The following is a 57,671-nucleotide window of genomic DNA, read 5'->3' as shown; positions in this document are numbered from 1 at the left end:
CGATGGGATGCAAGAAGGCATCGGCCATCGACCAGCGCCGGCCGCGCCGTTGGTTGACATGAAAGTAGGCGCAGCCGGCGTTGTCGCCCTGGTTGAATTCATCGATCGGGGAGATGCCCACCTGGGCGGCGGCGGCCTGCCAGGCGTCCAGGATCTTCCAGCGCACGCGCGGTAGCTCGACGCGGATCTCACCACCGGCGCCGTGCCAGTCGTCGGCTCCGCCGTAGTAGTTCTCCAACTCTTTGTAGATCGCCAGTGTCTCGCCGGGACTGTCCGTCCCACCCCACAGCCAGCGTTCGTCGCCGGTGGCCTCCGCCCACAGCGCGTAGTCGCTGGCCTGTCCGCGCATGTGGATCATGGCGTTGATCGACGAGCAGCCGCCGATCACCCGGCCGCGCGCGTAGTGAATGCTGCGGCCGGCCAAACCGGGGTCGGGTTCGGTGGTGAAGCACCAGTCGGTTCGGGGGTTGGCGATCGTGTACAGATAGCCCACCGGCACCTTGATCCAGAACCAGTCATCCTTGCCGCCGGCCTCAATCAGAAGCACACGGCGATCGGGGTTGGCGCTGAGCCGATTCGCGAGCAGGCAGCCTGCGCTGCCTGCCCCCACGATGATGAAGTCGAATTCGGCAACCGGATTCATTGCGAGTCCTAGTGTGCGCGATGACCACCACATCCGCCGAGGAATGATGGGCCTCGTTCGATAAGCGAGAACCGTTGAGTGGCAGGGCAGTACGCGGTAGCTCAACTTGACATAATGTCGCTTATCGGCACACCGGCAACCGGGCCGTTCGGCGCCGCCCACCCGAAAAGCCTGGCAGCGGCCGTCGTCTCGTGCGCAGCCGCTCAGAGCTCTCCACTCCGGTCGGCCCTGGATGGTCTTTCGGTCGTGCGCCGCGGGGCGCGCGAACGCACACGCATCGACCGCCGATACCTCGGCGCCGGGATGCGCGCTGTGCGCCCGAAGGGCCGGCAGTGCCACCCCGGGACTCACCCGCTGTCGATGGACTCGGCGGCATCAATACGTCACGGTGACGATTTGATGCCTGGCACGCCCCTTCGCATGCCACCAATCGTCATGGCACATCAGCCAATACCGAACGGGTCTCAGCGTTGCGCCTTCCGGTTCCGCATGGTTTCTCGGCTGCAGAATTTCCCGCCGTCGGGATTGACCACCCGCCCCATAGGGCCACGGCCGGCTGTCCCCGAGCAGCAATCTCGACCGAAGACGCGCACACCCCTGTCGCACGAATGAGGCGCCGCCCCAACGCAATTCGTCACTGTGACGTTATGGTGGGGCCGCGCCCGACCGTCAGCCCCCGGGTGGCGACCAGTGCACCACCTTGACCGCGGTCAGCTCGTCGAGCAGTTCGGGTCCGAAGCCGAATCCCGTCCCACTGGCGCGGCGGGGCTCGGAGGCCCCGCCCGGGGCGCCGCCGAAGACGGCGTTGATCTTGACGGTGCCCACCGGAAGGCTGCGCCATGCCTCCTGGGCATGCGCCATGCTGCCCGTCAGCACGTTGGCGGCAAGTCCGTAGCGGTCGTGCGCCGCCTCCGTCAACGCGGTGGCGAAGTCGGGCACCACCCGCACGGGCGCGATGGGACCGAACGTTTCCTCGCGCATGACGAGCATGTCGGGTGTGCAATCGGTCAACACGGTGGGCGGATAGAACGAGCCAGGCCCGGGTCGCGGCTCGCCGCCGACGAGCACGTGGGCCCCGCTGCCGGTGGCGTCCTCAACATGCGCGTGCACGTGTTCACGATGACGCTCGTCGACCAGCGGCCCGATCCGATCGGCCCACGAGATCGCCTCGTCGATCAACGCGTTGAGGAACGCGTCGGCAATCGATCGCACGACGTAGACGCGTTCCACCGACACGCAGATCTGTCCGGCGTTGGCGAAGGCGCCGAGCGCCGTCTGGGCGGCCGCCCACGTCGGGTCGACGTCGGCGTCGACGATCAACGCGTCGTTGCCGCCGCTTTCCAGCAGCGCCTTGGCGCCGCGTTCGGCGCAGGCCCGGGCGATCTCCCGGCCGGTCGCACTGCTGCCGACATGGGCGACGACATCGACCTGCTCCGCGCCCGCCAGCCGTTCCCCGACGGTTCCGTCGCCGTCCACGATCTCGAGCACGCCTGTGGGCAGTCGAGCCGCCAGCAGTTCGGCGAACCGGCGCCCCGTTTGCGGGCAGCGCTCACTTGGCTTGTGCACGACCGTGTTTCCGGTGACGAGGGCCGCGCCGAGCAGCCCGGCCGCCACGGCGACGGGATCGTTCCACGAGGTGATGACCGCGACCACGCCGCGCGGCTGGGGAACCATGAGATCGGTGGCCGACCAGCCGCCCTGCAGGGCGTGCCCGCGGTGCAGGGGCCCCAGTTGGGCGTATTGCAGGAGCGTGTCGATCCCGGCGTCCACGCCGGCGCGGGCGTCGTCGCGCAGCTTGCCGGTTTCCCGCTCGTTCAGTTCGGCGAGTTCGTCGGCCGCGGCGCGGACGTCGTCGGCGGCAGCCGCGACGGCGGCAGCCCGTTCGGCCGGCGACGTGCGCGCCCACGCCTCGGCGGCGGCAGCGGCGCGCCCGACCGCTTCGTCGCAGTCGGCCGGCTCGGTGATCGGCACCTGCGTGACGGTGTCGCCGGTGCGTGGATCCAGGACGCTGATGATTTTGGTAAGGGTCGAAGCCACGACCCTGGATACCCTGTCCCCCGCCAGGCCAATCAGCCGCGCCCGAGCGGCGCTGGTCAGGCCGGGAAGTCGCGCCGGCGCAGATTGCCGGTCCGGTATGGTCGGCGTGTCCGCGGGGGCCGAAGGATAGAGGGCTGGATGGCAAATTGGTCGGCCGACAACGCCTTCACCGCCCGGCAGGCGGTGAACCCGGGCCTGCGCAAGGTCGCCCGGTTCCTGCCCCGCGGATACGCCCTGCATCGGGGTCTCAAGGTTCAGCGCGCGATCATGAACGTCTTCAGTAGCACCGGGCGGCTGCGCGATGTGCCGGTGGCGGCGGTCGACGAGCACGTCACCGTTCGCCTGCACCGCCCGGCCGGTCTTCCCGAGCGGGCACCCGCACTGTTGTGGGTTCACGGCGGCGGCACGATCATGGGCCACGCCGCCCAGGACGACAAATACCTTCGCAAGCTGTCGCGGATGACCGGTGTCGCGATCGCGGCGGTGGAACACCGCCTGGCCCCCGAGCATCCCTATCCGATTCCGGTGGAAGATTGCTACGCGGCGCTGCTGTGGCTCGCGCGTCAACCCTGGGTCGACCCGGACCGAATCGCGGTGGGCGGCGCAAGCGCCGGTGGGCATTTCGCGGCGGCGATCGCGCAACGGGCCCATGACCACGGAGACGTCCGCCCGATCTTTCAGATGCTGGTGTATCCCATGCTCGACGATCGCACCGGCACCAAACACGGCGGCGCCAAACGCATCATGTGGACCGAGACCGACAACCAGCTGGCGTGGCATTGGTACCTGAACGGCGCGGATCCCACCGAGGCGGCCCCGGCGCGTCGCGACGATCTGTCCGGTCTACCGCCGGCGTGGATCGGGGTCGGCACGTTGGACCTCTTCTATGAGGAATGCCGCCTCTACGCGCGACGCCTGCGCGAGGCGGGGGTTCCCGTGCACGAGGAGATCGCCCCAGGCGCGTTCCACGCGTTCGACCAGATTGCGGACAAGGCCCCGGTTTCGGTGAAGTTTTTCAGCAGCCAGTGCGATCACCTTCGGGACGCCCTGGTCGCGCCCCGCGCCTAGCGACGAAGTATGTTGCGCGCCAGGGGCATTCGCGGTTCCGCGAAACGGAACGTGCCCTTGGCGGCCGCCGCGACGCGGAACACCGCACCCGCCCTCCGACGGGACCGGCCGCCCAAATCCGGCGCCTTTTGACTGCAAAGTGTGCAGAACGTGCAACTATGGGTGGATGTCCAACCCGGTCGGGCTGCGCGAGCGCCGCCGCCGCCAGACGAGCGCCGACATCCGCGACGCCGCGGTGCGGCTGGCGCTGGAACGCGGATTCGACAAGGTGACCATCGACGAGATCTGCGCCGACGCCGGCGTCTCGACGCGCACCTTCTTCAATTACTTTCCGAACAAAGAGTCCGCGATCGCATACGGCCCGTCGGACATACCCCCGGAGCTGGTAGCGGAGTTCGTCGCGGCGGGACCCGCCCCCTACTCGGTGGTGCTGGCGGAGCTCATCACGCTGGCCGCGCACCACCTGCGCGACGTGCCGCCGAAACGCGAACAAGCGGCCGGCATGCTGGAACTCGCCAAGACCTCCCCGGCGGTGTTGGCCGCGTTCCTCGCCGAGCTGGAGCGGTTCCAGAACCACCTGACCGACGTCGTCGCGCGTCGCCAGGGCATGCGCCCCGAGGACGAGATCCCCGCGCTGATCGCCGCGCTGGCCTTGACGGCCGTGCGCTCGGGCATCGAGCGCTGGTCCAGCGGAGAAGCCGGCGCCACCGACGACACGCCGATGCCCTACGTGGAACGGGCCGCCGCGCTGGTCAACGGCATCTTTACGAAGTGACCTGAAACACCGCGGCCCTTTATTGCATGACGTGCAAGATATGCACAATATGTACTATGCTCATCAGGCAGTCTCCGGAAGCGCTTCATGAAGTAGGTGTCGCCGGTACCAGGGCCGACTGCCGGTGCGCTTGGGCAGCCGTACCCGCTTCGGGCGTTCGAGCGCGCACGCATCAAGTGATCGGCAAAACCATTGCGGCGCAACGCAAATTGTGGCGCTTCCCTGCCCATGGGCAGTGCGCCGGCCACGCTGACGCTGACGAGATGGCGGCCGCCTGACGGGAAGGGGATCACCTAGGTGCAGGTATCGAAGCTTGTGCGCAACGCGTGGTTGCCGTTGCTGATCGTCGCGGTCCTGGTGGTCGGCGGCTTTGCCGTGGCCCGGGTCAAGTCCTTTTTCGGTGCCCAGGACACGGGCATCATGACCAGCCCACGCCTGGACGATTCCAAGCCCTTCAAGCCCAAGGTCGTCAAGTACGAGGTATTCGGCTCGGCCAGCAGCGCGAATGTCAACTACCTGGACCTGTCCGCGGACCCGAAGCGGGTCGACGGCGCGCCCTTGCCGTGGACGCTGGTGCTCAGCACGACCGCACCATCGGTATTCCCGAACCTGTCGGCGCAGAGCGACGGGGATTCCCTCGGTTGCCGCATCACCATCGACGACGAAGTCAAGGCCGAGAACCAAACCAACGGCGTGCACGCCCTGACCTTCTGCTTGGTGAAATCCGCATGAGCGCACATTTCGATGACGCCCGCACCGACACCATCCCCGCCGTCGCCGGCGAACCGATTCGGGACAAGATTCCGCGGCTGATCCGAACATTTGCGGTGCCCATCATCCTGGGCTGGATCGCGATCATCGCGGTGCTCAACACCGTCGTCCCGCAGCTGGACGAGGTGGGGAAGATGCGCTCGGTGGAGATGACTCCCGACGACGCGCAGTCGGTCGTCGCGACCAAGCGCATGGGCGCAATCTTCAACGAGTACAAGTCCAACAGCTCGGTCATGATCGTGCTCGAGGGCCAAAATCCCCTCGGCGCCGACGCCCACGCCTACTACGACCAGATGGTCAAGAAGCTCGACGCCGACACCAAACACGTTGAGCACGTGCAGGACATGTGGAGCGATCCGCTCACCGGAGCGGGCGCCCAGAGCAACGACGGCAAGGCCGCCTACGTCCAGGTGTACCTGGCGGGTAACCAGGGCGAGGCCCTGGCCAACGAGTCGGTCGAGTCCGTCCAGAACATCGTCAAGAGCCTGCCCCCGCCCCACGGGGTGAAGGCGTACGTCACCGGGCCCGCGGCGCTTTCGGCCGATCAGCACACCGCCGGCGACCGCAGCCTGCAGGTCATCACCGCGGCCACGTTCACGGTGATCATCGGGATGCTCCTTTTGGTCTACCGGTCGGTCGTCACCGTGTTGCTCACGCTGGTGATGGTGGTCTTCGAGCTGTCGGCCGCGCGAGGAATGGTCGCTTTCCTGGGCTATTACAAGATCATTGGGCTTTCGACGTTCGCCACCAACCTGTTGGTCACGTTGGCGATTGCGGCCGCGACCGACTATGCGATCTTCTTGATCGGGCGATATCAGGAAGCCCGTGCCGTGGGCGAGTCACGCGAGGACGCGTACTACACGATGTACAAGGGCACCGCTCACGTGGTGCTCGGGTCGGGTCTGACTATCGCCGGCGCGACCTTCTGCCTGCATTTCACCAACTTGCCCTATTTCCAGACGCTGGGCATCCCGCTGGCCATCGGCATGGTGGTGGTCGTGGCGGCGGCTCTCACGCTTGGGCCCGCGGTCATTTCGGTGGCGACCCGTTTCCGCAGGACGCTCGAACCCCGGCGGACGCAACGCATTCGCGGGTGGCGCAAGATCGGCGCGGTCGTGGTTCGCTGGCCCGGGCCGATCCTGGTCGTGACGATCGGGATCGCCCTGATCGGCTTGCTGACCCTGCCCGGGTACCGCACCAATTACAACGACCGCAACTACCTGCCGGCCGACCTGCCCGCGAACGAGGGCTACGCGGCCGCGGATCGGCACTTCTCCCAGGCGCGGATGAATCCCGAAGTGCTGATGATCGAGAGCGATCACGACCTGCGCAACTCCGCGGACTTCCTGGTCATCGACAAGATCGCCAAGACGGTCTTCCGGGTGCCCGGAATCGGCCGCGTGCAAGCCATTACGCGGCCGCAGGGCACGCCGATCGAGCACACGTCGATCCCATTCCAGATCAGCATGCAGGGCGTCACCCAGCAGATGAACCAGAAGTACCAACAAGACCAGATGGCCGACATGCTGCACCAGGCCGACATGATGCAGACGACCATCGACAGCATGGAAAAGATGTCGAGCATCACGGCGCAGATGGCCAACGACATGCATCAGATGGTCAAGAAGATGCACGACATGACCATCGACATCAACGAATTGCGCCAGCACATGGCCGATTTCGAGGATTTCTTCCGGCCGATCCGCAGCTACCTGTACTGGGAACGGCACTGCTACGACATCCCGGTGTGCTGGTCGCTGCGCTCGGTGTTCGACGGCCTGGACGGCATCGACATCATGACCGACGACATCGAGAGCCTGCTGCCGATCATGGACCATCTGGACACGCTGATGCCGCAGATGGTGGCGCTGATGCCGTCGATGATCGAGAACATGAAGGCCATGAAAACCACGATGCTGACCATGTATTCGACCCAGAAGGGTCTACAGGATCAGCAGAACGAGGCGCAGAAGAACTCCAACGCCATGGGAAAGGCCTTCGACGCGTCCAAGAACGACGACTCGTTCTACCTGCCGCCGGAGACCTTCAACAACGCCGAGTTCAAGAAGGGGATGAAGAACTTCATTTCGCCCGACGGGCACGCGGTGCGCTTCATCATCAGCCATGACGGCGATCCGATGTCGCAGGAAGGCATTTCGCACATCGGCGCCATCAAGAAGGCCGCGTACGAGGCGCTCAAGGGCACGCCGCTGGAGGGGTCGAAGATCTATCTGGCGGGCACCGCGTCGATCTATAAGGACCTCAGCGACGGGAACACCTATGACCTGCTGATCGCCGGGATCTCTTCGCTCTGTTTGATTTTCATCATCATGCTGCTGATCACGCGCGGGGTGGTGGCGTCCGCGGTGATCGTGGGCACCGTCTTGCTCTCGCTGGGCGCGTCGTTCGGCCTATCGGTGCTGATCTGGCAGCACCTCATCGGCATCGAACTGCACTGGATGGTGCTCGCGATGTCGGTCATCATCCTGTTGGCCGTGGGTGCGGACTACAACCTGCTGTTGGTGGCGCGGTTCAAGGAGGAGATCTACGCCGGGCTTAATACCGGAATCATCCGGTCAATGGGCGGTACCGGCTCGGTCGTCACCTCGGCCGGCCTGGTGTTCGCCTTTACGATGATGACGATGGCGGTCAGTGAGCTCACGGTCATCGGGCAGGTGGGTACCACGATCGGACTGGGTCTGCTGTTCGACACCCTGATCGTTCGGTCACTGATGACCCCATCGATCGCCGCGTTGCTGGGCAAGTGGTTCTGGTGGCCGCAACGCGTGCGTCAGCGCCCGGTTCCCTCGCCGTGGCCCAAGCCGAGCGACGAGAAGGCGTCCGAAGAAACCGAATCCCTCGCTGCCGCTAGGTAACCCACTCGGGCTGCCCGGCGGTGTCGACCGCGGAGAAGTCCTTGTGGCCAAGGCCGGCCGTGGTGCCGCCGTCGACGACGAACTCCGAGCCGGTCGAATAACTCGACTCGTCGCTGGCCAGGTAGACGACGAGGTTGGAGACCTCCTTGGGCTGGGCGATCCGCCCCAGCGCGGTCTGGAAGATGTCCTCGGGCACCCACTCGGTCATCGGCGTCTTGATCAGCCCGGGGTGGATGGAGTTCACCCGGATCCCGCTGGGCCCCAACTCCAATGCCGCCGACTTGGTCAGCCCGCGGACGGCGAACTTGGTGGCGGTGTACCCGTGGCAGGCGATCGTGCCGGCGATCCCCTCGATGGAGGAGATGTTGATGATCGATCCCCGCCCGGCTTCCTTCATGGGTTTCACCACGGCGCGGATGCCGAGAAACACGCCCGTCAGGTTGATGTCCAGGATCCGCTGCCACTCCGAGAGCGCGTAGTCCTCGAAGGTGCCGACGTTGATGATGCCGGCGTTGTTGACGAGCACGTCGATGCCACCGAACTCGCTGAGGGCGGTGGCCACCGCGGCATCCCAGTCCTCGGGTTTCGTCACGTCGAGGTGCAGATAGCGGGCCGCGTCTCCGACCTCCGCCGCCACCGCCTTGCCCTCGTCGTCGAGGATGTCGCCGAACACCACCTTGGCCCCCTCGGCCACCAGCGTCCGCACGTGCGAGGCCCCCATCCCCCGCGCACCCCCGCTGATGAGCGCGACCTTTCCGGCCAACCGATCTGCCACTGCGATTCTCCTGTCGTGTGAGTCCTAAGCACCATACGTACAGGAGTCAACGTATGGCCATTGGCCTATTTTTTGTCCGACCACCGGAAAACTACGAGGCAGGCAATCAGCCCGCCGACGCTCCACGCGGCCAGTACGAAAAATGTCGGCCAGGGCTCCCAGCTGCCGGCCGGTTCGAAGGCGGCCATGTCCGGCGGCAATAGCACCGAGCGGAACCCTTGGGCCATCCACTTCACCGGAAAAACCGAGCCCAGGGTCAGCATCCATGCCGGCAACGCGACGAGCGGAACGTAGGTGCCCGACACGAACTGCAAGGCGACCCCCGGGCCGTTGGTGATCACGGCGGCCGAAACCGCTCCGCTCGCCAAGTTGCTGACGAAGATGCCCAGCAGCGAGCAACTGACGATGCCCAGGACGAACACCCACATCAGGGTGAACCAACCGAAAGCGGTTGTCGGCAGGGCGAGCTTGAAGATGAGCACGCCCACGGCGAGCAGGACGACGGCCTCGGCGAGGCTGGCGAAGGCAACCAGGCAGATTTTTCCGATGAAGTACGACGCCGCGGTTGCCGGCGTCCCCCGCAGTCGCCGCAGCGCGCCGGCTTCGCGGTCGGCGGCGATGCTGATGCCGAGGTTGATGAACGAGGTGGACAGGATCCCGTACGCGAGGATGCTCGCCGCGATGACCGCGCCGGTGCTGGTATTGCTGTGCGGCAGTTTCGTCGAGAAGATCGAGCCGAGCAGGATGCCGATTACGGCGGGCATCGAGAAGGTGAGCACCACCTGTTCCGGCCGCCGGTAGAACATCTTCAGCTCCGGCACGATGCGCGACAACCCGATTCGCACCGGAGACGGCAGCGGCACCGCGGACGGGCTCGAATGGCGTTGCGGTGGGGCAGATCTCCGCGCGTGACCGATGTCCATCACGCCTCGCCGATCAACCGCAGGTAAGCGTCTTCGAGCGTCGGCCGGGAGACCGTCAGCTGAGCCAGTTCTGCCCCGTGCTTCGATCGCCGCCTGATCAAGTCGGTCGGGCGATCCGTCACCTCCACGTGGGCACGGCCCGCCTCCACCCACCGGACCGTCGCGGCCGTACTGACGTACTCGGTCAGTTTTGCCGGTGAGTCGACTGCCACCACCCTGCCGTCGGCCAGGACTGCGACCCGGTCTGCCAGTGCGGCGGCCTCCTCCAGGTAGTGGGTCGTCAATACGATCGTCGTGCCATCGCTCGCCAGCAACCGGATGAGATCCCAGAATCGCCGCCGGGCATCGGGATCGAACCCGGTCGTCGGTTCGTCGAGGAAGAGCAAGTCGGGCATGCCGATGATGCCGAGGGCCACGTCGAGACGACGGCGCTGCCCGCCTGACAGCGTCCTCACCCGGGAGTCGGCAACCGGCGTCAGCCCGACGAGTTCGAGCGTCTCCCCCGGAAGTCGCGCCCTGCCATAGCATTTCGTCAGCATCTGAATGGTTTCCGCCACGGTCAGCATCCCCGCGTCGCTGACTTCTTGCAATACGATGCCGATCTTGGCGCGCCAGCTACGGCCGGCGGTTCCGGGATCTTCGCCAAGCACGCGCACGTATCCGGAATCCCGTTGCCGGTGACCCTCGAGGATTTCGATGGTCGTCGACTTTCCCGCGCCGTTGGGCCCGAGGATGGCGAAGATTTCGCCGTAGCCGACGTCGAGATCCACATCGCGCACGGCCTGCAACTGCCCGTAGGCCTTTGACAAACCTCGGACGCGCACCGCGCGGGATTCGTCCCGCTCCGTCGCTGCCGTTGGGTCGCCTTTGTCGGCCAGCTGCTCGGCTCGTGCCGGCCGTGTCCGCCCAGGAGCGTTCATGCGTGCGTTCCCCCCGCGTCCTCCTCGGCTGTTTCGAGGTCGAGCAGCAGAGCCCGGAGTTCGTCTTCAGACAACTGCTCCACCAGGCGGTCGACCTCGTCGGCGGCCGTGCGTTGCTGCCGCTGTTCGGTGACCACGGTTGGGTCGGCGCTTCCCAGTTCAAGCCGGCCAAGTATCCGAGCGGCCAGTTCGTTGACACTGACTCCCCTGAGCAGGTCCAGCACCGGCAGGTCGACGGCGAACTGGGCGTGGATCCGGGTTCTGAAATCCATTGCCATCATTGAGTCCAAGCCGAGGTCGTCTAGGGCGTCGTCGAGCCCGATATCGGTCGGGGCGAGGTCGAAGACCGCGGAGCCGATCTGTCGCACCAGGCGAGCGACCATGTCGGCCCTGTCGGCTTCCGGGCACGCCGCGAGGGAATCCAACACCGAAGTCTCGACATCGGTTTTGGCGGCCGCCGGTTCGGTGGCGCCCAGTTCGGAAAACATCGGTGGCAACTGCCCGACAAGGCCGACGCGGCGGGCCCGCGTCCAATCGGCGGTGATAGCGATGACGTTGGGCATCTGCTGGTTGATGAGCCGATCGAGGATCTGGGCTCCCGCGCCGGGCGTGATCAGCTCGATCCCCCGATGCGCATAGATCTTCTCGAGCTTGAGGTCTTCGACCATGCCTACTGACCACGGGCCCCAGCCGATCGTGGTGGCCGGCAGTCCCTCGGCCCGCCGATAATGCGCGAAGGCGTCCAGGAATGCGTTGGCGGCGGCGTAGTTCCCTTGGCCGGGTGATGCGATGACCGAACCCGCCGACCCGAACATCACAAAGAAGTCGAGCGGCTGTCCTTTGAAAGCGTTGTGCAACACGCGGGTACCCACGACTTTGGGCGCCATCACCTTGGTGAAATCCGCTTCGGTCATGTTGACCAAGAGTTGGTCGTGGACAGACCCCGCGGCGTGAACGATTCCACGAACCGGTCGGCCCTCGTCTCGGATGTGGTCACTCAACCAAGCCCGCACCTGGTCCGCGTCGGTGATGTCGACGCTGGCCGTCGTCACCCTGGCGCCGAGGCGCTCGATCTGCCGAATCGCGTCGACGGCCGACCGGTGCTTGTCGTCGTGGGATAGCAACGGCCAGCGGCTCCTTGGCGGGAGTGCGCTTCGGCTTAGCAGGGCGATATGCCGCGCTCCCCGTTGGGCAAGGTACGTCGCGACGACGCGTCCGAGGGCTCCCGGTCCGCCGGTGACCACGTAGGTGGCATCGGGTGCGAGTTTGGTCGGGAAGGCTTTCGAGAGGCTGCTGGCCGAGCGAAGACGCGGGACCAACGTGGTGTTTCCGCGGATGGCGATCTGATCCTCGGCATCGTCGTCGAGCACGTGGTCGCAGATGCGCGCGGCAGCCTCGACGCGGTCGTCGGCGGCGTCGATATCGATCAGCCCGCCCCACTGCTTGACCAATTCCTGGTGGCCCACGACGCGGCCGAGCCCCCAGATGACCGCTTGTTCGACCGCGAGCGCCTCGGTCCCCAGCGCCGGTTGCGCGTTCTCGGTGACCAAGTACAGGCGCGGCTGGACGGTCTCGTGCTCCGCGAGGGATTTCACAAGATGCAGAACGGTGAAAACGCCTAAGCGCTCGGTCGTTTCGGTCGGATTCACGTCGTGGTGCACCGGTTGGCCGTCCGGATGTGCGGGCATATCCAACGGCCAGCAGTCGATGATCCCGGCAAGGTTGCCTTCTTTGGCGAGGTGGGTTTCGAGCAACTGATGCAGCTGACGCGGTTGGCTGGGGTTCACCGCATACCCGCCGTCGAATTCGGTGAGCGCTTCCACGGGTCGGTGCTCGACCACGCGGACGCGCTGACCCCTGCGGCGCATCCGCTCCGCGAGCACTGAGCCGACGCCCGCCGCATCGACGAAGACGATCCACGACATGTTTTCTACGGCGATCGCGTTCTCCCGCTCGTCGTGTCCGGGACGGGTATGCGCAATCCACTGAATCTCGTAGAGCCCCTTGTCCACACGCTCGGGCGACATGTGAGAAGACACAGCGAGTGATTGCACCGTGAAGCCATTGAAGGCGGCGAGGGGCTGCCCGTCGGCGCCGGTCACGGTGATATCACTCTCGATCTCGTCGGCGGTGGCCGAAACGACCCGTAGATGGACGTTCATGTCACGCTCGGCTGAGCCGTATATCGCGCTTCGCCGGATCCGAACGGGAAGGTAGGGACTTTCGCGGGTCTCGTGCCCGAGAAGCGGTGCGCCAAGCAGCGTTTGAAAGGCCCCGTCGATGAGGGCGGGATGGAATCGGTATCGGTCGACATCGTCGCGGAGCGCTCCCGGGGTGACGATTCGGGCTGTCGCCCAACCATCTCCGGCAGTCGCCCCGGTCACGGTCCGGAACGCTTCGCCGTACGCCAAGCCCATGGCTCGGGTACGGGCGTAAAACTCGTCGCCCTCGATCGTGGTGCCCTCTCCCGCGCAGTTGAAGCTCGCGCAATGTCCCGGCGGCGTCGGGAGTGTGTTGAGTTCCGCGGTCGCCGTCAGCGTCCACTTCAGCTCCCCGCCCGCCGTCGCAGTGAAGGCGGTGAATTCCAGTGCGCCGGTGTCCTGATCGAGTGTTGTCCTGAGTATGGGGTCACAAGTGTCATCGAGAACCAGGGCTCGTCTCAGCGTCAGGTTCTCAACGCTGTGGTGCGCGGACCCGTAGGCGGCCTCCCCGGCAGCGAGGGCCATTTCGATGAATACCGCTCCAGGTAGGAGAACACTGCCCTGAACCCGGTGATCCGCGAGGAAGGGCAACATCGCGGTGCCCAGCTCCACTTCCCACGTGGGATGCACGGCCCCGCCCACCGGTTGCCCGAGCAGGGGATGCACCGGGTTGTAGTGGAGGTCCTCCGCGGCTTCCTGGGTCTCGTTCCAATACCGTTTGGATTGCCATGGGTAAAGGGGAAGTTTCAGCAGCCGCGCCCCGTTTCGGGGGTATAGAGCTTCCCACCTCACCGGGTGACCCTCGCAGTGCAGTGCGCCAACGCAATTCATCAGCGTGCGGCCGTCGTCCGCGTCGCGCCGCTGGGCCGGCAAGACCACCACGTCGGTCTTTTGCGCCGAGGCGATCTCGACGATTGACGTCGCAAGGACGGGATGTGGCCCGAGTTCGACGAAATGGGTGTATCCATCGTCGAGCATTCGGTTGACCGCGGGCTCGAAAAGTACTGTGGCGCGGGTGTTCTGCCACCAGTAGCCGGCACCGGCGGTGTAGCCGTCCAAGCGTTCGCCGGTCACGGTGGAATACAGCGGCATGCTCGCCGGGCCCGAAGAAAGCCCTTGCAGGGCGCCGCAAAGGTCTTCTCTCACCATGTCCATGTGGTGCGAGTGATACGGCACCTGCACGCTGAGGAACCGGTTGAAGATCCTGAGCTCGTCGAGTTGGCGGGCGATGCGGTCCAGGGCGTCACCGTCGCCGGCGATGGTGACCGCCGAGGGGCTGTTGACGGCGGCGATCGATACACCGGCCCCGATGCCATCGGCCGCTCGGTTCTCCAGCGTCTGAATGAGCGATTCTGCACCGAGGCCCACGGCGAGCATGCGGCCGGATCCTCGGGTGCGCTGTTGCAGGCGACTTCGGTGGTAGATGACGCGGATCGCCTGTTCGAAGGTGAGTACGCCGGCCAGATGGTGGGCGGCCACCTCACCGGCGCTGTGCCCCACCACGCCGTCGGGGATGATGCCGAATTCCTTGAGCTGCTCGGCCAGCGCTATCTGGATGGCGAAGTTCGCGGGTTGGGCCACATCCGTTTCCGCCATGCGAGACCTGGATTCGTCGGCGCGGAGTTCGTCGATCAAAGACCACTCGGCATAACGGGATAGCTCGCGATCGCTTCGCACGATGCTGTCGGCGAAGGCGGGATAGGCGTCAAGCAGCCCCCGGCACATCTTCCACCACTGAGGCCCCATCCCGGTGCAGACGAACGCCAGCTTCGGCGCGTCTGCAGGCGTGCGGCCGACCGGGGTTTGCCCCTCTGCCAGGGCCTGAAGTTGACCCAGCGCGTCGCCGACACCGTCCGCGACGATCGCGCGGCGATGCGTCAGGTGGGTGCGTCGCCGGCTGAGCGTGTAGCCGAGGTCGAGCAGTGAGAGGTCGGGGTGAGCGTTCAGCTGCTCCGCCAGCCGACGAGCCGTTGCCGCTAAAGCCTCCTGCGAACGCGCCGACACCGGCAGCAAGGCCAAGGGCATCTGCCGAGATTTTTCCGGGACGGCTCGAGCGGGAACCGGCGGCTCGGCAAGCACCACGTGCGCGTTGGTGCCGCCGAAGCCGAAGGAGTTGACCCCTGCGACGCGTCGCCGGTTGCCGGGGAAAGGACGACCGGTCGACGGAACTTCGATGCCCGAATTCGCAAGCGCTATCGGGTCATTGAGGTGCAGGTTCGCCGGGATGTACCCGTGTTTTAGCACCAGCGCCGCCTTGATCAACCCGGCGACCCCCGCGCCGGCTTCCAGGTGGCCGATATTGGTCTTGACCGAGCCGATCAGCAGTGGATCGGCCGGTGACCGGTCGGCAGCCAACACGTTGCCGAGTGCCCCGGCCTCGATCGGGTCGCCGACGGGGGTGCCAGTGCCGTGCGCCTCCACATAGCCGACTTCGTCCGGACGGATACCCGCCCTGCGCAGTGCCGTGGCGATGGCCGCCTCCTGCGCCGCGGCGCGGGGCACCGTGATGCCGTCGGTGCGCCCGTCCTGCGACACCGCGGAACCCAGGATCTGAGCGTAGATTTCGTCACCGTCGGCCACCGCGCGCTCGAGCGGCTTGATGACGACCATGGCGCCGCCCTCTCCCCGCGCGTAGCCGTCGGCGGAACGGTCAAAGGCCTTGCAGCGCCCGCCCGGACTGAGGAACCCGCTCTTCGATTCGGCGATGCCGGTGTTGGGGCCGATCATGATGTTGACCCCGCCGGCCAGCGCGAGGTCGCATTCGCCGTTCCAAATGCTCAGTGCGGCAAGGTGAACGGCGACCAGTGAGCTCGAGCACGCCGTGTCGATCGTCATGCTGGGCCCACGGAAATCGAAGGCAAATGAGATCCGGTTGGCCAGCATGGTCATCATCATTCCGGTGGCGGAATGGGCTTTGAATCGGTACCGGCTGGCGCGGCCCTGATTTTGCAGAAGTTGGTAATCGAGTGTGAAGCCGCCGACGAAGACGCCTACCTCGGTTCCCGCCAGGCTGTCGGCGGATATTCCACCGTCTTCCAGCGCCTCCCATGTGGTCCGCAACAGGAGGCGTTGCTGGGGATCGATCAGGTGCGCTTCGCGGGGAGAGATCCCGAAGAATTGGGGGTCGAATTGGTCGATCTCGTCGAGGAACCCGCCTCGCCGGGTAACCATCTTGCCGACCTTGGCGGGGTTTGGGTCGTAGTATTTCGCGGCGTTCCATCGCGCTTCGGGGACGGTGCCGGTGGCGTCGGTTTCGGTGCATAGCAAGTGCCAGTAGCTGGTCGGGTCGTCGGCACCACCGGGGAACTGACAGCCGATTCCGACGATGGCCAAGGGGTCGCGGTCTCCGGTTGCGGCGCGCATGCTCATCCTTTCGCCCTACGAAGCCTCAACCGCGAGAACCGGGTCGTGCGCGAATCGTTCTTGGGTCAACGTGCTTCTAGTACGGGTGCGGCGCCGAGAATCCACCCTCGGCTGACCGGATTGATTTCCTGCTCGCGGCGGTAGATGGAGCGCAGTTCCCGCAGCAGAGAGTCGCGTTGCCACGCCTGCACCTGCTGCATCACGCCGTCTTCGGAGAACCGGTCACACTTTTCCGAAACCACCGTCTCCACGAGTTGGCCCGCCAGCTGGTGTAACAGGCGGGTGTTGGCCTCAAACTGCGCGGTGAAGTCCGGACTTTCTCCGATCATCGCGGTGTGCAGGCTAACCATGAAGTTGAACGGTGAATACAAATCCACGAACCCAGCCGACGGGCGCGCGCTCTCGATTGCGGCCCATTCTCGGAAGAACCTTTGCGTACGGTTGCTGAGCTTGATCAAGCCTTCCAGGTGCGGGACGACCTGTGGATCGTCGGCGACGGTGACGAATCGTCCATTCCTGTAGAGCAAGCCGACGAAGCCCCAGTAGAAGGCGATATCCCAGATCACCTTGGCGGACATCACGGTCGGCGAGCCCATCAGCGTGTACTGATCGCAATACACGGCGAGCCACATGTCGGTGAGGGATCGGAATAACGAGTCGCTGATTCCCGACCGCGCGACGACATCCTCACCGTCGAGTTCCCGGACGATCATGTCGGTGATGAGGCCGTTACCGATCGCCACGAGGTCCAGCCCCGACGAGTACAACGGGTCTAGAAAAATCCCCGAATCTCCGGTGAGACACCAACGGTCACGGCCGTCGTACACCTTGGTGGCGCCGTGACTGTAGTTTTTCATCACCCTGAAGTCCTTGATCAGGTGTTCGTGTTCCGCCAGGACCGCCGCGCACTGCGGCTCGTACTCGTTGAGCCACGAGCGGGCCTTGGCGAGCGTGTTGAATCGGTCGAACTGGTGAAACGCCGGGTCGGCGACGATGCCGACGCTCGTGGATCCGGACGCGAGCCGGATCAGCCAAACCCAGTAGCCCTCCCCCATCAAGTGATTCGTGGACAGCGCACGATCGCCCTCGGTGATGCGGGTCTGCCAGGCCGGGTCATCGCTCCACCGGCCGATGTCGATTTCGGCGGCGACACGCAACCACACCGCATTGCAGTTGTGTTCGTTGGCGCGCCGCAAACCCAGTTGGCGGGCCAGCGCACGATTTCGTCCGGATGAATCCACCAGCCAACGCGTTGTCGTGCGCGTGATGGTGTCACCGCTCTGGATGGAAACGGTGTGCGGGTGTCCCCCGGCGCCGCACTCGACCGACACCGCCCGGCCCCGCCGAATGTCGACACCCGCCGCGCAGCAACGTCGGTAGAGCTCGTTCTCCAGCCGGCCGCGGTCAATCTGATACGTCACCTGGGGGATGAAGGAGGAACTGCCCAGTTCCAGCCGCTCGGTGATATCGGTGTTTCCGCCGTGGGAGAAAAACATTCGCAAGCCCATCTTGCGAATCTGCGAGGTCTGCAAGTGGTCGGCCAAACCAATGCGTTCGCGCAGATAGTGGGCGGAAACCTCGACCGTCGACTCGCCGACGGTGTGGGTGATCTCAGGCACTGGGTGCGAGGCGGGTGAGATGACGGCGACTCGCGTGCGGGGCCTGGCGGTGCGAATCTCGAGCGCCAGGGTCAGTCCCGCCACACCACCACCGACGATGGCGACGTCGTGATCAGGGTGAACTTTGTCGGCATCCAACCGGGCCTTGAGCCTTCGCGCGAGGGTCTCGCGCGCCTCGGGGCTCAACTGCGACAGTTGCGCGCGCACGTCCACCCGTCCACCTCTTGCAAACCCAGGGAAATTAAGTTACTTAATAGTTAAGTACGTTACACGAAATGAGGACTCTCGCAAGCCTGGAAGCACACGGTGTCGACCCGGCGGGCCGCCGACACGTGTGAGGCCAGATGCGCTGCGGCAAAGCCGATCTCAACCGCTCGTCGACCCGCCTGCCGGGATGAAGCCGACCACGAACACTCAGGACCTCACCATGCCTGCAGCAACCGCCGTACATTTTTTCCTTGAGCTGGCCGTCATCCTCGGGACATGCCGGCTCGTCGGGCTGGTTGCGCAACGCTTGGGGCAGCCCCAAGTCGTCGGCGAGATGATTGCCGGCGTACTTTTGGGCCCCTCGCTCCTGGGCCGGGTCGCTCCCGGCGTGCAGCACGATCTCTTTCCACCCGGGCAGGCGAACACGGTGCTCTACACCGCGGCGCAGATCGGCCTGGTTCTTTACATGTTCCTCGTTGGGCTCGGCTTCGACGTCAAGCTGATCAAACATCGCGCCGGCACCGCGGCGGCCGTGTCGGCCGCGGGGATCCTCACACCGCTTGCGCTGGGAGCGATTGTCGCCTTGCCGCTGCTGAACAGCGGAATCTTGTTCGGAAAAGGTGTCTCGCTGCCCTTGGCGATGATGTTCTTGGGCGCGTCGATCGCAACCACCGCGTTTCCGATGCTCGCGCGAATCATTTTCGAACAGCGGCTGTCCGGAACGCCGCTAGGTACGCTCGCCCTGATCTGCGGTGCGATCGACGACGCCCTCTCCTGGTGCATCCTGGCCGTTGTGCTCGCCATCCATCGAGGCGATCCCAGCACCGCCGCCACGGCAATAGTCGGTGGCATGTTGTACACGGCATTGCTCCTGACGATCGGGCGCAAGGCCCTGGCCGTCCTCGGCGCGAGATCCGAACGCCGGAACGCGGTCAGCGCGCCAACGTTCAGTGCAGTGCTCGTGTTGCTCATGACGTGCGCATGGTTCACCGACGCCATCGGCATCTATGCGATATTCGGCGCGTTCGTTCTGGGCGCGGCAATGCCATCCGGCTTCTTCGCCCAGCAACTCACCGCCAGGCTCGAGCCGCTGGTGACCACGTTGTTGCTGCCGCTGTTCTTCGTATACTCGGGGCTGAATACCCAGATCGGCCTGGTCAACAGCCCGAAACTGTGGGCGGTGACGGTGGGAATGCTCCTGCTGTCGATCATCGGAAAGGGAGTTTCGTGCACAGTCGTCGCGTGGCTGAGGAAAGTCCCTCTTCGTGAATCGGTCGCCCTGGGTTCATTGATGAACGCCCGCGGCTTGATCGAACTCATCCTGCTCAATATCGGGCTTCAGGCCGGCATCATCACCCCAACACTGTTCAGCATCTTGGTTTTGGTCGCCGTAGTGACGACCCTGATGGCCACGCCGATATTCGAATTCGTCTATGGGCGGCACCGGGCGAGCGAGGTAGCCACCGGGCGGTTAGGAACCCACGACGTCGAAGACCGCGGCGGCGGAGGTGACGGCCTTGTCGGCGTTCCCCTCGTCGTGCAGCAACATGCGCACGCCGATACGGCCGGGCCCGCCGCGGTGCGCGACTCCTTCCACCCGGAAGGGGCCCACCTTGCCGCGGGCCATGAACATGACGTGCCAGCTGACCACCTGGAGCTTTCGGGTCCCGGCGACGCCGGCGGCGAGATCGACAGCCGCCGTTTCTAGGACGACGTGCTGGGGGCCGATGTGCAGCGCGGCATCCGGGGATGCGAGTTCGGTGCTGAGCTCGGGCAGCACCCAGTGGCCATCGCTACGCCTGCTGGCCCCGAACGCCTGCCACAACGGCGGCAGATCCGGCGAGTCCTCGATTACCAATTCCGTGCCCGAAACGTCCATGCGGCCCAGGCCTTCCGGCGGGATGCCGATGATCGCTCCCTGGCCCTCGTTGAAGGCGATGACCCGGTCCGGGTTGTCGGCGTCGACGATCTTGCACCGTCCGTAGCCCATAGTGCGGCCCTGATGCACGATGCCGGAGCCGACGATCTCGACCCGCTTGACGTCATAGCCGGGGTCGATGATCTGCACCGACGCGATCACCGGGTTGGGCACCGCCACCATGTCCGTCTGGCATCCCTCCGGGGAGGAAATGGCCAACGGCGCCACCATGATTCCGCCGGCCTCGTTGCGCATGTCGCGGCGAATGGTGACGGTGTCGTCGACCTCGCCGAGGTCCATCGAGGAGTGTTTGCGGCCGATGTAGCGGTAGCTGAGCAGCCCCGTCCAGCGCCGGTACAGTTCGTCCCGGTAAGCATCGGAGTCCCCTGCCAACTCCCGGATGTCACGAAGCTGGTCACTCAATTCCGGCCTCCTTCAGGCTTTTCCGTGCCGGACCTGGTTGAAGGGCACGCCGCGGTCGGCGGCGTACTCGCGCGGAAAGTTCAGCACCCGCTCGCCGATCACGTTGCGCGCCATCTCGGTGGTTCCCCCGCCGATGCTGGCGATCTGACGGCCGAGGTAGCGGGTGCCGACGTCGAGCAGCCCCGCCTCGTCATCGACCGCGGCGGCAGGGCCGGCGACGGCCAACGCGGTATCGGTTTCGACGTCGTGCACCTCGGCCATGCACAGCCGGATGATCGAACCGGCGGCGGGCGGCAGCGAACCATTGGCCACGGCGTGGAAGACGTGCTCGCTGAGCTGCCCGTGCACCGCCCGGTGGACCAGGGCACGGCCCACCCGCTCGCGGACCCGCTCGCTGTTGGACCGGTTCACCCTGCCCACCAGGTCCAGCAGGTCAACCGAAACATCCTGGGCCTCGGCGATTCCCGGCCCGCTGGTGTATTCCGATCCGTCCCCCATCGTGCGGCGCTCGTGGTAGAGCTGGCGCGACGCGACGTCCCAGCCCCTCCCCGGCTCACCCACGACGGCGTCGTCTCCGAGTTCGACGTCGTCGAAGAACTCCTCGCAGAACTCCACGGAGCCGTTGACCTGTTTGATGCGGTTGATCGTGACGCCGGGATGCCGCAGCGGCATCAGGAACATCGTCAGGCCTTCGTGTTTGGGCGCGTTCCAATCGGTCCGGGCCAGGCACAGGCCGTAGTCGGCGGCGAACGCCCACGTGCTCCAGGTCTTGGCGCCGTTGATGATCCAGTGGCCGTCGCGCCGGTCGGCGCGGGTCAGCACGCCCGCGAGATCCGATCCCCCGCTGGGTTCGGACAGCAGCTGCACCAACACTTCGTCACCGCGAAGCGCGGCCGCGATGTGGCTGCGTTTCTGCTCCTCGCTGCCCATGTCGAGGATCGTTGCGCAGCAAATGGCGAAGGAGGGCACGTTGAGCATGAGGGGGGTCTCATAGGCCAGCGCCTCGGCGTCGAACGCCTTCTTGTATTCGTAGCTCAGGCCCAGCCCGCCGTACTCGCGGGGGAAGCAGATGCCGGCGAATCCGCCGTCGTACAGCTTCTTTTGCAGTTCGCGGGCGCGCTGCCAGGACGTCATTTCGTCGCGCTGCAGGACCATCGCTTCCCCGGAATCCAGCCGCGGCAGGTTCTCGGCCAGCCAGGCCCTGGCCCGGCTCCGAAACTGTTCGACCGACTCGGAAGTCACCGATGGCCTCTCATTCGAGCGTCGACCGCGTGCTGGGCGACTGTACAGCACCGCCGCCGCCGCTGTACAGATCGGCGCCTATGACCGGTTCAGCTCCACGGCGGCGCGGATCAGCGCCTTCAGGGCCTCCTCGTCGACCTGGTCGCCCTCGTGAAAATCGATCGCGCGCCGGGTGTTGCCTTCCAGGCTGGAGTTGAACAAACCCTTGGGATCCTGCAGCGAGGCGCCCTTGGCGAAGGTCATCTTCACCACGTTCTTGTAGGTCTCGCCGGTGCAGATCATCCCGTCGCGATACCAGACCGGGACGCCGCGCCACTTCCACTCCTCCACCACCTCAGGTTCGGCTTCCTTGACGAGTTCCCTGATGCGGGAAAGCATTTCACCGCGCCAATCCCCGAGCTCCGAGATCCTGGCGTCGATCAGCTCGGCGGGAGTCTTCGTCACGGTTCCGTCCTTTCGCAGAGGTTGTCGCTCGCCGGACGGTATATCACGGACGTTGATCGCGCGGCCCGCGGCGAGACGCGGTGTCCGGCGCCGGTAATCTGCGTTCGACTCATGACACATCCCTTCGACGACGCCATCAGGCTCGAGACGATCGACGCGAGCACCAGGCGCGGGCGGACCCATCCGGAATGGGCCAACATGGTGGGGCCCTTCGGCGGAATCACCGCAGCCATCGTGCTGCACGCCGTCCAATCGCACCCCGACCGCATCGGCGAGCCGCTGGCGCTGACCGTCAACTACGCCGCCCCCATCGCCGACGGCGACTTCGACATCACCTTGCGGGCAGCGCGCACCAACCGGACCAACCAGCACTGGATCGCCGAACTCAGTCAGGACGGTGACGTCAAGACCACGGCGACCGCGCTGTTCGCCATTCGCCGCGACGGCTGGGCCGACACGGAGCTGCGCCCGCCGACCGCTCCGGACCCCGACGAGATCGCTCCCACCGATCCCGGCCTGGTGCGCTGGACGAGCCTCTACGACATGCGGTATGTCGAGGGTTCGATGCCCGGCAAGTACGGGCAACCGAGCCCGACGTCGACCTCCACCCTCTGGGTGCGCGACGCCGCGCAACGCCCCGTCGACTACCCGGTGTTGGCCGCGCTATCGGACGCCTTCTACCCGCGGGTCTTCCTGCGGCGCGGCGGCTTCGTCCCATCCGGGACGATCTCGTTGACGACGTACTTTCACGCCGATCAGCACGAACTCGACTCCGTGGGCGACGACTTCGTCCTGTGCACCGCGCACGCCAACCGCTTCAGCCGCGGCTACTTCGACCAGAGCGCGCAGGTGTGGGCCCGGCATGGCGTGCTGTTGGCCACCACGCATCAGGTCGTCTACTACAAAAGTAGACCGGTTTACACTTCGGCAGTGAAACGTCACGCCGCAACGCTTACGGAAAGAATCGAGCCGCTATGACAGAGCGCGCGCAAACGCTGGTCGCCGACACGCTGCCGGCGATCGAATCCATCAAGCAGCTCAAGGCCCGTTACTGCCGCTACCTGGACGCCAAGGACTGGGCGGCGTGGCGAACGATCTTCTCCGACGACTTCGTCAGCGACACCTCCGAAGCGGGCGGCAAGGTGATCGCCGGTGCCGACGACTTCGTCGCGTTCACCCGCCGGGCCCTCGGCCGGCCGACGCAGCCCACCGCCCACCAGGTGCACGCCCCCGAAATCGAGGTCACCTCCGCGACGACCGCACGCGGAATATGGGCCCTGCAAGACGTCGTCCGTTTCGGTCCGGGGGTCACCCTGGTCGGCTACGGCCACTACCACGAGACCTACGAAAACGTCGCCGGCCGGTGGGTTATCAAGAGTTCCAAGCTGACTCGGCTCCGCGAGGACATCGTGACTCCCCTGTTCTCGATCTACGTCTCCCCACGGCTTCGCGCGGCGATCGGCAAGGCCGCCGGGCGACTGATGGGACAGTGACCATGACAATCGCCACCGTTTTGGTCACCGGCGCGTTCGGACTGGTTGGCAAGCGTTGCACGCAGATCCTGCTCGATCGCGGGTGCACCGTGATCGCGATGGATCTGCGCAACGACAACACCGTCGCGGTGGAGAAAGAATTGGCCGCCGGCGGGCATTCCGGGACGCTGATCCCCGCCTATACCGACCTGCTGGACGCCGAAGCGGTGCGCGGGCTCATCGAGACCCATCGGCCCGGGGCGGTCATCCACCTGGCCGCCATCGTCTCCCCACCGTCGTACCGCAACCCGGCGTTGTCCCGCCGGGTCAACGTCGGCGGTACCGAGAATCTCTTGGCGGCCTGCGCCGCGCTCCCCGATCCGCCGCTGTTCCTGATGGCGTCCAGCGCCGCGGTCTACGGCTCGCGCAACCCCTATCGCCAACCGGAACGGATCACCCCGGACACCCCGGTAAATCCGATCGATCAATACGGTGAAGACAAGGTGCTTGCCGAAGCGGCGATCCGCGCCAGCGGCCTGCCGTACGCGCTCTTCCGGCTGGCGGGCGTCATCTCGCCGGACACTCAGGCCGGCATCAATGGTGACTACCTGATCCTGATGCGATCGATCCCGAGCGATAACCGCATACACATGGTCGATGCGCGTGATGTAGCGCTGGCGTTCGCCAACGGCGTCGATCGCGGGGCGGCCATTTCCGGCAAGGTTTTGCTCATCGGGGGCAACGAGACGTACGTGCTCCTGCAGCACGCGCTCCAGGACGACCTGATGAGGGCCGCCGGCCTGGGCCCGCTCGGCCCCTCCGCCTTGCTGCCCGGCGACCCGGGCGACGACCGCGGCTGGAGCTTCACCGGCTGGTACGACACCACCGAAGCGCAGGCGCTGCTCGACTTCCAGGAGCACGATTGGTCCCAGACCCTGGACTGGATCGCCGGGACGCAGGGCCGCAGGCGGATCGTGTTGCGGCTGCTGAGTCCCGTGCTGCGGCCCGTCGTGCGCGCGGCGCTGGCGGTGCAGCGCCGGCTGGAGGGACGCGGCCCCTACGCCGACCCGTGGGGGCTGATCGAGAAGAAGTACGGCGCGGCGGCGCTGGCAGGCGCCGATCGCTAATCATCCTGTCTCGCAACATGGCTCGTGCCACCACGCGCGCCCTGCACCTACTTCTCGCGCGCGCCCGTCAACGGTCGATCCATTGCATCTGCGCCTCGGCATGGTGGCCACCCTTGGGTGGGGTGATCCGGTCAAGCCGGGACAGTTGGTCCGGTGTCAGCTCGACGGCGTCGGCGCCGACGTTCTCCTCCAGGCGCGACACCCGCTTGGTTCCCGGAATCGGCACGATGTCGGGACCTTTTGCCAACAGCCAAGCCAGCGCGACCTGAGCGGGAGTGGCGCCGACGTCAGCGCTGATGCTCCGCAATTCGTCCGCGCTCTGTAGGTTGTGCTGGAAGTTCTCCTCGAAGAACCGTGGATTGGTCTTGCGGTAGTCGCTGTCGGGCAGCCCCTCGGTGGAGCGGATGGCGCCGGTGAGAAAGCCGCGGCCCAACGGCGAGTAGGGCACGAACCCGATCCCCAATTCGCGCAGCAGTGGCAGGATCTGGTCTTCCTGGTCGCGCGTCCATAGCGAGTATTCCGACTGCACCGCGGTGATGGGGTGCACCGCGTGTGCGCGGCGAATCGTGTTCACGCCGACCTCCGACAGGCCGATGTGCCGGATCTTGCCGGCGGTGACCAGTTCGGCCAACGCGCCGACGGTGTCTTCGATCGGGGTCTCGCGGTCGAGGCGGTGCTGATAGTAGAGGTCGATGCGATCGGTGCCCAATCGTTGCAGCGAGCCCTCCACCGCTATCCGGATGTTGGCGGGGCTGCTGTCCAAGCCGTTGCGGCCGGTGTGGGAAATCAGGCCGAACTTGGTGGCCAACACCACCCGGTCCCGCCGGCCCTGCAGGGCGCGTGCGACCAATTCCTCGTTGACGTAGGGGCCGTAGACCTCGGCGGTGTCGATCAGCGTGACGCCCAGGTCGATCGCGCGATGAACGGTACGGATCGACTCGGCGTCGTCGGTGCCGGCGCCGGCGTAGGCGACGGACATGCCCATCGCGCCCAAGCCGAGGCGACCGACCTCCAGGTTCGCGAGGCGCGCTTGTTTCATGGAGTCATTGTGCGCTTCGCGACTGGACGCCACGGGGCGGGTACCGTTGCGCGAGTGCACCGCATCGATGTTGCCGCGATCCGATGGACGACGTAGAAACCGCGCGACCGGCCCGCAATCTGGCGGTGGACTTCTACCGCGCCTCGGGCGTGGTTCTCATCGTGCTCGGCCACTGGCTGGCCGGTTCGGTGACCTATCACGACGGGCAATTCGGCCGCGAGAACCCGCTGCTCGACATGCCCTGGACGCAATGGCTGACCTGGATATTCCAGGCGGTTCCGGTGTTCTTCTTCGTGGCCGGCTACGCCGGTGCGGTGTCGTGGGCACACCGCCGCGGCGCCGACAGCTTCTCCCGGCAGGCCTGGATTCGGCATCGACTGGCGCGGGTGCTCGGACCAACCACGGTCTACGTCGCGCTGGTTTCGGCGCTCGTGGTGGTTCTTCAGGTCCGCAACGTGTCGGGCACGGTGCTGGAATACGCAGGTTGGGCGGTGGCCATGCACCTGTGGTTCCTCGCCGTATATGTGCTGGTGGTGTCGCTGACCCCGATTGCCGTTGCGGCACACGGACGTTGGGGGCTCAGGGTGCCGGCGGCGCTGGCCGCGGGTGTGGTACTCGTCGACGCCGTTTCGCTCGCCGGTCACGTCCCCTACGTCGGCTGGCTGAATTACCTGATCTGCTGGGGCCTGCTCTACCAGCTCGGGATCGCTTGGCACGGTGGGCTGTTGGCCGGGCGCAGGCCGGTGTTGCTCGCGGCCGGTTCGGCCGTTGCTCTGGCGCTGCTGATCCGGGTGGGGCCGTATCCGGTCAGCATGATCGGGGTTCCCGGCGAGCCGATCGAGAACACGACGCCCCCCACGGTGGCGATGATGGCGTTCGCCTGCGCCCAGGCTGGGCTGGCGATGGCATTGGCGGCGACACTCGACCGGGTCCTGCGCCACGGCCCGGTGCAGCGGGTGTTGTCCACCGCCAACGCCAACGTCATGGCTCTCTACCTTTGGCACATGGTGCCGGTCGTCATCGTCGCGATCATCGCTTACCCGGCCGGGCTGATTCCGCAGCCATCCGAGGGTTCCGTGGCGTGGTGGCTGGTCCGGCTGGAATGGATCACCATCCTCAGCGTGGTCACAGCGGTCGAACTGCTGCTGCTGTGGTGGCAGCGGCGGTTCTTCGCGGTTCCGCTGCCCACATTCGGCCTGCCGCTCGGCGATCGCTGGGCCGAGGCGACCATGCTGACCGGCGCAGTCCTGGCCGCGGTCGGCCTGCACTTCTTGGCGCAGGGCGGCTTCGCCCCGGACGGGCGATTCTCGTGGCCGGCCGCGACCCTCTTTGCCGCCGGCGTGCTCTTGGTCGCGGTGCGTCCCAGGACTCTGTCGCCGTTGACCGGCTACCGCTCGCAGGGGCGCCCCAGCGCCTGAGGCACGCTGCCGTGGGTTAGCGACTTACGGCCCCCCGAGAGAGGCCCTAGTGCCCTGGTCGGAGCCGTATTCCGGGAGAAACGTTTCGGCCAGGCGCGGACCGTCTAAGGATCCGAGCCCGGGTCCGACGGAGAGGGAGCAGCCATATGTTAAACAGCCTCACGGTCCAGGACAACCAGATCCCTCAGCGGCGCGCTCAAGATGTCGAGCTGTTGAAGGAGTCCGGGGTTCACAAGCTCGTCATCGCAGACCGCGACGGCAACTGCTTGGCGTTCGTATTGGCTTGGGACAGCTTCGACTACGACGCCGAGACGGACACTTATGTGTGCGTCGCCGACAGCGACGGTCAAGAGCTCATGACCGTGTACGTCGCCGGCGAGATCAAGGCGGCGCCCGGGGCGAACACATATGTCATCACGGCGCCGGACCGGTTCGCCGGCCGCAGGGCGCTTTAGGCTCCCAGCGGATCGCACAGTTCCCGGGTCGCCGCGTGACGGCCGAACGGCGGCACGGCTAATGGGATCTTGACACGGCGAAGCTTATGATGGACCGTTCGTACGGTTAGTCTAGCGAAGGGTGGATGATGCCCCGATCGCCTGGTAGACGCAGCGAGATTTTCGACGCGTTTGTTCGCTACGTCGCCGAACGTGGCTACGACAGAACGAATATGGGCGACATCGCTGACGAGCTCGGCATGTCGAAGGGCACCATTGTCCATCACTTCGGGACCAAAGCGCAGATGTTGCGCGAGCTCGAAGAGAGCCACCTGGCCGGGCAACTCGACGTGCTGCAGATGGCGTGGGCCCGCCTGGCCGCGCCCCACGAACGCATCGCGGCAATCATTTACGCCTCCGCTCTCCTGCAAGTGACCGCGCGCGATGCCACGGTAGCGAGCCAGCGCGAGGTGGTTCAGCTGTCGGATGACCCGGCGATGCAGCAAGTGCGTAAGTTGCGTGATCAGTTGCAAACACTGGCGATTGACGAGATCCGAACGGGCATAGAGTGCGGTGTTTTCCGAAGCGTCGACGTCGAACTGGCTGCGCTGCAGCTGTGGGGATCGCTGCAGTGGATGTGGGTATGGTTTGATCCCGCCGGCGCACGTTCGCCCGAACAAGTGGGGGCCGCCTTCGTCGATGTGTTCCTCGGTGGACTGCTACTCGACCGGCTGGGGCTCAGCACCTGGGCCAGCCCTTCCGCTGACGTCGTCTCCGTCGTCCGTGAATGCCTAGCCGCGGTCTCGAAACGGTCGGATTGACCGCCACGCGACGAAATCCGTTGCGCATAACGGCAACTGCTCAACCGGACCCGCGCTGAAGCGCTGAGCCGCCCGGGCCGACGCCCGTTAACCGCGACGAGGCGCGCGCGATCCGTCGCTGTACGCCCGGTCAGTTTATCCGGCGAGACTTCGCTTGTCCTCGTTTTCACGGAACCACCCCAATCATCCACCGCCGTCGCGCCAGAACCCTTAAAGACGCCTGTTGTAAGCCTAATTCGCGGAGACCGGGCTGGAAGTTTGCCCATGGGTCGCGATCACGAAACTCCGACGATTCCTGGTGTTATTGACTGACCGTACGGTCTAATGCGATAGTTGCTGCGTGGCGCAAATGAGGGCGGCGTGGAGCCGGAGGGCGCGGCGCCAGAGTGCCGATTCGGGGACCGTCTGGTCGAGCGGCGTCGCGACCAAGGTGATAACCCGGGAGTGGGATTGCGGGCATCGCAACATGGGGCGAAGAAGCCGAGTCCGATCGTCGTCTCCACACGCTTCCAGAGGGTTTCTAGCGCATCGCGTTTCGCGGCGCGCTCACCCGATCTGCGGATCCTCAAACGGGCGCGGCTCGGGCGGCTTCGCGACGACGTGTAACGCGCACGGGACGCAGCGCCGAGATCTCGCGCCTGGTCGCGTGGTCGGTTCCAGGGCGGCGCGATGACTAGCGCCCACCTGTCTAGCAGCAAAGTCGTTAGCCGGATACGGCCGGGCACCGAGGTGGCCGGCGGGTTCTTCCGCATGTGCGTGCTGACCGGAAAGGCGCTGAGGCAGCCGTTCGAGTGGCGTGAGTTCATCTGGAATGGCTGGTTTCTCATGCGGGTCTCGCTGCTGCCCACCATCGCGGTGTCGATCCCGGAAACCGTGCTGCTGATCTTCACGCTCAACCTCCTGCTGGCGGAGATCGGCGCCGCCGACGTATCCGGTGCCGGTGCCGCGATCGGCGCGGTCACCCAGCTCGGCCCGATCGTGACGGTGTTGGTGGTCGCCGGCGCGGGGGGCACCGCAATCTGCGCCGACCTCGGCGCGCGCACCATACGCGAGGAGATCGACGCCCTGGAGGTGCTCGGCATCGACCCGATCCACCGGCTGGTGGTCCCCCGCGTCGTCGCCTCGACACTCGTGGCGGTGCTGCTCAACGGCCTCGTGGTCGCCGTCGGCCTGGGCGGCGGCTACCTGTTCAGCGTGTACCTGCAGAACGTCTCGAGCGGCGCGTACCTCTCCACGCTGACCGCGCTCACCGGCTTGCCCGAGGTGGTGATCGCGTTCATCAAGGCCGCGACGTTCGGCCTGATCGCCGGCCTGGTCGGCTGCTATCGCGGGCTGATCGTCCGCGGCGGGTCCAAGGGATTGGGCACTGCCGTCAACGAGACGGTGGTGCTCTGCTTCATCGCGCTCTTCGCGGTCAACGCGGCGCTGACCACCATCGGTGTCCGATTCGGAACGGGGCGATGAAATGACCGCGACCACCGGTGTTCCCGCACGGCATCTCCATTTTCCGCGGGCCGCCCTCACCCGCTACGCGGAAGCCCCGGACCGGGTGCTGGTCGAGATCGGGCAAATGGTCTGGTTCGCCCTGAGCGCGGTCGGGCAGATTCCCTTCGCCCTGCATCGTTACCGCAAAGAACTGCTACGAATGGTCGCCCAGATGGGCATGGGCACCGGCGCGATGGCCGTCGTCGGCGGCACCGCCGCCATCGTCGGCTTCATCACCCTGTCCGCGGGCTCCCTGGTCGCCATCCAGGGGTACGCGACGCTGGGCAACATCGGCGTCGAGGCGTTCACCGGATTCCTGGCCGCGCTGGTCAATGTGCGGTTTGTGGCGCCGGTCGCCGCGGGTCAGGCGCTGGCGGCCACGGTCGGCGCCGGCGCCACCGCCGAACTGGGCGCCATGCGCATCAGCGAGGAGATCGATGCGCTCGAGGTGATGAGCATCCGCTCGATCCCCTTTCTGGCGTCCACCCGGGTGCTGGCGGGTCTGATCGTCATCATCCCGCTCTACGGGTTGGCGATGACCATGGCGTTCCTGTCCCAGCAGGTCACCACCGTGCTGCTGTACGGGCAGTCGATCGGCACCTACAACCACTACTTCCACACCTTCCTGCGCCTCAACGACGTGGGCTGGTCGTTCGCGGAGGTGATCCTGGTCGCGGTCGTCGTGATGACCACCCACTGCTACTACGGCTACACCGCCACCGGCGGGCCGGTCGGCGTTGGCGAAGCGGTGGGCCGGTCGATGCGGCTGTCGCTGATCACGATCGTGGTGGTGGTCGTGCTGACCGCGATGGCGGTGTACGGCAAAACCCCGAACTTCAACCTCACGGTGTAGCCGCCAATGACAGCCCCGGCACCGAAACCCAAGGAAAACCCGAAGCGCATCCCGCCGTACCGGACGGCGGCGTTGGCGTTCTTGGTGGTCGCCGCGGTGGTGCTGGGGTTCGTGTGGTTGCAGTTTCGGGGCCAGCTGTCGCCGGTGACGCGCTTGACGATGTTGGCCCCAAGGGCCGGTCTGGTGATGGATCCCGGGTCGAAGGTCACCTACAACGGCGTGGAAATCGGCCGGGTGGCCACCATTTCGGAGACCGAGCGTGACGGCGTACCGGCGGCCAAGTTCGTCATGAACGTGAATCCGAAATGGATCGAGCTGATTCCGGCCAACGTGGACGCCAACATCAAGGCCACCACGTTGTTCGGCAACAAGTATGTGTCGCTGACCTCCCCGAAAAACCCTACCTCTCAACGGATTACATCGGACCACGTGATTGATGCGCGGTCGGTGACAACCGAGTTCAACACGCTGTTCGAGACGCTCACCACGATCACCGAGAAGCTGGACCCGGTCAAGGTCAACCTCACGCTGGCCGCGGCCGCGCAGGCGCTCACCGGCTTGGGCGACAAGTTCGGGCAGTCGATCGTCAACGCCAACGCCATCCTCGACGACATCAATCCGCAAATGCCCCAGATCCGGCATGACATTCGGCAGTTCGCCGCCCTGGGTGACGTCTACGCCAACGCCGCACCGGATCTGTTCGACTCCCTGGACCACGCGGTGGTCACCGCGCGCACGCTGCACCGGCAGGAGGCCGACCTGGATGCCGCGTTGTTGGCCGCCGCCGGGTTGGGCAACACCGGCGCAGACATCTTCGCCCGCGGCGGCCCCTACCTGCAGCGGGGGGCCGCCGATCTGGTGCCCACCGCCCAGCTGCTCGATACCTACAGCCCCGAATTCTTTTGCACCATCAGGAATTACTATGACGAGGAACCCGCCGCCTATGCGACGACGGGCGGCGGCAACGGCTACGCGCTGCGCACCATGACCGAGCTGACGTCGGGGCTGGGTGGCATGCTCACGCTGCCCGGATTGGCCGGCACGGCGGCCACCATGGGCCTCCTGACGCTGGCCGGGCTGGTCGGCGGTGCGCCGAATCCCTTTGTGTACCCGGACAATCTGCCGAAGGTGAACGCCCGCGGCGGGCCGGGGGGCGCGCCGGGTTGCTGGCAAGCGATCACCCATGACCTGTGGCCGGCGCCGAGCCTGGTGGTCGACACCGGCGCCAGCCTCGCGCCCTACAACCACCTGGATACCGGCTCACCGTACGCAATCGAGTACGTGTGGGGCCGCCAAGTCGGGGACAACACGATCAACCCATGAAAATCACCGGATCCGCCATCAAACTCGGCATCGTCTCGCTGGTGCTGCTGCTGATCACCGTGTCGATCGTCGTGGTGTTCGCTCAGATGCGGTTCAACAGCACCAACAGCTATACCGCGGAGTTCAAGAACGCCACGGGCTTGAAGGACGGCCAGTTCGTCCGCGCCGCCGGGGTGGAGATCGGCAAGGTCAAGGCGGTGCGGCTGATCGATGGCGGCCAGCGGGTAATGGTGGACTTCGACGTCGACCGCTCGATACCGCTGTACCAGACGACTACCGCGCAGGTCCGCTATCTCAACCTGTTCGCCGACCGTTACCTGGAGCTCAAACGCGGCGAGGGCGAGGGCGCCGACCGCACCTTGCCGCCCGGCGGATTCATCCCGCTGTCGCGAACCTCGCCCGCGCTGGATCTCGACGCCCTGATCGGTGGTTTCAAGCCGCTGTTCCGCGCGCTCGATCCGGACAAGGTCAACACCATCGCGTCGTCCATCATCACCGTGTTTCAGGGTCAGGGCGGCACCATCAACGACATCCTGGACCAGACCGCGCGGCTGACCGCCCACATCGCCGAACGCGACCAGGCGATCGGCGAGGTGGTCAAGAACCTCAACGTCGTGCTCGACACCACCGTCAGGCATCGCCAAGAGTTCGACCAGACCGTCGACAACTTCGAACGGTTGATCACCGGCCTGCAGAACCACGCCGACCCGCTCGCCGCCGGCACCGCGAACATCAGCAACGCCGCGGGAACGGTCGCGGACCTGCTCGCCGACAACCGCGCTCTGCTGCACAAGGCGATCAACTACCTGCGGGCCCTTCAACAACCGCTCGTCGACCAACGCGATCAGCTCGGCGATCTGATCCACAAGACACCCAACGCGCTCAATTTGATCGGACGCAGCATCGGGCTCTACGGCGACTGGGTGAACTTCTACCTCTGCGACCTTTCGATCCGGTGGAACGGGCTGCAGCCCGGGGGCCCGGTGCGCACGGTCCGGATCTGGCAGCAGCCCACGGGTAGGTGCACGCCGCAATGAGAACACTGACGGAATTCAACCGCGGCCGGGCCGGCGTCATGGGCATCACCGTGCTGGCGCTGGTGGTCGCCGTGGGCCAGAGCTTCACCAGTATCCCGATGATGTTCGCCAGCCCGAGCTACTACGGGCAGTTCACCGATACCGGCCAGCTCAACAAGGGCGACAAGGTGCGCATCTCCGGCGTGAACGTCGGCAAGGTGGAGGGGCTCGAGATCGATGGCGACCACGTTCGATTGAAGTTCTCCATCGGGGGCAACACCATTGGCACCGAGAGCCGGCTCGCCATCAAGACCGACACGATCCTGGGTAAGAAGGTGCTCGAGATCGAGCCGCGGGGAGGCCAGGCGTTGCGCCCCGGTGGGGTATTGCCGCTGGGCCAAAGCACCACCCCCTATCAGCTCTACGACGCAGCCTTCGACGTCACCAAGGCCGCCACCGGCTGGGACGTCGACACCGTCAAGCGGTCGCTGAATGTCCTGTCGCAGACCGTCGATCAGACCTACCCCCACCTCAGTGCCGCACTCGACGGGTTGACCAGGTTCTCCGACACCATCGGTAAGCGCGACGAACAGATCAAGCACCTCCTCGCGCAGGCCCACCAGGTGGCCAGCGTGCTCGGTGACCGCAGCGAACAAATCAACCGGCTGTTGGTCAACGCGAAGACGCTGCTGGCGGCGTTCAACGAACGCGGCCAGGCCATCAGCGCACTGCTGCAGAACATTTCGGCCTTCTCGGCCGAGGTGCAGGGTTTCATCAACGACAACCCGAACCTCAACCCCGTGCTGGAGCAGCTGCGCGCGATCAGCGATGTGCTCGTGGAACGCAAAGACGACCTGGCTCAAACCCTCACCTACGTCAGCCAATTCGCCGCGTCGCTAGGGGAATCCGTCGCGTCGGGGCCCTACTTCAAGATCGTCCTGTCCAACCTGTTGCCGTACTGGATCTTGCAGCCGTTCGTCGACGCCGCATTCAAGAAGCGCGGTATCGACCCCGAAGACTTCTGGCGCAGCGCCGGCCTCCCCGAGTTCCGCTGGCCCGACCCCAACGGCACCCGGTTCCCCAACGGGGCACCGCCGCCCGCGCCCCCGGTGCTGGAAGGCACCCCGGATCATCCGGGACCGGCCGTCCCGCCCGGAACGGCGTGTTCGTACACCCCGCCGGCCGACTCGCTGCCCCGGCCGTGGAACCCGCTGCCGTGCGCGGGGGTGAACGCCGGGCCGTTCGGCGGCAGTTTCCCCGCGCCGATCGACGTCGCGACGTCGCCGCCGAACCCGAACGGGCTGCCACCGACCCCGGGAATCCCGATCGCCGGGCGGCCGGGCGAACCGGTGCCGGACGTCCTCGGCACGCCGGTGCCGCTGCCCGCCCAAGCGCCGCCGGGGGCGCGCACCGAGAACCTGCAACCCGCCGGCCCCACCCCCCCACCGTCGACGTTCGCGCCAGGGCTGCCGCCGGGGCCGCCCGCGCCGCCGGGCCCCGGTCAGCAGTTGCCCGCCCCGTTCATCAACCCGGGCGGCACGGGAGGCAGCGGCATCACGGGAGGTAACCAGAATTGAGCGGCGCCTTGCATATCCACAAACCGCGGACCCGAACGATCGTCGGAACGTTGGTGGCGCTGCTGGCCGTGGTCGCCGTATTCATCGGCGTTCGGCTCTATCACAAGCTGACTACCAACACCGTGACCGCTTACCTCCCAACGGCGAACGCGCTCTATTCCGGGGACAAGGTCCAGATCATGGGCGTCCGCGTTGGTTCGGTCGACAAGATCGAACCGGCCGGCGACAAGATGAAGGTGACGTTCCACTACGACAACAAGTACAAGGTGCCCGCCAACGCCTCCGCCGTCGTGGTGAACCCAACGCTGGTGGCGTCGCGGAGCATTCAGTTGGAGCCGCCGTATAAGGGCGGCCCGGTGATGGCGGACAACGCGGTAATCCCTATCGAGCGCACGCAGGTGCCGACGGAGTGGGACGAACTGCGCGACAGTGTCGCGAACATCATCTCCAAACTCGGGCCGACGCCCGAGCAACCCAAGGGCCCGTTCGGCGAGGCCATCGAGTCGTTCGCGAATGGGCTTGCGGGCAAGGGCAAACAGATCAACACCACGCTGGACAGTCTGTCGCGGTCATTGACCGCGCTGAACGAGGGCCGTGGTGACTTCTTCGCGGTGGTGCGCAGCCTGGCGCAGTTCGTCAACGCCCTGCACAAAGACGACCAGCAGTTCGTCGCGCTGAACACGAACCTGGCGCGGTTCACCGACAAGTTGACCGGGTCCGATCACGACCTGTCCACGGCCATCCAGCAATTCGACGGCCTGCTCTCCACGCTGCGCCCATTCCTGACCAAGAACCGAGAGGTGCTCGCGCACGACGTCGACAACCTCGCCAGCCTGACCACCACGCTGGTCCAACCCGACCCGTTGAACGGTTTGGAAACCGCGCTGCACGTCCTGCCGACGCTGGAGACGAACCTCAGCCAGATCTATCACCCCTCGCACGGCGCCGTAATGTCCATTCCCGCGATCCCGAACTTCGCGAACCCAATGCAGTTCATGTGCAGCATGATTCAGGCCGGCAGCCGGTTGGGTTATCAAGAATCCGCCGAACTGTGCGCGCAATACCTGGCGCCGATCCTCGATTCGATCAAGTTCAACTACCTTCCGTTCGGGCTGAACCTGTTCAGCACCGCCGAGGTGCTGCCCAAGGAAGTCGCCTACTCCGAACCGCGGCTGCACCCGCCGAACGGTTACAAGGACACCACCGTTCCCGGGATCTGGGTGCCCGATACGCCGCTCTCGCACCGCAACACGCAGCCGGGCTGGGTCGTCGCGCCGGGCATGCAGGGCACGCAGGTGGGGCCGATCACGGGTGGCCTGTTGACGCCCGAGTCGCTGGGCGAACTGATGGGCGGCCCGGACAGCCCGCCCCCGCCGGCCGGGCTGCAGACCCCGCCCGGACCGCCGAACGCCTATGACGAGAACCCGGTGGTGCCACCGATCGGCCTGCAGGCCCCGCAGGTGCCGATTCCGCCACCGCCGCCGGGACCCGGCGTGGTCCCGGGCCCGGTGGCGCCGACACCGGCGGCCGCATCGACAGGACCGGGATCGTGAACGCGTTGCACGCCTTGGCCGTCCGCGGCCGGCACCGGGCCTGGCAGGGTCTGGCGGTGCTGACGGTGGCCGTGTCGCTGACGTCGTGCGCGAAGTGGCACGGAATCGCGAACGTGCCGATGCCCGGGGGGCCCGGCTCGGGACCGGGCTCCTACACCGTCTATGTGCAGATGCCCGACACCCTGGCCCTCAACGACAACAGCCGGGTGCGGGTGGCCGACGTCTTCGTCGGCACGGTGCGGGCGATCCAGTTGAAGAACTGGGTTGCGACGCTGACGCTCCGCCTGGGCAAGGAAGTCAGGCTACCCAAGAACGCGACCGCCAAGATCGGGCAGACGAGCCTGCTGGGTTCGCAGCACGTGGAGTTGGCGGCGCCACCCAACCCGTCGCCCGAGCTACTCAAAGACGGTGACCTCATCCCGCTGAAAAACGCGTCCACCTACCCCACGACGGAACAGACGCTGGCCAGCCTGGCGATCGTGCTGCGCGGCGGAGGTATTCCCAACCTCGAGGTGCTGCAGAACGAGGTCTACAACATCGTCAACGGTCGGGCCGACCAGATCCGCGCCTTCCTCGGCAAGCTGGACACCTTCACCGCCCGACTCGACGAGCAACGGGAGGACATCACCCGCGCCATCGATTCCACCAACCGGCTGCTGGCGTACGTGGGTCCCCGCTCCGACGTCTTGGATCGTGTCCTCACCGAATTCCCGCCCCTGCTCAAGCATTTCGCCGACAAGCAGAACCTCCTGATCAACGCGGTTGACGCGACCGGGCGGCTCAGCCAGCTGGCCGACCAGTACCTGTCCGGCGCGCGGGGGGACATCCACCAGGATTTGCAGTCGCTGCAGTGCCCGCTGCGGGAACTGGGCCGCGGGGCGCCGTATCTGATTCGCGCGCTCAAGCTGATCCTCGTCCGCCCGTTCGACATTGACGCCGTGCCCAAGGCGTTCCGCGGCGACTACTTCAACCTGTCGCTGACGCTCGACCTGACCATGAGCGCCGTCGACAACGCGGTCCTCACCGGGACCGGGTTCTCCGGGGCGCTGCGCGCGCTCGAGCAGTCGTGGGGCCGCGACCCCGAGACGATGATCCCCGACGTCCGCTACACCCCGAACCCCAACGACGTGCCGGGCGGGCCGCTGGTCGAAAGGGCGGACCGGCAATGCTGACCCGCTTCATCAAACGCCAGCTGGTCATGTTCGCCATCCTGACCGCGGTCACGGCGGTTGCCCTGGGCTGGTACTACTTGCAGATTCCCAGCGCGATGGGGATCGGCCAGTACACGCTCAAGGCGGACCTGCCCGCGTCGGGGGGTCTGTACAAGACCTCGAACGTGACCTACCGCGGTGAAACCATCGGCACGGTCACCGACGTCGAGCCGACCAAGACCGGCGCGCGGGTGACCATGAGCATCGGCGACCGCTACCGGATCCCCGTTGACGCGTCGGCGAACGTGCATTCGGTTTCCGCGGTCGGTGAGCAGTACCTCGACCTGGTGTCGGCGGGCAATCCGAGCCAATACTTTTCGCCCGGACAAACCATCACCAAGGGCACCGTGCCCACCGAGATCGGGCCGGCGCTGGACGCGGCCAACCGCGGGCTGGCCGTGCTACCCAAGGACAAGATCGCCTCGCTGCTCGACGAAACCGCCCAAGCCGTAGGCGGATTGGGCCCCGCGCTGCAACGGCTCGTCGATGCGACGCAGGCAATCGCCGGTGACTTCAAGACCAACCTCTCCGATATCAACGACATCGTCCAAAACTCCGGGCCGCTCATCGACAGTCAGGTCGACTCGAGCGACTCGATCGAGCGCTGGTCGCACAACCTGAACATCCTGGCCGCCGAGAGCGCGGAAAACGACCAGCACGTGCAAAGCATTCTGACCCAGGCGGCGCCGACCGCCGATCAGGTCAACGAGGTGTTCGGCGATGTGCGGGAGTCGCTGCCGCAGACGCTGGCGAACCTCGAGATCGTGCTCGACATGCTGAAGCGCTATCACAAGGGCGTCGAGCAGCTGCTGGTGGCGTATCCGCAGGGCGCATCGGAAGGCCAGACGGTCACGTCGGCTTTCCCGGGATACGCCTCTCTGGGCACCTCGCTCACCATCAATCAGCCCCCGCCGTGCCTGACCGGTTTCCTTCCCGCGGCCGAGTGGCGGTCTCCCGCGGATACCAGTTTGGCGCCGATGCCGTCCGGAACCTATTGCAAGATACCGCAAGACACCCCCGCCAACGCCGTACGCGGCGCGCGCAACCTGCCGTGCGTCGACGTGCCCGGGAAGCGGGCCGCCACGCCGCGGGAATGCCGCGACTCCAAGCCCTACGTTCCGCTGGGCACCAATCCGTGGTACGGCGACCCCAACCAGATCGTGACCTGCCCCGCGCCCGCGGCGCGCTGCGACCAACCGGTGAAACCGGGACTGGTGATACCCGCGCCGTCGGTGAACAACGGCCTCAACCCGGCCCCCGCTGACCGGGTGCCGGGGACGCCGCCACCGGTCAGCGACCCACTACAGCGGCCGGGCTCGGGGACCGTCGAATGCAATGGACAGCAACCGAATCCGTGCGTCTACACCCCGGGCGGTCCTCCCCCCGCCGTTTACCTTCCCCAGAGCGGCGAGCTGGTGGGCCCCGACGGCGTGAAGTACGGGGTCGAAAACTCGAGAAAGACCGGCGATGACGGCTGGCAGGACATGCTGACGCCGCCGGCGATCAGGTGAGCGAAGGGATCGGAACGAAATGCGGGAATCGATTGGCCTAGGCCAACTTCGGAGTAACACGTGCGGTTACCTCGAGCGTGTCGCCGCGGGCGAGACCTTCGACGTCGTCCGGCGCGGCAAACTCGTGGCGCGGATCGTATCCGTCGGCGACTTCAGGGTTGCCCCGATTCCAGCCCGATCCGCCGGGGCCGTGGCACCGGGGGGCTGGGTCGGGTTGGACGAACTGCGAACACGCGCCGGGCGGTGCTTCGACCGGGTGGCGGCCGGGGAGGCGATCAGCGTCGTGCGCGGCGGCAAGTTGCTGGCGCGGATCGTGTCGGCCGGCGATGCGGAGCCCACCGGTGTCCCGGCGGACGCCAGCGGGGGGATCGAGCTCGGCGAGCTGCGGAAGCGAGCGGGCCGCTATTTCGACGAGGTCGCGGCGGGCCAGACGATCGAGGTCATGCGCGGCGGCAGGCCGGTCGCGCGCATCGTGTCGGTCGCCTAGGGCCCACGCCGGAAGCTTTGCGGTGGCCGCGTTGTTGCAGCCCGCATGACCGCGATGGGCTTCCACGAGGGCGAGATCGCCACCCAACGCCGAGCGGGCGTGGAAGCCGAGGCCAGGCGGCTCGAGGGCATGCTCGACTCGTCGCCGCTGACCCGGGGAGCCACCGCATTTCTCGCGTCACAGCAGTTCGCCGCGCTGACCGGGCGCGACCGCGCCGGCGTCCTGTGGGTTTCGCCGTTGACCGGCCCCCCGGGGTTCCTTCGCGGCGAAGCAGGCGTCTTGCGCGTGTCGACCTCGCCCCGCGCCGGGGATCCGCTGAACGGAATCCCACCCGGTCAGCAGGTCGGGCTGATCGCCATCGACTTCGCCACCCGCCGCAGGCTACGGGTGAACGGCGAACTCGTCGATGCCGATGGTCCGGGTATGACGGTCCACGTCGACCAGTCATACGGCAACTGCCCCAAGTACATTCACCCCCACGCCATCGATGTCACCGCGTTCGCTGCCCCGTCTTCTGTACCCACAAGGCGCGCAACGCTTCTCGATCCATCCGATCGGGCGATGATCGCTTCGTCCGACACATTTTTCTTGGGCACAAGTCATCCCAGTCGGGGCAGCGATGCATCACACCGCGGAGGTCCACCCGGATTCGTCCGAGTCGAGTCCCCCGACCGGCTGTGGTGGCCGGATTTCCCGGGCAACAACATGTTCAACAGCTACGGCAACCTGGCCGTCGACGACGAGGCCGCCTTGCTTTTCGTCGATTTCGATACCGGCGCCGCCCTGCATGTCACCGGCACCGCACGCGTGCGGTGGACCGCGCCCGGGGCGGCCGGTGACGACGGCGGCGTGGGCAGGAACGTCGCATTCTCAGTCGGCGCCGTCGTGAAGCGCTAGGGCTCGAGAAGCCCGCCGTCGGGCAGCGGCCGTTTGCAGATCGCGTGTGCCTCGTCGGCGCTGAGCCCGAACAGCCGCAGCACGTTTTCGGTGACGACGTCGGCGGCGAGCGCGTCGTCGCGATCCGGATGGTGGCGCAACAGGTTTCCCAAGCCCAACAGCGCCCCGCCGGCCATGGCGAGGGCCAACTCGGGATCGTCGACGTCGAACCGCCCGGCCGCCACGCCGGCTTTGATATCGCGCAGCGCCCGCGGAGCCAAGCCCCGTTCCGACGTCAGCAATTCCATTCCGTTGGCCAGCAGGATCTGGCTCTCCTGGGGCCGGCGCCGGAAGAGCCGGCCGGTGAGCCGGAAGCTGGTGGCGAAAATCTCGGCCGGGTCCTCGATCGACTCGGTGAGCCGGTCCAGCATCGACCCGTAGGCGTCGAGCACGTCGGCCACGGCGGCCTCGAACAGCTGCTCCTTGCTGTCGAAGTGGTTGTAGAAGGACCCCATCCCGACGTCGGCGGCCTGGGTGATCTCGAGGACGGGAACGTTGACCTTGCCGTCCGCGATCAGTTGCTGTGCCGCTTTGACCAGCGCAGCCCGGGTGCGCCGCTTACGCCGTTCCAGCCGGTTGGCCGGCTCCGCCATCGCGCTCATGACGAGCAGTATGCATCAGTAATGAAGATTCCGTCAGCCTCTTGACTGAACGTTGTCTCGTATGTGACGATTTCGTCAGTTACTTTTTTGGGAGTAGTCATGCATCTGACGAAAAGCGCGCGCGACCACGCGCACAGCGAGCAGGGCGCGCGGCCCGGGGAGCATCCCGGCCGGTCCCGCAACCCGGTGATCAAGGTCGCCGATCTCGCCTGGTTGGAGTTCGAACGGCCCGACATGACGCGAGCCGAGGCGTTCGCGCGGGCGTTCGGCTTCCACACGGCGCATCACGGGCCGGACGAACTCCAATTGCGCGGTACCCGGGCGGGCGCGCCATGCGTCATCGTGCGTCGAGGACCGCGCAGTCGTTTCACCGGCGCGGCGTTCCGGGCCTGCGACGAGGCCGACGTGCGCCGGCTGGCGGCCCGCTTCGACGCCCCCGTTCGACCGCTGCCGGAGACCATCGGGGGCCGATCGGTCGAGTTGACCGACCCCAGCGGCATGTCCGTTCGCGTCGTCGCCGGCATGCAGGAGCTCCCCGAACTGCCGGGCCAACCCGTCCACGACTTCAACTTCGGACGCGACGTGCGGCGCACCAACACCGGCCAGCGCCCCCCACGAGTTCCCGCTCAAGTGCAGCGCCTGGGCCACCTGGTGGTGCAGTCGACCAAGTACCTCGAGACGCTGAACTGGTATCTGGACAACCTGGGCATGATCGTCAGCGATTTCCTGTACTTCCCCGGCCAGCGCGACCGCGGGCCGACGATGAGTTTCATCCGGTGCGACCGGGGGTCGACACCCGCCGACCACCACACGCTGGCTATGGCCCTCGGTCCGGCCAACCGCTACGTCCATTCGGCGTATCAGGTCAGCGATCTCGACGCGCTGGCCGCCGGCGGCGAATACCTCGGCGCGCGAGGCTATTCCAGGTCCTGGGGAATCGGCAGACACATCCAGGGCAGCCAGATTTTCGACTACTGGCGCGACCCCGAGGGTTACCTGTTCGAGCACTTCGCCGATGGCGACCTGTTCGATGCCACGCTGGACCCGGGCTGGGCGCCCTTCACCGCATCCGGGCTGGCCCAGTGGGGGCCGCCGGCCACCAGGGATTTTCTCGGCACCGATACGAAATCGGTTCCCGGAGAATTGCTTTCGATGATCACCGCGCTGCGCGCGCACAACGAGTTCGACATCAACCGTCTGATCGGCCTACTGAAAGTCACCACCTCATGACCCTCTCCGTACTGCACACCGCCTCCGAAACCGGCCATGCGTGGTGGCTCAAGTCCGCCCAGGGCGCCGCCCGGATCCAGACCGAGGCCACCAGCACCGCCGCGCTGCTGGCCGACCGGGCCGCGATCGAAAGCGCCGCCGCCAGCACCGATCTCGTCGCCGTCGACACCCTCGCGCTGATCTCGCCGGTCACCCGACCGTGCCGGGTCATCGCTCAGATGACCAACTTCGAGTCGCACGTCAAAGACGCGGGCATGGATCCGGCGTCCACCCCGCTCACGTTCTTCCGCAAGGCCTCGGCGTCCATCAACGGCCCGTTCGACGACATCGTCAAACCCCAGCACGTCAGGTTTCTCGACTACGAGGTGGAGATCGGTCTGGTGATCGGCCGCGCGGTCCCGGTCGGCACCACCATCTCCGATGCCAACCTCAGTGAATTCATCGCCGGGTTGGTCGTCACCAACGACGTCTCGGCGCGCGACATCCAACTCCCGCAAACCCAGTTCTACGAGGCCAAGTCGTATCCGACGTTCACACCCGTCGGCCCGGAGTTGGTGCTGCTCAACGCCGATGAGCTCAAGCGATTCGGTGATCTGCGGCTGCGGCTCAGCGTGAATGGCGAAGAACGCCAGAACGGCCTCGTCGAGGGTGACATGCTGTACCGGCCGCTCGAGGCCCTGCAGTCGCTCACCCAGTTCCAAGAACTCGCCCCGGGCGACCTGGTGCTCACCGGCACTCCCGTCGGCACCGCGCTGAGCGCCCCGCCGAAACCCATGCAGTTCATCGGAAACCTGTTGCCGCCGGCCGTCAAATGGAAGATGTTCTTCTCGCGGCAGGAGGCCAACCCGAAATACCTGCATGACGGGGACGTGGTCGAGGCGTCGGTGGCCACCGACGACGGGGCCATCGACCTCGGAACACAGCGCACCACAATCCGATTCGCGTGACCATGACCCGGCGAGTTCCCGTTGTCATCGTCGGCGCCGGCCCGACCGGCGTCACCGCCGCCACGCTGCTGGCGCAGTACGGCGTGGACTGCCTGGTGCTCGACCGCTGGTCCGGCGTGTATCCGCAGCCGCGCGCGGTGCACCTGGACGACGAGATCTATCGAATCATCGCCCGCCTCGGGCTGGCCGGCGAATTCGCCGCGATATCGCGGCCGACGCTGGGCCTGCGGTTGGTGGACAACAGGTTTCGGACGCTTGCCGAGTTCAACCGGGACCCCGGGGCCAGTGTGCACGGCTTCCCGCAGGCCAACATGTTCGACCAGCCGGAACTGGAAGCCCTGCTGCGGTCCAACCTCGACCGCCACCCCAACGCCCGACTCCGCGGGGACGCCGAGGTCACCGACATCACGGCGGCCGGCACACACATCCGCGTCACCTTCACCGACCGGTCCGACGGCCGAGTTCATCACGTCGACGCCGACTACCTGCTCGGCTGCGACGGCGCCAACAGCTTGGTGCGCGCCAAGATCGGCTCGGCCATGCGGGATTTGAAATTCGAGCAGCGCTGGCTGGTGGTCGACATCGCCAGCGACGCGGACCTGGGCCAGTGGGATGGGGTGCACCAGGTATGCGACCCAAAACGCGCGGGCACCTACATGCGCATCGGGCCGGGCCGCTACCGGTGGGAGTTCCGGCTCCTGGCCGGCGAAACCGCGAACGACTTCGGCACCCTGGCGCGGCTGCGGCCGCTGATCATGCCATGGACCAGCGCGGTGCCCGCCAGCGCGCTGACGCTCTTGCGGGTCGCCGAGTACACCTTCCGGGCCCAGATCGCCGACCGCTGGCGCCGGGGGAACGTCTTTCTCCTCGGTGACGCGGCGCACCTCACTCCCCCGTTCATCGGCCAGGGCATGGGGGCGGGCCTGCGGGACGCGGCCAACCTCGCGTGGAAGATCGCCGGAGTCCACCACGGCACCCTGGCGCCCGAGGTACTGGAAACCTATGAGCGGGAACGCAAGCCGCATGCCCAATCCATGATCCGGTTGGCGCTGGGCATCGGCTGGGCGATGACGGGCGGTGGCCGCCTGGGCAACGGGGTGCGTCGGGTGGTGTTGCCGCGGTTGCGGCTCATCCCCGGCCTCCGCGAGAAGGTCGTCGACTCGAGAACGCCCGCGCTGCGCCGTTCCGCGTGGGTGTGCGCGTCGCGACGACCGCGCGGGCTCGCCGGCACGCTGTGCCCGAATCCGCCGGTAGGACAGGGACATCGCTTGGACGACGCGCTCGGCGCCGGTTTCGCGCTGATCACCACCGCCCGCCCCACCGCGGCCGATGAGGAGGCGCTGCGGCGGCGAAATGTCGACGTGCTGGTGGCCGACGCCGACAGCCCGCTGGGGTCATGGCTGCGCCGTGGGCGCGCGACGGCCGCCCTGGTGCGCCCCGACCGCACCGTGGCGCGGTCCGGTCGGGATCTCGCCGCCCTCTGCGGGTGGGCGGCCACCGCCCTTGCGGCCGGAAAGGATCAGTCGGACGCCGTCGGCCGCGCGACGATCACGGGGATGCGGACCGAGTGCAAAACCGAGTTGCTGACCGAACCCAGGAGTATGCCCGTCAACCCGCCCCGGCCGTGACTGCCGACGACGAGAAGCTGGGCGGTCTTGGACTTTTCGGCGAGCTGACGGGCCGGCCCGTCCCGGACGACCAACCGCTGCACGGTCACATCGGGATAGCGTTCCTGCCAGCCGGCCAGGTTTTCGGCGAGGCTGCGATGAGCTTCCGCTTCCAGTGACGACCAATCCGCCTCCGGGAGTTCGCTTATCGCGATGTCACTCCACGCGTGCAGGGCCACCAGGTCGACGCCGCGGCGGGAGGCCTCGTCGAACGCTATTGCGGTAGCGAGCCCGGAAGCCGGCGAGCCGTCGACCCCCAGCAGGACGGGGGCGTCCGCCGTGTCCGGAAGATCACCGACGTCGCCATGGACGACGGCGACCGGACAATTGGCGTGCCGCACCACGGTGGCACTGACCGACCCGAGGACGCCCCGGGCCAGCAGGCCCCTCCCGGCCGTACCCACGACGATCATGGCCGCCTCGTCGGACATCCTGATCAGCGCCAGCGCCGGGCTGGAGTACACGAGTTCCCTGTTGATGGTGATCTTGACATCCGCCGGCAGCGACTCCTCGGCGAGCTTGATCGCGTGCATGATCGCCTTCTTGCCCTCGTCCTCCAGCCGCACGACGAGAGAGTCGGGGTATGGAACCGGTGGCCAGGTGGCGGTGGGGGTCGTCACCGCGTGGACGACGGTGAGTGGAATCTTTCGCAGTGCCGCTTCGTGGGCGGCCCAGGTGGCGGCGGCATTCGATGCCGGCGAGCCGTCGACCGCGACGACGATGCCGCGCTGTTGATCAGGTGCTGACATTTCGTTCTCCCTCCATCACCAGCGACGCTATAAACGCGCGGGGCCGCCAGTCGTGAGGCTTAAGTCCCTAACCACCGGGACGGAGGGCTTTGCCGTGGACGAGTTAAGGCGGCCGTAACGCCACGGTCACCCGCCGGTCAGATGCGGCGCCGCTGTAACTGCGCGATGGCCCAGAAGGGCAGCGCCACGAACAGCGTTCCGCCGATCAAATTGCCCACCGTGGTGATGGAGAGGTTGGTCAGCAGACCGTGTTCGCCGAACCCCCAGCCGATCACTCCGCGCGGTGCGGCCGGGTGAAAGAGGTTGAGCAACAAAGGAAGACCGAGGAAACCGACGTTGGCGATCACGTGCTGGGTGCCGCCGATGACGAACGCGAACGGTCCGTAGAACGCGAACGTCATGCGGGCGACATCGCTGCGGGCCTTGAAGAACATGCACATCGAGGTCTGCAGGAACCAGGTGCACACCACGGCCAGCAGCAACGCGGTCCAAAACGGCTGGCCGGCCTTCTGCGTGCCCACCGTGGCGGCCCGCTCGGCGAAGGCGCCCAGGTACGGGCCGCCGGCGGCGCCGCAGATGGTGACGAACACCAGCGCCCCCAGGACGTTGCCGATGAGGCCAACGACCACCAGCAGGGCGTAGCTGCCGATGCTCATGGCGCGGTTGAGGACGGCGAGGAATCCGGCGGCCATGTCGGCGGTGATCAGCGACATGCCCGACACCAGAATCAACACGAAAGACATGCCGAACGCCAAGCCCATCAACAAGCTTGCGACGCCCGGGGCCTTGACTCCGGTGCTCACCATCAACGCCAGCAGCGCCCCGAAGGCGACCATCACGCCACCGACCAACGAGCGCATCAGGAACGCCCAGGGGTGCGTCGCCTTTTCCACGGCCATAGCGGACACGCGGTCCACCATGGCACCCACGCTGAGCGGCTCGAACGGGTCGTCGGGCACCGGCGTCGTGACGGCGGAAGGCAAGACGGCCAACGGTTTCGGCGGTGGCGCCTCGCTTCCCAACAGCGGCGCTTCGGCATTGATCGTCATCGTTGTTCGCCCTTCCGTAAAACGTTGATCGCGTTGATTACCCCGGTGATGTTCTCCTCGCTGAGCTGTTGCCCTTCGAAGACATGGCTGAGCAGAATCTTGAGGTCCAGCATTTGTTGCAGGTAGACCAGACATGGGGGGCACTCATCGAGGTGCTTGGCGACGATCGGACCCCACCGTCGCGGATCGGAGTCGACGAGTTCGTCTACGAGTCGGACGAAATCGACGCAATCGATCGCGGGGACTGTGTTGTCGTAGACGGTCATCGGCGATACCGCTTTTCCAATTCGTTGCGGAGATTTCCCCGGGCGCGGTAGAGCAGCGCGCGTTGCCCTTCGGTGGTCAGTTCGAGGAGTTCGGCCGCCTCTTCGGCCGAGGCACCGACGATGTCACGCAGGATGACGAGCTGGCGTTGCCTTTCGGGCAGCGCCGCCAGAGCCGCGCGTACGTAGTCAATGAGCTCGGTTTCGACGGTGCGATCTTCCGGCAGGAAACGCCGCGACGGCGGAAGGCTCCAATGCCCCGCATCCGGATGGCCGGCGGGATACATGCGCCCCGCCAGTGGGTCGGCGTCGTCCGCCGACAGCACCTCGTGGTCGCGGATGCGAGATTCTTGGCGCCGGTGCCGTGCGGCGGTGTTCTTGACGATGCCGAACAACCACGTGCCGACCGCGGAACGCCCCTCGAATGAATCCGCGTTCTGCAGGACCTGCACCCATGCCTCTTGAACGGCCTCTTCGGCCACCATCGCCGAATCCACCATGGTGCGGGCAAAATTGACCATCGGGCGGTGAAAGTCACGCACCAGGTTCGCCAGCGGAATGCCGCCGACCCGGGGTTCGGATTCGGTGCCGCCCGGTGCCACCGCCACGGGGGTCACCATGGTCCCGCACTCAAGCGCATGCGGCCAGTTCCCAGCGCAACTGCCCTTCGGACGGAGACTGGACCGGGATGAACGCCGCCTCCCGGTAGCGGCGACTTGCCGGTGTTCTGCTCGCGTAGCCCTTACCGCCGGCGGTGCGGATTTCGAGATCCGCGCTCGCGCTGGCTAATTCGGCCGCAGTTAGTCGCAGAGTCAACAGGTCCCTCTTGCCGGGCGGCTCGTCCCCGCCCACGGCCGCGGCGAGGTCACGCAATGCGGCTTCCGCACCGGCAAGCCTTCGCGCGAGGTGATCAACCTCGGCGCCGAACACCGCGTTGACCCCGCTCAGACCGTTTTTGGCCTGCTCGACCGCAGTTGTGGTGAGGCCCAGACACATCGCCGATTGCAGGACGAGGAACGTCGGACGGACCGTCTGCAGGAAACCCGCGAAGTCGTGCGACAACACCTGCTCCGAGGGGACGTAGGCTTCGATCAGGTTCAGGTACGACGAGGCGGTGCTGCCCAGCGCCAGAAGTTCGAAGTGATCGCCCACCACCACGCCGGGCGTGCTGAGCGGCAGGGCCACGATCAGCCTGTCGCCGGCGTCGGTGCGTACCGCGGTCACCATGGTCGAGTCGGGGTAGAGGTTGCTCGCCCACCGAATCGGCCCCGAAACCCGGTAGCCCCCTTCGACCGGCGTGGCGGTCAACTCCAGGCTTCCGCAACCGGCCGCCTCCTTGAACGCCGACGCCATGCCGGTCACCCCCAGTGTGGTCCCGGCAAGGAGTGGCTGGACCGCATCCGTGCCGAAAGGCGTTGCCGCCGTGAGTAGGTACTCCACTGCCATCCGGTGGGCCCACAGCGAGAAGCCGGTGCTCAAGCATTCTCCGGCGATCAGCCGGATGACCTCGGCCATGGCGGGGAGCCTGCCGTCGGCATTGGTGGGCGCGCCGATGCCGAGCAGGTTGGCCGCACCCATGGCGGCGAAGCTGCGGCGGGACTGCTGGTCGCCGCGATCCAGCACCGCGGCGTGAACCCGGATGTCCTCCAGCAGCTCGGCATCCAAGTGGCCGGCCGCCGCATCCACCGTCGCCGTCATGAAACCTCCTGGGCCGTTGTGGTCTTCGCCAATGTCGTTGCTTCCGGTGCCTATGCGGTGAGCAGGGTCGAGTCGACGCTCACCGGGCTGCGGAACGTGTTGACGACGGGCGACCACGCGATGGCGTTGTCATGAATCTCTTTGAGTGTCGCGTCGTCGGCGTCGCCGGCCAGGGTCACCTTGCAACGGACCGCGCTGAAACCGAGGCGTTTTCCCTGCGGGGTGTCGCCGACGCCCCACACCGCAGAGATGTCGATGTCGCCTTCCATCTCCACCTCGATCCTGGTCAGCGTCACCCCGCGGTGCGTCGCATTGGCCAGCAAGCCCACCGACACGCACGACCCGAGCGCCGCCAGGGCTGTCTCGGAGGGGTTGGGCGCCGAGTCGTCGCCCAGCAGCGCGGGCGGCTCGCCCACCAGCATCGGCGCCAGGTCGCGGACGTAGGTCATGTTGCGGAAGCCCGTCTCGCACACCGTCTTGGCTTTCAGCGTTTTCTTGCCGGTCTCCGGGTTGGCCCTGGCGTTACACGACAACCTGTCCAGGCCTTCGGCGTCGATGACCAGCGCGTCGGTCATGTGTCCCTCCGTCTTCGCTCATTTTTTCGGCTTTACGGAGTTAGTGCCGGCGGCGGCCGATATGTGACGGCGGCCGGTCCGATTCGCCCGGGCGCACACGAAACGTCACGCGGCCGGGACTCAGGCCAGCCCGCCTGCCTAGAGCCCCTGGCGAGATTTGCTTACAAGCACCGTCTTTGCCCGATCTAGTGGTCTTTTGGCGGACGTGACGGCACCACGACGATTGCTGAGCAAGAGTGGTGACGGATACGTGGAGAACATCGCGCGCGCCACGTCGGCCCCGTGGGCGGATAAAATCTTGGGGATCTTTTTGGACGAACGGCGTTGAGCGGCCGCCCGTGTGGTGCTTGGTCGGTTCGCCGGCTCAGCCTGGCTGCGTCACGAAGTCGATGAGTTCTTCGACCCGGCTGATCAGCGCCGGCTCCAGGTCGTTCCAGTCGCGAACCCGGGACCGAATATGCCGCCAGGCCCTGCCGATGTCCGCCTGGCCGGCGTGCGGCAGGCCGAGCGCCCGACACGCGCCGTGTTTCCACTCGATGTGTCGCGGGACGTCCGGCCAGGCCGCCAGGCCCAGCCGCTGGGGTTTTACGGCCTGCCAGATGTCGACGTAGGGATGGCCGACCACCAGGGTGTCGCCGCCGCCGGGTCCGCGCCGGACCGCCCCGGCGATCCGCGCCTCCTTCGAACCCGCGACCAGGTGGTCGACGAGCACACCAAGCCGACGCCCCGGAGCGGGCGCGAACTCGGCGACGATCTCCACCAGGTCGTCGACGCCGCCGAGGTGCTCGACGACGACCCCCTCGACGCGCAGGTCCTCACCCCACACCTGCGCGATCAGCTCGGCGTCGTGGCGGCCCTCGACGTAAATCCGGCTGGCGCGGGCGACGCGGGCGCGCGCGCCCGGCACCGCGACCGAGCCCGACGCCGTCCGCGCCGCGGCGGTGGGCGCCTGACGACGCGGCGCGGTAAGGATCACCGGCTGGCCATCGATCAAATAGCCAGGGCCCAAAGGGAAACCACGCACGTGTCCGCGCCGGTCTTCCAGGTCGACCCGGCCGTACTCGACCCGCACCACCGCCCCGACGTACCCGCTCTCCACGTCCTCGACCACCAGGCCCGGTTCGGCCGGGTGCTCGGTCGAACGGGGCTTGCGCCGGCCCGCGGCGAGGACATCGGTTCCATAGCGATCCATCACGCCGCAATCCTAGAAAGCCTTGCGGCCAGACGCCGTTACGGCGCGCCCGGCTGAGGGGCATCGTGGCGAAGATCGCGCGTGCCGGCGCCCGGCAATCCGCGTGTAAAAAATGCGTTTTAACTGTGTGGCGTTACTCAGCTGATGGCGTTGGCGATGGTACGTTGCTACCGGTAAGGCTGCCGCTAATTCTTACAACGCGGCGGTGAGCGAGGTGGGACTATGGACCTGGCCCTTTGGGTGTCGAGCATCGTGGCTTTCGTGCGGGCCGGTTACCCCGCCGGCATGCCCACGACCGGATATGCGCCCCTGGCGGCCCTGGCTCGGCGGCGCCTGTGTAACGACGAGATCACTGCCATCGCAAGCAAACTCATGAGGCGGCAATTCTGGCCGATCAGCCGCATTGATATCGGCGTCGAAATCACTCGGGTCACCAACCAGTTGCCGTTGCCGGCCGACGTCGCGCGCATCGAACATCGCCTCAATGAGATCCGCTGCGCGCGTGGATAAGCGCCGCCACGGCTTCTGACTCCGCTACAGCGCGCCTTTCGACGGGCCACCGCACGCCGTCAGGTAATCCTGGTAGCTCCAGGTCCGCAGAAAATCCCGGCCCGCCTGCAGTCCCCGTTGGTAGAGGCCGTCGCGCTGCTCGGCGGTGATGTCGAAGTCGATCGGGCTGACGTCCTCGGCGGGAACGAAGATGGTGCGCCGAACGGTGCACGGGTCGTCGATGTAGGCGTTGTCCTGATTGCTCACCAGCGTTTCGATCGCGGCGATGCCCAACGAGACCGGCCCATGAACCGGGTGGGTCGGCGGGATGCCGGGCCGCGCCGACAGCCGGATCCCGAACGTCGGCCATCGCGGCTGCGCGCCGGGGCGATCGAAAAGCTCCACCGGAAAGTCCGACAACAAGCCACCGTCGACCCAGGTGGCGCTGCCGACCCGGACGGGTTCGAACACAAAGGGAATCGCCGATGAAGCGTGCACGGCGCGGGCCACCGGAAAGTCGTCAGGGTCGATGCCGTAGGAACCGAGGTCCCACGGGATGCGCACCAGTCGGCGCCGGGACAGGTCGCTGGCCGTCACCACGAGCGACCAGGCGAACTGGTCGGGTTCCTCGCCCGTGCGCAGATCACCGAACGTCCGGACTCCCAGGTCCGCGAGCACACCGGCGAGCAGCCGTTCCAAGTAGGCGCCGCGGTAGACCCCGTCGGACACTAACAGCGACAGTCCCCCACCGATCAGCGGCACGTGTCCGATCAAATTGCGGTCCAGGAACTTTCGGTAGTCGATGGACCGCATCACTTCCGCGAGCCGGGTCAGCGGTTCACCCGCGACCTGCAGCGCCGCGACCAGCGACGCCACGACCGCGCCGGCGCTGCTGCCCGCGACCCGGGGAAACCGGTAACCGGCCTCCGCCAGCGCGTCGACCGCGCCGACCAGGCCGATGCCCCGGACGCCGCCACCTTCGCACACCAGATCGGCGCGGCTCACGCCCATAGCCCTACCCCCTCAACCGATTCGCCGGCCATCCACACCGAAGAAGTGCAAATGCCCCGGCTCTGGATGCAACCGCACCCGGCTGCCCTTTTCGGGGGGCCGTCGGCCGTCGGCGCGCGCGACGACGGGTTGGTCGATGACCTTGCCGGAGCCGGTGATTCGGCCATACACGTAGGCGTCCGCGCCGAGCTCCTCGACCACGTCGACCTCCATCTCGACTCCCAGGCCGCCCAGCTCGAAGTGTTCGGGGCGGACCCCGACGACGACTTCGCTCGCGCTGCCGGCAAGGTCCCGCGGCAACGGGATGCGCCAATCCCCCAATGACACAGCGGAATCGATGATCGGCAGGGTGAACAAATTCATTGCCGGCGATCCGATGAAGCCCGCGACGAAGACGTTGACCGGGTTGCGGTACAGCTCACGCGGCGCTGCGAACTGTTGCAGCACGCCGTCGCGCAGGACGGCGACACGGTCGCCCATGGTCATCGCCTCGACCTGGTCGTGGGTGACGTAGACGGTCGTGGTTCCCAGGCGCCGTTGCAGTGCCGCGATCTGGTTGCGGGTCTGCACGCGCAGTTTGGCGTCCAGGTTCGACAACGGCTCGTCCATCAGGAAGACCTGCGGGCGACGCACGATCGCACGTCCCATCGCCACCCGCTGGCGTTGCCCACCCGAGAGGTCCTTGGGTTTGCGATCCAGATACGGCTGCAGGTCAAGCAGTTTCGCCGCGTCCAGGACGCGGTCGCGGATCTGCGCCTTCGGCGTCTTGGCGATCTTCAAGGCGAAGCCCATGTTCTGCGCGACCGTCATATGCGGGTAGAGCGCATAGTTCTGGAAGACCATGGCGACGTCGCGGTCCTTGGGATCGACGGTGGTGACGTCGCGGTCGCCGATCCGGATGCGCCCGGAGTCCAGCGATTCCAGCCCGGCCACCATCCGCAACGAGGTCGTCTTCCCGCATCCGGAAGGGCCGACCAGGACAACGAATTCGCCGTCCCCGACCTCTAGATCGAGGCTGTCCAAGGCCGGACGGTCCGTCCCGGGGTAGCGGCGCGTAGCTTGCTCGAAAGTCACCGAGGCCATGGCTTAACCGTTGAGTCCCGTGACGGCGATGCCCCTGACAAAGGAGCGCTGCGCGACCGCATAGATGATGACCAACGGCAACATGATCACCATCGACGCGGCCATGATTATCGGCCAGCGCGCGACATACTCGCCCCGCAGCCGAACCAACCCGAGGGTCAGCGTGGCCAGGCTGTTGCGCTGGAGCATCAGCAGCGGCCACAGGAAGTCGTTCCAGACGTTGACCCAAGTGAGCACCGCCAGCACCATCACCGCGGGACGGGCGTGCGGCAACAGGATTCGCCAATAGATCTGCCACGGCGAACAACCGTCGAGTATCGCCGCCTCCTCCAGGTCAGTGGGAAGCGTCCGAAAGAACTGACGCATCAGGTAGGTGCCGAACGCGCTGCCGAACAGGCCCGGCACGATCATCGACCACGGGGTGTCTACCCACCCGACGGTCCGCATCAGGATGAACTGCGGGATCACGGTCACGGTCAGCGGCACCATCAGCGTGCCCAGGTATAGCACGAACAGCGTGTCGCGCCCGCGAAATTGCAACCGCGCGAACGCGTATCCGGCCAACGAGCAGAAGAAGACCTGCCCGGCGGTCACGCAGCCGGCGTACAGCACGGTGTTGAAGAACATGCGCGCGAACGGCAGCAACGAGAACACCTCGGCGTAATTGGACCAGCGCGGGTGCGCGGGCAACAGCCTTGGCTCGGTGATCTCACCTTCCCGCTTCAGCGAGCCGGACACCGCCCAGGCGATGGGAAACAGCCAACACCAGGCGATGGCGATCAGCGCGCTGTAGACCAGCACACCGCGCATGGCGTTGCGCGTGAACAACCGCTCAGCTGAGGCCACGAGATGTCTCCCAGGTCCGTCGGCGAGTGATCCGCAGCTGCACCACGGTCAGCACCAGCAAGATCGCGAACATCACCCACGCCAGCGCCGACGCGTACCCGAACTCCAGGAACGAGAACGCGTGCTGGAACAGCATGATGCCCAGCACGTATGTCGCGCTTTCGGGGCCGCCGTTCGCGCCGTTGAGGACGTAAACCATGTCAAATGCCTGAAACGCGTGGATGATCGAGATGACGCACACGAAGGATATCGATCCACGGATCAGCGGGACCGTGATGGACACGAACTGACGCATCTCGCCCGCCCCGTCTATCCGGGCGGCCTCGTAAACCGTCTCGGGGACCCCTTGCATCGCCGCCAGCAGGATGACCGTGGCGAACGGCACGCTGCGCCAGACGCTGACGACGCACAACGAGGCCATCGCCCAATGGGGTTCGACCAGCCACGGGACCGGGCCGATTCCCACCCAGCCCAGCATGATGTTGAGCAGCCCGTTGTCGGTGTTGAAGACGAACTGCCATACGACCGCCATCACCACCGACGAGATCGCGAGCGGCAGAAAGACGATGGTGCGGAAAACGCCGATGCCCCTGACCTTACGGTTCAGCACGCCGGCAACCACCAGGCTGACGACGATGGTCGGCACGACCGTTCCGAGGGTGAAGATGACGGTGTTGCGGATGGCGATCAGGAAGAGCGGGTCCGAGGTGAACAGCTCTTGGAAGTTCTTTCCGCCCACGAACTTCGGCGGCCTGAAGACGTCCCACCGCTGAAAGCTCATGTACAGCGAGAACCCAAGCGGGAACAGCATGAACACCGCGACGGCGGCCAGGTTCGGAGCCACGAAAAGGCGGCCGGCCCAGGCGCGCCGTCGCCACGGGCCCGCTCCCCTGGCGGGGTTGCGGCTGGCTGCCCCGGGCGCCGGGGCGGTGTCGACCGATGTCATGGGTTGCGCAGCACCTCGTCGATGGCGGGCGACAGACCGGCCAGGGACGTCGCGGGCCGCGATCCGCGCAGCACGGGTCCGAAGCTGCGGTCCATCAAGGCGACGATCTTCTCCCACGCCGGGGTGACCGGCAACCCTTCGGAGTACGCGGGTCCCTGCGTGAGCACGCCGAGGTTGCCGATGTTGCGGTGGGCCTTGGCGAACCCGGGCGAGTCGAGCGCGGAATGCAGCACCGGAACGAAAAGGCTGGACTCACCGATCAATGCCTGGCCGACGGGCCCGGTCGCGAATTTCACGAATTCCCATGCCTCATCTTTGCGTTGGCTGCTCGCGGAGATGGCCAGTCCGGTGGAACCGATGTCGGAATGGGCGGGCTGCCCCTGCCTGCGCGGCCCGACCGGCAACGAGGCGACATCGAAATCCAGGCCGTCGGCCCGGATGAACGTCTGGTATCGCCAGTGCCCGCCCATGGCCATCGCCGCCCTGCCGGTCGCGAACAGGTCGGGAGTGGACATGGACTGCACCTCGGACGCATTGGGCGCGACTTTGTGTTTGTGGGCCAGGTCCGCGTAGAACTGCACCGCCTCGATGAAACCGTCGTTGTCGAAGTTGAAATGGGTCGGGTTCTTCAGCGGGGTGGACCAGGGCACCCCGTTGTTCATGGCGAACAGCCCCGCCGAATAGTACGAGAACCACATGTTCACGAAGCCCCACTGGGTAACTCGTCCGGAACGATCCCGCTTGGTCAAAGCGGTGGCGGCGTTCAGCAAGTCCGTGAAGGACCACGGCCGCTCCCACGTGCCGGGCGGGGGCGGCACCCCGGCGTCGGCGAACAACCGCTTGTTGTAGAACAGGTAATTTCCGGACCACTGCTCCGGGAAGGCGTATTGGCCACCCTCGAAGGTGAAGGCGTCATACAGCGACCCGATGCCGTCCGCCTTCAGTTCGGCCGCGAACCCCGGATCTCGCGCCAGCATGGTGTTGAGGTCCAGCAGCACGCCCCGGGCGGCCAACTCGGCGTAGGTGAGGTCCCACGCCATCAGCACGTCCGGGCACTTGCCACCGGCACAGAACGTCGACAGTTGCTGCATCACGCCCGGGGCCGAGAGCACCGGGCGAACCTTGATGTCCGGGTGACGGCGGGCAAACTCGTCGACGATGCGGATCCTGGCGTCGCGTTCGTCGGGGTTGGCCGCGAAGAAGAACGTCAACGCGTCCTCTTCGGGAGCGCAGCCCCCGCTCCACGGCACCAGCGATGCCGCGGCGAGTGCGCCGGCACCGCGCAGCAGGCCACGCCGCGCGAACGGCTTATCGAGCATGGCGCTCCCGTTCTCGCCCCGTCGCCGGCCGCACGGCCGGCGGTGTCTGATGTCCTTGGTACCCGATGCGGCTGTGATGTTGCTGGACCGGCCAGTTCGGCAGCGTCAACGCGGCCCGTCCGACGCGGTCGGGATCCCCGGTGATGTCGATCGCGTGGATGCGGTCATCGGTTCCGACGGCGATCAGCAACATCGCCTCAGCGCGTCCGTGCGGCGCCAGGACGATGCCCGGCACCCCGTCGATGAGCATCACCACACCGGCGCGGGCCCGCTGGGCGAACCGGCGGGTTTCCTCCGCGACCTGCCTGGCCCCACGCAACTCGGTCGGCACGCCGTCGGGAACCAGCGCCCGGTCGACGGTGCGCAACACGTCCGGAGCCAGCAACTCGAGCAGGCAACCGATGTCGCCACCGCGCGACGCCGCGAGAAACGCCTCCACGATCTCGAGGTGCTTGGCCACGCGCTCGGGTTCGTCGCGCGGATCGGCTTGCAGCCGCCCACGCGCCCGGCTTGCCAGCTTCTTGGCGGCTTGCGGCGACCGGTCCAGCAGGCCGGCGATGTTTTCGAACGGCACCGCGAACACGTCATGCAGCACGAACGCGACGCGCTGCGCCGGCGAGAGCCGGTCGAGCACCACCAGCAGCGCGTTACTCACCGACTCCGTCAACAGCGTTTCCTCGTCCGCAGCTGCCAACGGGGCCGCGGCCAGTCGGTCCAGTTCGTCGGCGTCGGCCAACGGCTGTTCGGCGCGCCTCTTGCGAATCCGCAGCTGGTCGAGGGCCTCGCGGGCGGTGATCGTCGTGAACCAGCCGGTGAGGTTGTCGACGGCGCCGAAGTCGGCGCGGCTGGCCTTCAGCCACGCCGACTGAACCGCGTCGTCCGCGTCGGCCGCCGAGCCCAGCAGCTGGAAAGCGACCGACCTCAGGTGTCGCCGGTCCGCGTCGAAACGCTGCGCGAGATCGGTCAGGTTCTTCGGGGCGCTCATGGGTCACCTTTTCCGCACAGAAGCCGTCAAGAGATTGACCGCATCCATCGAGCTCTCTGTTGCAAAGGAGGCCAGCACCATGACCTTAACGATTGTGCGCCGCGGCGACCATCCGGCTCGCCACCGCAAAACCGGCTGTCCGGCAAGGGCTTGACGCAGATGGACACCGCATACGTTCTGGTCACGCTGTTGACCGCCGCCGGCACCGCCGGCGTCGCCGTCGCCGACCTCGTCCCGGCGCAGTTCGTCCTGGCGAACTCGGCCGAAGTCGGGGTGCCGCGGTCGTGGCTACCGGCGCTGGGGATGGTCAAACTGGCCGGCGCGACCGGGCTCGTCGTGGGCCTGGTGGGCCCGCCCGTGTTGGGCGTCGCGGCCGCCACCGACATGCCCAGGTACGCCCCCGGAAACGCGATGTTGTAAAGGACGCCGGCCCGCAGGTGCGTCACCACGGCGCCGACGAAGAACAGCACCAAGCCGGTGGCGGCCGCGACGCCCAACACGGGCGGGCCCACCAGGCCCACGACGAGCCCGGTCGCGCCGGCCAGTTTGACC

General features: G+C 66.5%; 48 protein-coding genes and 4 pseudogenes (1 of these 52 running past the window's edge). 26 read left to right on the top strand and 26 right to left on the bottom strand.

The genetic code is table 11. The features are described from left to right. Positions 1-643: the 5' portion of a GMC family oxidoreductase gene (locus tag A5702_RS08395; RefSeq protein WP_068219804.1), read on the bottom strand. 1,043 nt of this gene lie to the left of the window's left edge; the window shows 643 of its 1,686 coding nt (coding positions 1-643); it begins with the start codon at positions 641-643; its stop codon lies beyond the left edge, outside the window. A 669-nt stretch (positions 644-1,312) separates the two neighbouring features. Next, complete coding sequence (locus A5702_RS08390) at positions 1,313-2,680, bottom strand: aldehyde dehydrogenase (RefSeq protein ID WP_369817881.1); 1,368 nt, start codon at positions 2,678-2,680, stop codon at positions 1,313-1,315. 138 nt (positions 2,681-2,818) lie between these two features. On the opposite strand from A5702_RS08390, the gene A5702_RS08385 reads away from it, so the two are divergent. From A5702_RS08385 to A5702_RS08370, 4 genes are all read left to right on the top strand, one after another. Further along, positions 2,819-3,748, top strand: coding sequence for an alpha/beta hydrolase (locus tag A5702_RS08385; protein ID WP_068219801.1), 930 nt, complete (start codon positions 2,819-2,821; stop codon positions 3,746-3,748). Positions 3,749-3,914: 166 nt separating this feature from the next. Next, positions 3,915-4,523 (top strand): TetR/AcrR family transcriptional regulator, encoded by a 609-nt coding sequence (locus tag A5702_RS08380; protein ID WP_055399290.1) that lies wholly within the window; start codon positions 3,915-3,917, stop codon positions 4,521-4,523. Between the two features lie 297 nt (positions 4,524-4,820). Next, on the top strand, positions 4,821-5,255 hold the full coding sequence (locus A5702_RS08375; protein ID WP_197281027.1) for an MmpS family transport accessory protein: 435 nt from the start codon (positions 4,821-4,823) through the stop codon (positions 5,253-5,255). After that, on the top strand, positions 5,252-8,170 hold the full coding sequence (locus A5702_RS08370) for an RND family transporter (protein ID WP_055399293.1): 2,919 nt from the start codon (positions 5,252-5,254) through the stop codon (positions 8,168-8,170). The genes A5702_RS08375 and A5702_RS08370 overlap by 4 nt, the downstream gene beginning before the upstream one ends. Here the strand turns inward: A5702_RS08370 and A5702_RS08365 are convergent. The 5 genes from A5702_RS08365 to A5702_RS08345 form a co-directional block, all read right to left on the bottom strand. After that, entirely contained in the window at positions 8,163-8,945 is a 783-nt protein-coding gene (locus A5702_RS08365) for an SDR family oxidoreductase (RefSeq protein WP_055399295.1), read from the bottom strand. The two genes, A5702_RS08370 and A5702_RS08365, sit on opposite strands and share 8 nt — an antisense overlap. Before the next feature lie 65 nt (positions 8,946-9,010). Further along, positions 9,011-9,868, bottom strand: coding sequence for an ABC transporter permease (locus A5702_RS08360; RefSeq protein WP_068219799.1), 858 nt, complete (start codon positions 9,866-9,868; stop codon positions 9,011-9,013). Further along, positions 9,868-10,788 carry an ABC transporter ATP-binding protein gene (locus A5702_RS08355; RefSeq protein ID WP_082459697.1) on the bottom strand — a complete coding sequence of 307 codons (921 nt, stop codon included), beginning with the start codon at positions 10,786-10,788 and terminating at the stop codon, positions 9,868-9,870. The genes A5702_RS08360 and A5702_RS08355 overlap by 1 nt, the downstream gene beginning before the upstream one ends. Further along, positions 10,785-16,322, bottom strand: coding sequence for a type I polyketide synthase (locus A5702_RS08350; protein ID WP_231965018.1), 5,538 nt, complete (start codon positions 16,320-16,322; stop codon positions 10,785-10,787). Before A5702_RS08350 ends, A5702_RS08355 begins: the two co-directional genes overlap by 4 nt. A gap of 95 nt (positions 16,323-16,417) precedes the next feature. Next, positions 16,418-18,178 carry an NAD(P)/FAD-dependent oxidoreductase gene (locus A5702_RS08345; RefSeq protein ID WP_067815907.1) on the bottom strand — a complete coding sequence of 587 codons (1,761 nt, stop codon included), beginning with the start codon at positions 18,176-18,178 and terminating at the stop codon, positions 16,418-16,420. 187 nt (positions 18,179-18,365) lie between these two features. On the opposite strand from A5702_RS08345, the pseudogene A5702_RS08340 reads away from it, so the two are divergent. Then, positions 18,366-19,589, top strand: a pseudogene (locus A5702_RS08340) (cation:proton antiporter); the annotation flags it as partial. Between the two features lie 60 nt (positions 19,590-19,649). Here the strand turns inward: A5702_RS08340 and A5702_RS08335 are convergent. The 3 genes from A5702_RS08335 to A5702_RS08325 form a co-directional block, all read right to left on the bottom strand. Continuing rightward, positions 19,650-20,519: a hypothetical protein gene (locus tag A5702_RS08335; RefSeq protein ID WP_082955983.1), complete on the bottom strand. Its 870-nt coding sequence runs from the start codon at positions 20,517-20,519 to the stop codon at positions 19,650-19,652. Positions 20,520-20,531: 12 nt separating this feature from the next. After that, on the bottom strand, positions 20,532-21,761 hold the full coding sequence (locus A5702_RS08330) for an acyl-CoA dehydrogenase family protein (RefSeq protein ID WP_067815699.1): 1,230 nt from the start codon (positions 21,759-21,761) through the stop codon (positions 20,532-20,534). Positions 21,762-21,839: 78 nt separating this feature from the next. Then, the gene (locus tag A5702_RS08325; RefSeq protein WP_231965017.1) at positions 21,840-22,205 is read right to left on the bottom strand and encodes a DUF1801 domain-containing protein; all 366 of its coding nucleotides are present in this window, start codon (positions 22,203-22,205) and stop codon (positions 21,840-21,842) included. Positions 22,206-22,316: 111 nt separating this feature from the next. On the opposite strand from A5702_RS08325, the pseudogene A5702_RS08320 reads away from it, so the two are divergent. From A5702_RS08320 to A5702_RS08310, 3 genes and pseudogenes are all read left to right on the top strand, one after another. After that, positions 22,317-23,111, top strand: a pseudogene (locus A5702_RS08320) (acyl-CoA thioesterase); the annotation flags it as partial. Positions 23,112-23,179: 68 nt separating this feature from the next. Continuing rightward, positions 23,180-23,698, top strand: a complete 519-nt coding sequence (locus A5702_RS08315) for a nuclear transport factor 2 family protein (protein WP_055399307.1) — start codon at positions 23,180-23,182, stop codon at positions 23,696-23,698. 2 nt (positions 23,699-23,700) lie between these two features. Continuing rightward, positions 23,701-24,804 carry an NAD(P)-dependent oxidoreductase gene (locus A5702_RS08310; RefSeq protein WP_055399309.1) on the top strand — a complete coding sequence of 368 codons (1,104 nt, stop codon included), beginning with the start codon at positions 23,701-23,703 and terminating at the stop codon, positions 24,802-24,804. A gap of 67 nt (positions 24,805-24,871) precedes the next feature. Here the strand turns inward: A5702_RS08310 and A5702_RS08305 are convergent, their stop codons facing one another. Continuing rightward, entirely contained in the window at positions 24,872-25,843 is a 972-nt protein-coding gene (locus A5702_RS08305; protein WP_067815915.1) for an aldo/keto reductase, read from the bottom strand. Positions 25,844-25,926: 83 nt separating this feature from the next. Here A5702_RS08305 and A5702_RS08300 point away from each other — a divergent pair, with 83 nt between their 5' ends. The 13 genes from A5702_RS08300 to A5702_RS08240 all read left to right on the top strand — a co-directional run bounded on the left by A5702_RS08300 (position 25,927) and on the right by A5702_RS08240 (position 40,429). Beyond that, positions 25,927-27,261 (top strand): acyltransferase, encoded by a 1,335-nt coding sequence (locus tag A5702_RS08300; protein ID WP_068219791.1) that lies wholly within the window; start codon positions 25,927-25,929, stop codon positions 27,259-27,261. A 146-nt stretch (positions 27,262-27,407) separates the two neighbouring features. Continuing rightward, positions 27,408-27,716 carry a hypothetical protein gene (locus tag A5702_RS08295; RefSeq protein WP_067815711.1) on the top strand — a complete coding sequence of 103 codons (309 nt, stop codon included), beginning with the start codon at positions 27,408-27,410 and terminating at the stop codon, positions 27,714-27,716. A gap of 125 nt (positions 27,717-27,841) precedes the next feature. Next, entirely contained in the window at positions 27,842-28,516 is a 675-nt protein-coding gene (locus tag A5702_RS08290) for a TetR/AcrR family transcriptional regulator (RefSeq protein WP_369817880.1), read from the top strand. A gap of 750 nt (positions 28,517-29,266) precedes the next feature. Continuing rightward, positions 29,267-29,980, top strand: a complete 714-nt coding sequence (locus tag A5702_RS08285) for an MlaE family ABC transporter permease (protein WP_369804363.1) — start codon at positions 29,267-29,269, stop codon at positions 29,978-29,980. A gap of 1 nt (position 29,981) precedes the next feature. Continuing rightward, on the top strand, positions 29,982-30,854 hold the full coding sequence (locus tag A5702_RS08280) for an ABC transporter permease (RefSeq protein ID WP_067815713.1): 873 nt from the start codon (positions 29,982-29,984) through the stop codon (positions 30,852-30,854). Positions 30,855-30,860: 6 nt separating this feature from the next. Next, positions 30,861-32,177: an MCE family protein gene (locus A5702_RS08275; RefSeq protein ID WP_068219788.1), complete on the top strand. Its 1,317-nt coding sequence runs from the start codon at positions 30,861-30,863 to the stop codon at positions 32,175-32,177. Further along, on the top strand, positions 32,174-33,214 hold the full coding sequence (locus A5702_RS08270) for a virulence factor Mce family protein (RefSeq protein WP_068219785.1): 1,041 nt from the start codon (positions 32,174-32,176) through the stop codon (positions 33,212-33,214). The genes A5702_RS08275 and A5702_RS08270 overlap by 4 nt, the downstream gene beginning before the upstream one ends. Further along, complete coding sequence (locus tag A5702_RS08265) at positions 33,211-34,770, top strand: virulence factor Mce family protein (protein ID WP_067815720.1); 1,560 nt, start codon at positions 33,211-33,213, stop codon at positions 34,768-34,770. The genes A5702_RS08270 and A5702_RS08265 overlap by 4 nt, the downstream gene beginning before the upstream one ends. Further along, the gene (locus tag A5702_RS08260; protein ID WP_068219782.1) at positions 34,767-36,323 is read left to right on the top strand and encodes a virulence factor Mce family protein; all 1,557 of its coding nucleotides are present in this window, start codon (positions 34,767-34,769) and stop codon (positions 36,321-36,323) included. The genes A5702_RS08265 and A5702_RS08260 overlap by 4 nt, the downstream gene beginning before the upstream one ends. Next, complete coding sequence (locus A5702_RS08255) at positions 36,320-37,495, top strand: virulence factor Mce family protein (RefSeq protein WP_369817879.1); 1,176 nt, start codon at positions 36,320-36,322, stop codon at positions 37,493-37,495. Before A5702_RS08260 ends, A5702_RS08255 begins: the two co-directional genes overlap by 4 nt. Next, a complete protein-coding gene (locus tag A5702_RS08250) occupies positions 37,489-39,045 on the top strand; it encodes an MlaD family protein (RefSeq protein WP_067815728.1) in 1,557 nt (518 codons plus the stop codon). The genes A5702_RS08255 and A5702_RS08250 overlap by 7 nt, the downstream gene beginning before the upstream one ends. Before the next feature lie 190 nt (positions 39,046-39,235). Further along, complete coding sequence (locus tag A5702_RS26665; protein ID WP_197506518.1) at positions 39,236-39,532, top strand: type II toxin-antitoxin system Phd/YefM family antitoxin; 297 nt, start codon at positions 39,236-39,238, stop codon at positions 39,530-39,532. Positions 39,533-39,577: 45 nt separating this feature from the next. Next, positions 39,578-40,429: a pyridoxamine 5'-phosphate oxidase family protein gene (locus A5702_RS08240; RefSeq protein WP_068219773.1), complete on the top strand. Its 852-nt coding sequence runs from the start codon at positions 39,578-39,580 to the stop codon at positions 40,427-40,429. Here A5702_RS08240 and A5702_RS08235 read toward each other — a convergent pair. After that, positions 40,426-41,070 (bottom strand): TetR/AcrR family transcriptional regulator, encoded by a 645-nt coding sequence (locus A5702_RS08235; protein WP_068219770.1) that lies wholly within the window; start codon positions 41,068-41,070, stop codon positions 40,426-40,428. The two genes, A5702_RS08240 and A5702_RS08235, sit on opposite strands and share 4 nt — an antisense overlap. Positions 41,071-41,169: 99 nt before the next feature. Between A5702_RS08235 and A5702_RS08230 the strand changes: the two genes are divergently transcribed. From A5702_RS08230 to A5702_RS08220, 3 genes are read left to right on the top strand one after another with little or no spacing between them, the layout of a single operon-like run. Further along, entirely contained in the window at positions 41,170-42,300 is a 1,131-nt protein-coding gene (locus A5702_RS08230; RefSeq protein ID WP_068219768.1) for a VOC family protein, read from the top strand. Beyond that, positions 42,297-43,247, top strand: coding sequence for a fumarylacetoacetate hydrolase family protein (locus tag A5702_RS08225; RefSeq protein WP_068219764.1), 951 nt, complete (start codon positions 42,297-42,299; stop codon positions 43,245-43,247). The genes A5702_RS08230 and A5702_RS08225 overlap by 4 nt, the downstream gene beginning before the upstream one ends. Before the next feature lie 2 nt (positions 43,248-43,249). Beyond that, entirely contained in the window at positions 43,250-44,875 is a 1,626-nt protein-coding gene (locus A5702_RS08220; RefSeq protein ID WP_082955987.1) for a bifunctional 3-(3-hydroxy-phenyl)propionate/3-hydroxycinnamic acid hydroxylase, read from the top strand. On the opposite strand, the gene A5702_RS08215 is transcribed toward A5702_RS08220, so the two are convergent. From A5702_RS08215 to A5702_RS08185, 7 genes are all read right to left on the bottom strand, one after another. Then, the gene (locus tag A5702_RS08215; RefSeq protein ID WP_068219759.1) at positions 44,767-45,663 is read right to left on the bottom strand and encodes a universal stress protein; all 897 of its coding nucleotides are present in this window, start codon (positions 45,661-45,663) and stop codon (positions 44,767-44,769) included. The two genes, A5702_RS08220 and A5702_RS08215, sit on opposite strands and share 109 nt — an antisense overlap. Before the next feature lie 137 nt (positions 45,664-45,800). After that, positions 45,801-46,712, bottom strand: coding sequence for a formate/nitrite transporter family protein (locus tag A5702_RS08210; protein ID WP_067815749.1), 912 nt, complete (start codon positions 46,710-46,712; stop codon positions 45,801-45,803). Beyond that, positions 46,709-46,978 (bottom strand): hypothetical protein, encoded by a 270-nt coding sequence (locus A5702_RS08205; protein ID WP_055405013.1) that lies wholly within the window; start codon positions 46,976-46,978, stop codon positions 46,709-46,711. Before A5702_RS08205 ends, A5702_RS08210 begins: the two co-directional genes overlap by 4 nt. Beyond that, positions 46,975-47,595 (bottom strand): RNA polymerase sigma factor, encoded by a 621-nt coding sequence (locus tag A5702_RS08200; protein ID WP_068219756.1) that lies wholly within the window; start codon positions 47,593-47,595, stop codon positions 46,975-46,977. The genes A5702_RS08205 and A5702_RS08200 overlap by 4 nt, the downstream gene beginning before the upstream one ends. Before the next feature lie 10 nt (positions 47,596-47,605). Beyond that, positions 47,606-48,673: an acyl-CoA dehydrogenase family protein gene (locus A5702_RS08195; RefSeq protein WP_067815757.1), complete on the bottom strand. Its 1,068-nt coding sequence runs from the start codon at positions 48,671-48,673 to the stop codon at positions 47,606-47,608. Positions 48,674-48,723: 50 nt separating this feature from the next. After that, positions 48,724-49,248 (bottom strand): OsmC family protein, encoded by a 525-nt coding sequence (locus tag A5702_RS08190; protein WP_055405010.1) that lies wholly within the window; start codon positions 49,246-49,248, stop codon positions 48,724-48,726. Positions 49,249-49,612: 364 nt separating this feature from the next. Next, on the bottom strand, positions 49,613-50,443 hold the full coding sequence (locus A5702_RS08185) for a DUF3097 domain-containing protein (protein WP_068219754.1): 831 nt from the start codon (positions 50,441-50,443) through the stop codon (positions 49,613-49,615). A 219-nt stretch (positions 50,444-50,662) separates the two neighbouring features. On the opposite strand from A5702_RS08185, the gene A5702_RS08180 reads away from it, so the two are divergent. Then, positions 50,663-50,950: a DUF3349 domain-containing protein gene (locus tag A5702_RS08180; protein ID WP_055405008.1), complete on the top strand. Its 288-nt coding sequence runs from the start codon at positions 50,663-50,665 to the stop codon at positions 50,948-50,950. Positions 50,951-50,974: 24 nt separating this feature from the next. Here A5702_RS08180 and A5702_RS08175 read toward each other — a convergent pair whose 3' ends face one another. Genes A5702_RS08175 through A5702_RS08150 form a run of 6 tightly spaced genes read right to left on the bottom strand, consistent with a single transcriptional unit; the run spans position 50,975 to position 57,119 of the window. Further along, complete coding sequence (locus tag A5702_RS08175) at positions 50,975-51,940, bottom strand: patatin-like phospholipase family protein (protein ID WP_068219751.1); 966 nt, start codon at positions 51,938-51,940, stop codon at positions 50,975-50,977. Between the two features lie 12 nt (positions 51,941-51,952). Then, a complete protein-coding gene (locus A5702_RS08170) occupies positions 51,953-53,023 on the bottom strand; it encodes an ABC transporter ATP-binding protein (RefSeq protein WP_067815766.1) in 1,071 nt (356 codons plus the stop codon). Between the two features lie 3 nt (positions 53,024-53,026). After that, complete coding sequence (locus A5702_RS08165) at positions 53,027-53,833, bottom strand: carbohydrate ABC transporter permease (protein WP_067815769.1); 807 nt, start codon at positions 53,831-53,833, stop codon at positions 53,027-53,029. 22 nt (positions 53,834-53,855) lie between these two features. Beyond that, positions 53,856-54,815 carry a carbohydrate ABC transporter permease gene (locus tag A5702_RS08160; protein ID WP_068219748.1) on the bottom strand — a complete coding sequence of 320 codons (960 nt, stop codon included), beginning with the start codon at positions 54,813-54,815 and terminating at the stop codon, positions 53,856-53,858. Further along, complete coding sequence (locus A5702_RS08155; protein WP_068219745.1) at positions 54,812-56,134, bottom strand: sugar ABC transporter substrate-binding protein; 1,323 nt, start codon at positions 56,132-56,134, stop codon at positions 54,812-54,814. Before A5702_RS08155 ends, A5702_RS08160 begins: the two co-directional genes overlap by 4 nt. Continuing rightward, positions 56,124-57,119, bottom strand: coding sequence for a sigma-70 family RNA polymerase sigma factor (locus A5702_RS08150; RefSeq protein WP_068219742.1), 996 nt, complete (start codon positions 57,117-57,119; stop codon positions 56,124-56,126). Before A5702_RS08150 ends, A5702_RS08155 begins: the two co-directional genes overlap by 11 nt. Before the next feature lie 159 nt (positions 57,120-57,278). On the opposite strand from A5702_RS08150, the pseudogene A5702_RS08145 reads away from it, so the two are divergent. Next, positions 57,279-57,506, top strand: a pseudogene (locus tag A5702_RS08145) (DoxX family protein); the annotation flags it as partial. A 47-nt stretch (positions 57,507-57,553) separates the two neighbouring features. Here A5702_RS08145 and A5702_RS27240 read toward each other — a convergent pair. After that, positions 57,554-57,619 (bottom strand): annotated as a pseudogene (locus tag A5702_RS27240) (DoxX family protein); the annotation flags it as partial. Positions 57,620-57,671 lie beyond the last annotated feature (52 nt).

The sequence above is a fragment of the Mycobacterium sp. E3339 genome (genome assembly GCF_001666915.1).
GTDB lineage: Bacteria > Actinomycetota > Actinomycetes > Mycobacteriales > Mycobacteriaceae > Mycobacterium.
Note: the sequence above shows the minus strand (reverse complement) of the source record. Positions and strands in the feature narration are given on the sequence as shown.

Coding starts and splice junctions, on each gene's coding strand:
- A5702_RS08385 (WP_068219801.1), top strand. CDS start 2,819: ATGGCAAATTGGTCGGCCGACAACGCCTTCACCGCCCGGCAGGCGGTG.
- A5702_RS08380 (WP_055399290.1), top strand. CDS start 3,915: ATGTCCAACCCGGTCGGGCTGCGCGAGCGCCGCCGCCGCCAGACGAGC.
- A5702_RS08370 (WP_055399293.1), top strand. CDS start 5,252: ATGAGCGCACATTTCGATGACGCCCGCACCGACACCATCCCCGCCGTC.
- A5702_RS08360 (WP_068219799.1), bottom strand. CDS start 9,868: ATGGACATCGGTCACGCGCGGAGATCTGCCCCACCGCAACGCCATTCG.
- A5702_RS08355 (WP_082459697.1), bottom strand. CDS start 10,788: ATGAACGCTCCTGGGCGGACACGGCCGGCACGAGCCGAGCAGCTGGCC.
- A5702_RS08315 (WP_055399307.1), top strand. CDS start 23,180: ATGACAGAGCGCGCGCAAACGCTGGTCGCCGACACGCTGCCGGCGATC.
- A5702_RS08310 (WP_055399309.1), top strand. CDS start 23,701: ATGACAATCGCCACCGTTTTGGTCACCGGCGCGTTCGGACTGGTTGGC.
- A5702_RS08305 (WP_067815915.1), bottom strand. CDS start 25,843: ATGAAACAAGCGCGCCTCGCGAACCTGGAGGTCGGTCGCCTCGGCTTG.
- A5702_RS08300 (WP_068219791.1), top strand. CDS start 25,927: ATGGACGACGTAGAAACCGCGCGACCGGCCCGCAATCTGGCGGTGGAC.
- A5702_RS08295 (WP_067815711.1), top strand. CDS start 27,408: ATGTTAAACAGCCTCACGGTCCAGGACAACCAGATCCCTCAGCGGCGC.
- A5702_RS08290 (WP_369817880.1), top strand. CDS start 27,842: ATGATGCCCCGATCGCCTGGTAGACGCAGCGAGATTTTCGACGCGTTT.
- A5702_RS08285 (WP_369804363.1), top strand. CDS start 29,267: ATGTGCGTGCTGACCGGAAAGGCGCTGAGGCAGCCGTTCGAGTGGCGT.
- A5702_RS08280 (WP_067815713.1), top strand. CDS start 29,982: ATGACCGCGACCACCGGTGTTCCCGCACGGCATCTCCATTTTCCGCGG.
- A5702_RS08275 (WP_068219788.1), top strand. CDS start 30,861: ATGACAGCCCCGGCACCGAAACCCAAGGAAAACCCGAAGCGCATCCCG.
- A5702_RS08270 (WP_068219785.1), top strand. CDS start 32,174: ATGAAAATCACCGGATCCGCCATCAAACTCGGCATCGTCTCGCTGGTG.
- A5702_RS08265 (WP_067815720.1), top strand. CDS start 33,211: ATGAGAACACTGACGGAATTCAACCGCGGCCGGGCCGGCGTCATGGGC.
- A5702_RS08250 (WP_067815728.1), top strand. CDS start 37,489: ATGCTGACCCGCTTCATCAAACGCCAGCTGGTCATGTTCGCCATCCTG.
- A5702_RS08240 (WP_068219773.1), top strand. CDS start 39,578: ATGACCGCGATGGGCTTCCACGAGGGCGAGATCGCCACCCAACGCCGA.
- A5702_RS08235 (WP_068219770.1), bottom strand. CDS start 41,070: ATGAGCGCGATGGCGGAGCCGGCCAACCGGCTGGAACGGCGTAAGCGG.
- A5702_RS08230 (WP_068219768.1), top strand. CDS start 41,170: ATGCATCTGACGAAAAGCGCGCGCGACCACGCGCACAGCGAGCAGGGC.
- A5702_RS08225 (WP_068219764.1), top strand. CDS start 42,297: ATGACCCTCTCCGTACTGCACACCGCCTCCGAAACCGGCCATGCGTGG.
- A5702_RS08220 (WP_082955987.1), top strand. CDS start 43,250: ATGACCCGGCGAGTTCCCGTTGTCATCGTCGGCGCCGGCCCGACCGGC.
- A5702_RS08215 (WP_068219759.1), bottom strand. CDS start 45,663: ATGTCAGCACCTGATCAACAGCGCGGCATCGTCGTCGCGGTCGACGGC.
- A5702_RS08210 (WP_067815749.1), bottom strand. CDS start 46,712: ATGACGATCAATGCCGAAGCGCCGCTGTTGGGAAGCGAGGCGCCACCG.
- A5702_RS08205 (WP_055405013.1), bottom strand. CDS start 46,978: ATGACCGTCTACGACAACACAGTCCCCGCGATCGATTGCGTCGATTTC.
- A5702_RS08200 (WP_068219756.1), bottom strand. CDS start 47,595: ATGGTGACCCCCGTGGCGGTGGCACCGGGCGGCACCGAATCCGAACCC.
- A5702_RS08195 (WP_067815757.1), bottom strand. CDS start 48,673: ATGACGGCGACGGTGGATGCGGCGGCCGGCCACTTGGATGCCGAGCTG.
- A5702_RS08190 (WP_055405010.1), bottom strand. CDS start 49,248: ATGACCGACGCGCTGGTCATCGACGCCGAAGGCCTGGACAGGTTGTCG.
- A5702_RS08180 (WP_055405008.1), top strand. CDS start 50,663: ATGGACCTGGCCCTTTGGGTGTCGAGCATCGTGGCTTTCGTGCGGGCC.
- A5702_RS08175 (WP_068219751.1), bottom strand. CDS start 51,940: ATGGGCGTGAGCCGCGCCGATCTGGTGTGCGAAGGTGGCGGCGTCCGG.
- A5702_RS08170 (WP_067815766.1), bottom strand. CDS start 53,023: ATGGCCTCGGTGACTTTCGAGCAAGCTACGCGCCGCTACCCCGGGACG.
- A5702_RS08165 (WP_067815769.1), bottom strand. CDS start 53,833: ATGCGCGGTGTGCTGGTCTACAGCGCGCTGATCGCCATCGCCTGGTGT.
- A5702_RS08160 (WP_068219748.1), bottom strand. CDS start 54,815: ATGACATCGGTCGACACCGCCCCGGCGCCCGGGGCAGCCAGCCGCAAC.
- A5702_RS08155 (WP_068219745.1), bottom strand. CDS start 56,134: ATGCTCGATAAGCCGTTCGCGCGGCGTGGCCTGCTGCGCGGTGCCGGC.
- A5702_RS08150 (WP_068219742.1), bottom strand. CDS start 57,119: ATGAGCGCCCCGAAGAACCTGACCGATCTCGCGCAGCGTTTCGACGCG.